Genomic DNA, 43696 nt, shown 5'->3' with positions numbered 1-43696 from the left:
ACGCCAACGCCAAATTCACCACACCACCATGCGCGACCAGCACACCCTTCGGCCGACCCGTCGACCCCGACGTATAAATCACATACGCCAACTGAGCAACAGACACAGCAACTTCAGGCGCCCGCGACGGAAGATCTCTGAGCGCCGACGCCACCTCCGGATCATCCAGCCACACCACACCACCCACCACACCATCCACCGGCAAACCACCAGCCACCGACCGCTCACCCACCAACACCTGCACACCCGCATCCGCCAGCATGAACTCCAACCGACCCGCCGGATACTCCGGATCCAACGGCAGATACGCACCACCCGCCTGCCACACCGCCAACACCGCCACCACCATGCCCACCCCACGCGGCACACACAAACCCACCACCGACTCCGCACCCACCCCCACCCCACGCAAATAATGCGCCAAACGACTCGCCCGACCCATCAACCCCCCATACGTCAACGACTCCCCACCCGACACCACAGCCACCACATCCGGAGACACCACAGCCCGCTCAGCAATCAACTCATGCACACCACCCACCAACGGCAACACCACAACGCCGCCGTCCCCACCACCCACCAACTGCAGGCGTTCGCCCATCGAAAGAATCGACAGCTCACCCACCGGCTGCCCCGCATCAGCGGCCACAGCCTCCAGCAACACCACCAGATGACTCGCCAGTCGCTCCGCCGTCGTCGCGTCGAACAGCGCAGTGCTGTACTGAACCTCGCCGACCAGACCCTCGCCGTCGGCACCGCTCCTGACCCTGACCGCCAGGCCGAACTCCGACTCCAGCCCGCCGGAGAGCCGATACCCCTCGTTCTCCGGGCCGGCGTAGCCGAAGTAGACCTGGAAGAGCGGGCTGCGCGAGTCGGAGCGCTCGGCCGCCAGTGCGCCCAGCACTTCCTCGGACAGCAGGTGGCCCTGGCCCAGGCCGGGGGCAGCAGACCCGCCCGCGGTGCCTCGCCGCATCCGCCCCAGCAGTTCCGCGAACGACGGCTCCCCGGACAGGTCCGCGCGCTGGACCGTGACGCCGGAGCTCTTCGTGGTACGCGTCGCATCGGCGATACCCGCGACCACTGCCACGTCATCCGACCCCGTGTACCGCCTCATGAGCACACTGAGCGTCGCGAGCAGCGTCAGGGGAAGCGTCACCCCGTGTTCGTCGGCCAGCGTGCGCAACCGCTGTGCGGTGGGCGCCGGCACCCCGAACCCGACGGTCGCCACCTCGGTGAACCGACCTGGCGTGTGCGGTCGGTCCGTAGGCAACTCAAGTGCCGGCAGATCGGCCAGTTGGTCACGCCAGTATTCCAGTTCACCGTTCATAACGCCCCCCACACGGTTCCGCTAGTTCTTGTCCAGGAATTCGATGATTGCCGCGTTCACCTCGTCAGGACGTTCCAGGTATCCGAAGTGACCGCTCTTGGGAATCTCTACGTAATCGCAGTCCGGGATCGCGTCGGCGACCTCGGCTGCAAGGTGCGGTGGGGTGATGAAGTCGTCGCTGAACGCGATGACACGACAAGGCGCTGCGACGTCCCGCAGTGCCTCTCGGCGGTCAGCATCCGTCTCGATCCATGACTGCCCGACCGAGCTCTCCCCGCCCGAGAGCCGGAAGGTCTCCAGCCACAGCGAGACGGCCCTGTCGTCGTTGAGGGTGGAAGGAGAGAGCATCTGCAGCGCCGACATGGCCGCGTTGTGATCGGCTGGCAGCGTTGCCCCGCTCTGCAGCAGAGCCCGCTCGGCCAGTCCCAACGCCGCCCGAGTGACGTCGGAGCGGGATTTGGTGGCGATCAGTACGGCACACCTGACCAGGTGTGGCGAGCGAATCGCCAGCTCCTGCGCGATCATCGCCCCCAGGGAAACACCCACGATGCGGCAGGGCGCCGCATCCACAGCCTCGATCAAGCCCTGAGTGTCCGCGACCATGTCATCGAGGGTGTATTTCCCCGGGGGGATGTCCGAAGGAGCGATCCCCCGGTTGTCGACCGTGATGGTCTGGTAGCCGGCCTCGTTCAGCGCGGGGGTCTGGTGCAGGGTCCAGACCCGTCCCGCGGCTGAGGACCCCATGATCATGAGGACCCGGTCACCGCGGCCCGACCGTTCGTAGGAAAGCCGAATGCCGTTGGTGAATACGTGCGGCATCTTGGCGCGGCCCGCTACTTACCGTCGAGCGCGATACGGAGACTCTTGGGCCGCATATCGGTCCAGGTCTCCTCCAGGTATGCGTCGCATTCGGCCTTTGACGCACACACACCGGTCTCGGTCCAGCCGCCAGGAACCGCCAGGTCGGCCGGCCAGATCGAGTACTGCTCCTCGTGGTTGATGAGCACCTTGAATCGGGCTTCGGCGCTCTCGAAGTCAAAACTGACGGTACGCATGACGGTCTCCTCTTCAGGTGGTTCAGGCAAGGGGCAGAAGGTCGGACGGGATCAAGGAGGGTGCGGCCCGGAGCGCGCGCGCCTGGGCACGCGACGCGTGCGTACTGAGCACGTGCGCGTGTGGGTGCACGCTCACGTCGATGCGCGTCGGCGCCGGACGTCAGCTGGAGGGACCGGCCGTGCCGAGCACGACTTCGTCGGTCTCCTTCGCCTGCCGGGCGAACTGCGTGTGGTAGAGGTCGGCGTAAAGGTCTCCCGCCGCCAGCAGCGACTCGTGCGTCCCGCATTCGCGGACCTGGCCGTCGTCGATGACGAGGATCTGGTCGGCCTCGCGGATGGTGGAGAGCCTGTGGGCGATGACCACGGACGTGCGGCCCTTGAGCGCGGTCTTGAGCGCCCGTTGAATGGCCACCTCCGATTCGGCGTCCAGGTGCGCGGTCGCCTCGTCGAGCACGACCACCGGGGGCGCCTTCAGCAACAGTCTGGCCAGGGCGACACGCTGCTTCTCGCCGCCCGACAGCCGGAATCCGCGGTCACCGACGACCGTGTCGAGGCCGTTGGGGAGCGATTCGATGACCCCCCAGACCTGTGCGGCCTCGCATGCCTGGATCAGCTCCGGCTCGGTGGCGTCGGCGCGGGCGTACAGCAGGTTCGCCCGGATGGTGTCGTGGAACAGGTGGGCGTCCTGGGTGACCACGCCGACCGTGTCCTGCAGGGACCGCATGGTGAGGTCGCGGAGGTCGTGGCCACCGATGCGTACGGTGCCGGAGACCGGATCGTAGAAGCGGGGCATCAGGTTCGTGATGGTCGTCTTGCCCGCGCCCGACCGGCCGATGAGAGCCGTGAGTTTCCCTGCGGGTGCGCGGAAGCTGATGCCGTCGAGGACCCATCCCTCGTCGTCCCGCTCCGGACCCTTGAGGTTCGTCGACTCCAGTGAGGTCAGGGCCACTTCGTCGGCGGAGGGGTAGCGGAAGGAGACGCTGTCGAAGTGCACGTCCGGTGCCGCGCCGGCCGCGTCGGACGGCAGGTCGATCGCGCCGGGCCGTTCCTTGACGAGCGGGTCGAGGTCGAGGATCTCGAAGACCCGGTCGAAGCTGACGAGGGCGGTCATGGCGTTGGCCTGGACGCTGGACAGTTGCTGGATCGGTGTGTAGAGCCGGCCCACGAGCGTGACCAGGGAGACGAGGGTACCGAGGGCGATGACGTCCTCGACGACGAGGGACCCGCCGAACCCGAAGAGCAGGGCGAGCGTCACGGAGGCGGTGACTCCCATGATGATGCCGAGCATCTGGGCGGTGACGTTGGTCTTCACACCGATGTCCCGTACGGCACGGGCCCGTTCGGAGAAGTAGGCCGTCTCGTGGGCGGGGCGCCCGAACAGCTTGTTGAGCATGGCGCCGGCGACGTTGAAGCGCTCGTTCATCAGCGAGCCCATCTCCGCGTTGAGTTGCATGGTCCCGCGGGCGAGGTGCTGCATGCGCCGGCCGATGACCTTCCCCGGGAACAGGAAGAGCGGAACCATCAGCAGCGCCACCAGGCTGAGCTGCCAGGACAGGTAGAACATCGCGGCGAGCACAAGGGTCAGGGTCAGCACGGTGTTCACTGTCTCGGCCATCAGCACGGTGATGGCCTGCTGAGCGCCGATGACGTCGGTGTTCAGCCTGCTGACGAGCGAACCGGTCTGGGCGCGGGTGAAGAAGCCGAGTGGCTGCGCCTGGACGTGCTGGAAGACCTGGGTACGCAGGTCGTAGACGAGTCCTTCGCCGATCTGGGCGGAGAGTTTGGCCTGGAAGTACTGCGTCATGGCATCGATCAGAGCGAGTGCGAGAAGAGCGCCCGCGACCCAGATCACGACGTCCATCTTGCCCGGCGTAATGCCCTTGTCGATGACTATCCCGAAGAGCAGCGGACTTGCTGCGGTGACGAGTGCGCTGAGCGCGGAAGCACCTACGAGAAATGACAGCCTCAAGCGATACCGTTTTGCATAGGGGACAATTCTACGGATGGTGCCGGGACGAATTCCTACGTGTCCCTCTGGGCCACCGCCTCGTTGGCCGTCCTCCGACGGGTCAGGGAATTCTCCGTCGTCCGGCGCCCGCACCGTCACTCTCACAGCGCTCTTCTCCTCACGGGAATCTTCACACGGTGTTCTACGCGGCACAGCTTCGCTCGGCCGCAAGCATCCATGAGATCGCCCAGGAGTGGCAATAGGTTCTGGTGGCGGCGCCGGGCCCGGGTCCCCGCCGCGGTTTTCAACTGACGCGACGCCGCAGTTGAACGCCCTGGCGTAGAGCAAAGCGGAGGGCAGGAAAGAGCCTGGCGAACCGAGTCTCCATGAAAGGGCACGTCGATATCGCCCCGCTTATACGTCAGTGGTGGCACTGACCACCAGAGGGGTGTCCGTAAAGTCCCCGAGTCGTTGAGTTGGTGACTGCCCGGGTCCTTGAGCCGCTGACTCCCCGGACCGACTCCCCGAGACCCGGAGCCCTTATTCGGTCCTACGGAATCCCGGGACGACAAGTCCCGTTTCGTACGCCGCGATCACGGCCTGGGTGCGGTCCCGCAGGCCCAGTTTGGTCAGTGTGCGGCTCACGTGTGACTTCACCGTCTCCTCCGTGACGAAGAGACGGGCGGCGATCTCCCCGTTGGACATGCCTTCGGCGACGAGCAGCAGCACCTCGGTCTCCCGCGCCGTGAGCATCTTGAGGCCCGGAGACGGCTGGGCCGGGGTCCTGGCGGGCAGTTGCGTGAACTCACTGATCAGTCGGCGGGTGACACCGGGGTCGAGCAGGGCCTCTCCGGCGGCGACGACCCGCACGGCGTCGAAGAGCCGCTCGGCGGTGGCGTCCTTGAGCAGGAAGCCGCTGGCGCCGGCGCGCAGGGCGTCGTAGACGTACTCGTCCAGGTCGAACGTCGTCAGGATGAGGACGCGTGGCACCTTCGCTCCGTCGGGCACTTCACCGAGGAGCTGCCGGGTGGCCTCTATGCCGTCCATCTCGGGCATGCGGATGTCCATGAGGACGACGTCCGGTGACACCTCACGGCAGACGCGGACCGCGTCGACGCCGGTGGTGGCGGTCTCGACGATGGTGAATTCCGGCTGGGAGTCGAGGAGTGCGGCGAATCCGGTGCGCACGACCAGGTGGTCGTCCGCGATGACGACGCGGATCGGTGTCGGCGGGGAGCTCATGTGGTCCGTTCTGGCTTGGCGGGGAAGCTGGCTTCGACGATGAATCCACCGGAGTCCGCCGGACCTGTACGGATCCGGCCTCCGACCGCGGCGACCCGTTCCCGCATACCGAGCAGGCCGTAACCACCGTCCGGCGTCGCGGGCGGTGCTCCGGGGCCGTTGTCGCGGATGCTGAGGTGCAGGGCGTCCTGGGCGTAGTGCAGTTCCACGTCGACCGGTGCGCCCATGGCGTGCTTGCGGGCGTTGGTGAGGGACTCCTGGACGATGCGGTAGGCGGCCAGCTCGGTTCCGGGACCCATGGCGCGCGGGATACCGCTGAGGATGAGGCGGATCGTGGCGGTGGAGGCTTTGCGGGCCTCGTCCAGCAGGTCGTTGAGCTGGGTGAGGTCGGGTTGCGGCCTCCGCTCGCCGCCGGTGGCCGGCTCGTTGTCGTCGCGCAGTACGCCGAGCAGGCGGCGCATCTCCGTGAGGGCCGCGCGGGCGGTGTCGCCGATGCCGAGCAGCCGCTCACTGCCTGCGGCGGGCATGCCGGGGGTGGCCACACGGGCCGTCTCGGCCTGCACGGCGATCATGGAGACGTGGTGGCCCACGACGTCGTGCAGCTCTCGGACGATACGGGCGCGCTCCTCGCGGGCGGCGTTCTCCCACTGGCTGTCGGCCATGACTTCGCGTATGGCGTTGTGCTCCCGGACCTCCTCCCTGGCGCGGCGGGCGAGACCGGCGAAGGCGGCCATCGGGGCCAGCGAGGCGAGGAGCACCGTGCGCACCCGGTAGTCGGTGTCCGTGGATCCGGCGAGGGCCAGGGCGAGGAACGGCGTGGTGAATAGCGTCGCCGCCAGGACGTGTCCGCAGCGGCCGAGCCGGTACTGGGCGATCAGCTGAGCGACGAACCCTGCCAGCGTCAGCGTATGGAAGATCGTGAGCGAGCCCAAGCTCGCGGCGGTCACCGTGAATCCGGCGAGGATGGGCCGCAGGAGAGCCAGTGGCAGCGCGGTGCACAGGCACAACAGACCGATGACCATGGCCAGTTGGACGCCGACGACGCTTCCGTCCTGGGCCGCGTCCCGGGAGGTGTCCGCGAACATCCGGGGGATCGATCCGCGCAGGACGACGAGCTCGGCCAGTGAGTCGGCGATCGCGAGTGCACACAGCGCCGAGATGAACACGGCGTTGCGCGGGAGTGCCGAGGCCCGCCGCAGCATTCCGGTCCAGCTGTCACGCCAGGCAGTCGCACGGTTCACGCCGGTCATTATGGCAGTCGGCCCTCCGCGCGGCCGTCCCTCGAAGCAGTGATCATGTGCTCCCTCGCGCGAGGGACGGGGCATCGCTCGCGCGAGGGAGCCGGGTTGTGCACGGCTCAGCGACGAGCCTCCTTCAGGGCGTCCGCCAGGCGTTCCAGTCCCTCGGTCAGCTGATCCGTCCGGCCGCCGAAGCCGACCCGGATGTGCTGAGGACTGCCGAAGCACGATCCGGGGATGACGAGCACTCCTCGCTTCTGGAACAGCCCGTCGCAGAAGGCGTCGACGTCGGCCACGTCGATGAGCCGGGGAAACGCGCTGACACCGCCGGCCGGCGCGGCGAGCGAGACGATGTCGGAGTGGGCGGCGGCCCAGTCGAGCAGCAGTTCACGGTTGGCGCGGGCCTGGTCGAGCCGCGGCTGGATGAAGGACTGGGCGTTCTCCAGCACGGCCTGGGCGAGAAGTTCGTTGAGCGGTGACACGTGAAGAGTGGTGTAGTCGCGGATGTGGACGCAGTCGGTCAGCAGCTCGGGCGGTGCGACGCACCAGCCGAAACGGAGTCCGGGCAGCCCGAACGACTTGGAGAAGCTGCCGAAGCTGACGGCCCGCTCGTAGAGCGCGGAGACGTCGGGCAGGGGCGGCGTGCCGTAGGTGAGGTCGTTGAACGCACCGTCCCACAGGAGGTACGCGCCGACGTCACGTGCGAGGGCGACGATGCTGTGCAGCTCCGCCTCGGTGACGGTGACACCGGTCGGGTTCTGCGGGAAGTTGACGATGATCGCCTTGGTGCGCTCGGTGACCAGGCCAGCGAGTTCGTCCAGGGACGGCTGCCAGTCCCGCTCCGGGTCGAGGCGCCAGTTCTTGATCGTGCAGCCGAGCCCGATCGCGTACTCCACGAGAAGGTGGTACCCGGGCTGGACGACGACCACCTCGTCGCCGGCCCTCAGCAGTGCGGACATCACGAGGGACAGCGCCTCACCGGAACCGCTCGTCGTCATGACCTTGTCCGGGTCGACGCCTCCCGTGTGCCGGCTGACGGCGGCCCGCACGGCGGGAGCGCCGAGGGAGTAGCCGTCGTCGAAGACCAGCCGGTCGAGATCCTCGTGGCGCAACGCCGTCAGGGCGCGGAGCTCCGCCATGGAGTACGAGTGGACGCCGCTGGAACTGATGTCGATGTCTGCGGTGAAGTAGGACTCGCGGAGCCAGTCCTCCAGGGGCGCGGGCCGAAGTCTCATGAGGTGCCCTCGCTCTTCGTGGCCTTCGGAGCCTTGGTGGCCTTCGTGGTCTTCGTGCCGGCTTCGGTCACGTCGGATGTCATCGGATCGGGCTCCCGAGGAGTCATCGGCTCAGGCTCCCGCTCGGATCGCCCTGGCGTCCCGGGCGGCGCGTGACTTGCGCAGGTCGCCGGTGACGTTGATCCGCTTGAGCCAGCGGTCCGTCCCGTCGTGGCGGGGCGTGAAGGGCTTGCGGCCGTGGACGACGCGGAAGTTGTCGAGGAAGCAGAAGTCTCCGCTTTCGAGAACGAGGTCGAACATGGCCTCGTCCATCGCCTTGCACAGGGTGTCCAGGGCGAAGCGCGCCTGGTCGTCGTCCTCGGGAACGCCCATGAAGTACGGGTCGGCCCGGACATAGGGCTGGTCCGGGGCGCCGAAGAGCACGGCCACCCGCTCGGGGTTGCTCTGCATCTTCTCGATGTCCTCGAACGCTTCCGCGTCGGTCACGGAGTTGTTCTTGCTGAGGTGTGACTCGTCGGGGCGGATGGTGAACCGCTCCTCGAAGAGCACGTCCCTGACGTCGTCGGGCAGCCGCAGGTCGTCGGCGTATCCGACGGTCGTCGCGGCCCGGTAGGGGTTTCTGAGGCACGCGAACGAGAGGAAGTCGCCCCTGAGCGGGTGGAAGGCGTCCTCCGTGTGCCAGGTCAGCAGCGCCTCGCTGCTGGAGCCGAGCTGCTCGTGTTCGTGGCCCTGGATCGGGATGATGTCGTGGATCAGCCGTCCGTCCTGCTGAGTCGCCCAGCAGAAGGGGTCGCCGAGCAGCGAGCTGTACATCACGAGGAGGAGTTCCTCCCGATGGCTCGGGGACGGCTCCACCTGGCCGCGCCAGTGCGCGGGGGTGCGCCCGAGACGCTTCTCGTCGACCTGGTAGCCGGATATGCACAGCACACCGGAGAGCTGTTCCAGCCGGAACGCGTTGAGATGAAGCCTGATCCGGCGGGGCAGTTCGTGGGCGAGCAACGTGGCCCGGTTCATTGCGCCCTCGGAATCAAGTGTCTCGAACTCCCCCTCGAATGAGTCGAGGAGTTCCGCGACCGCACTGATTTCCGCCGCGTCGAGTGCCAATCTGTCCATGCTGAAATTACCTCTCCGTGCTCTGCAGGGGATGACTGCTTTTCGGATACGCCATCGAGAAGTTCTCTCCGGCCCGTTGAGAAGGTGCTGGCCGAGCCGTGCCTCAAGGGCACCGCCGGTCGCGATCCTTCGACATCGACATCCGCACATGGGATTGCTGCTGTGTGCTCTGCGCTGCCGCAGCGAACGCTGGTTCGCACTCCTCACCGGGCGATGGGCGCGTCTGCGCAAGTACATCGCCGGTCAAAGCAGGAGCTGGCTGTGTCACGTCACGGCGGCTCCCGCGAGGGGAGTCGGCGCCGTGCCGAGATGTGCTGTGTAGATCTTGCCGGCGACCGCCACGTCGTGCAGTGACATCCCGAACGGGTTGATCACGACGCGGTCGGTGGCGGACGTACGGGGGGAGGCGGTGCCGCTGATGATGTCGCAGAGTTCAGCGGCGACCTCCACGGTGTGCGGTCCAGCCCCGTCGGCGGCACGTGCCCGCGGCGGTGGCAGTACGTCGCCGTCGCGGTACATCCTGCCGAGCAGCCGAGTGGTGTCGGCCGCGACGAGGCTCCAGTCGTCCACGATCACCTTCTCGGCAGCCGTGAACACGTCGGGCAGCAGGTCGTCCAGCGATACGTTGACGACGACGGCCCCATCCGCGATCCATTCCGCAGGGATGTATCCGGTCGTCGTCGTCGTTGCGGGGATCACCAACTCCGCTGCGCGCACAGCCTGTTCGGCCGTCGCGGTGACGTCGAAGGCGACCCCGGGGTGGACGGCCTGCAGACGTTCGGCGAGAAGCGCCGCATGCGCGGGGACCCGGTCGTGGAGCCGGACCGTCCGCAGGGACGGCCATCGGCGCAGCGCCAGGCCGAGGTGGGCCTCGGCGAGCGCTCCGGCACCCACGATCGCGACGGAGCGTGCGGGGCGGGCCCAGCAGAGCTCCGCCGAGAGCACGCTCACCGCTGCGGTGCGCGCGGCCGACACCCGGGCCGCCGGCATGAGGCACACCGGACGGGCGGTGGTGAGATCGAAGAGGAGGACGACGCCGTCGGCACGCGCGAGGCCCCGGTCCGGATTGCCCAGACTCGCGTTGATGATCTTCGTGCCGGCGAATCGCCTGCCGTCGATCTCGACCAGGCCGGGCATATTGAGGCTACGACAGGACTCACCCTGGTCGTTGGTCCACCGCAGGCAGCTCTCCTCCGGGAGCACCGTGCGCTGTGCCGCGTGCGCCAGGAACACCTCACGTACGGCACCTACGACATCGACCGCCTCGATGAGCTCGTCCACGTCACCATCGGTGAGATGAAGCACGGCCCCTCCTGCACATTGCTCGCGTAACACGGACAGGCACCGAAAGCGCGAAATGCGCTCGCCGCAGCACTATGACCCGGCCGTGCACCGAATATCAATATTCGATTCCAGCGGGACGCGCGTTCAACTGCGGCCACGCCCCGGTTGAACATTCGGACGTGGCCAATACTTGACGTACGAAGCGGGATCGTGAGCATTTCGAAGGGCCGGCTGTCGCGACGGAGCGCCCCCAAGGGCACACTCCCTCCATTAAAGATCTCTACAGTGCCCGTCATGAAGAATCTGTCGCGCGTGCGCTACGAAAAGACAGGCCACGTCGCCCGCATCACCATGAACAGGCCCGATGTCCTCAATGCCATGGATCTGCGCATGCACGAGGAACTCGGCGAGGTCTGGGACGACTTCGAAGCCGACGACGACCTGTGGGTCGCACTGCTCGCCGGCGAGGGCACCCGCGCCTTCTCGGTGGGCCAGGACCTCAAGGAACTGGCCGCGAGGGAGCGCGCCGGTCTCGCCGCGCCCTCCACGTTCGGAAGCCGGGGCAAACCCGGCTGGCCACGGCTCACCGAACGCTTCGACCTGACCAAGCCCGTCGTCGCGAAGGTGCGTGGATACGCCCTGGGCGGTGGTTTCGAACTCGCTCTGGCCTGCGACATCGTCGTGGCTTCCCAGGACGCGAGCTTCGCCCTGCCCGAGGCCCGGCTCGGGCTCATCGCGGGGGCCGGAGGTGTGTTCCGGCTGTCGCGGCAACTGCCGTGGAAGACGGCGATGGGCCATTTGCTGACCGGACGGCCGATGGATGCCCCACGTGCCTACGCACTCGGCCTTGTCAACGAGGTCGTGCCACCCGAGGAACTGGACGTCTGCGCCGAGAGCTGGGTGGCCGATCTGGTACGCAGCGCTCCGCTGGCGGTGCGCGCCATCAAGGAGGCGGCCACCGCATCCGCCGGTCTGTCCCTGGAGGCGGCATTCGCCACCCCATACCCGTGGGAGCAGCGGCGCATGCACAGCGCCGACGCGATCGAAGGCCCCCGCGCGTTCGCCGAGAAACGCGAACCGGAATGGCAGGGACGCTGATCGGCCACACCGGTAGGACCCCTTCCGCTCCGCCATGGCGAACATCGTGACGAACACTTAGCTTTCCGCCATGGACACATCACGTTGCTCGGAACGCGGCCCGGCATGAGTACCGCCGTGGACCTCCCCGAGGCACGATCGCCGGAGCACGAGCCGCCCTCGACCGGCGGACCCAGACGCTGGGAAGTGTGGAAGTCCCCCGCGGATCAGCCCCGCTGGGCGAGACCAGCACTGCTGGGCATAGCCGCCCTGGCGGCCCTGCTCTACTCCTGGAACATCACCACCAGCGGCTACGCCCCCTTCTACTCGGTCGCGGCCCGCAGCATGTCGGAGAGCTGGCGGGCCTTCTTCTTCGGCGCCCTCGATCCGGGCGCCACCGTCACTCTCGACAAGCTCGGCGGCTTCCTCTGGCCGCAGGCCCTGTCCGCGCGCATCTTCGGTTTCCACGCCTGGTCGCTCACACTCCCCCAGGTCATCGAGGGCGTGATCAGCGTTCTCGTGCTCTATCGAGTGGTGCGTCTCTGGGCCGGCGTCGTGCCGGGCCTGCTGGCTGCCGGCATCATGACGCTGACCCCTGCGGTCGCCTCGATGTTCGGGCACTCCATGGGGGACGGGGCGATGACCATGTGCCTGGTCCTGGCCGCCGATGCCTGTCAGCGTGCCATGTTCAGCGCCCGGCTGCGCCCGCTCCTGCTCGCCGGGGTGTGGATCGGCCTGGGCTTCCAGGCCAAGATGATGCAGGCGTGGCTGATCCTGCCGGCCCTCGCCATCGGCTACCTCGTGGTGGCCCCCGCGCCGCTGCGGCGGAGAGTGGGCCACGTGCTGGCCGCGGGCGCGGTCACCCTCGCGGTCTCCCTGTCCTGGGTCGCGGTCCTGACGTTCACTCCGGCGTCCGAACGGCCGTATGTGGACGGAACCACCAACAACAGTGCCATCAGCATGGTCTTCGGCTACAACGGCTTCAACCGCTTCTCGCGCGACCTGATCGACGGCTCCGTCAGCCAGATGAACGACACGGTGGGCCCGCCGCAGGGCCAGGCCGCACCGGACCCGGCGGCATCGCCCGGCACACCGCCGGACACCGGGCCCTCGGGCGGCGGGTCGGTGCCGGGCAAGCTCCTCGGCAGCCGCTTCGCTCCCCAGGTGGGCTGGCTGTACCCCCTGGCGCTGACGAGCCTGGTGCTCTGCGCGGGCTGGCGGAGCAAGGTCCCCCGTACGGACCGGTTACGCGGCGGATTCGTCCTGTGGGGAGGCTGGCTGGCCATCAGCGCCCTGGTGCTGAGCGCCATCGAAGTGCCGCACACCGCCTATGTCGCCATGCTCGCGCCCGCGCTGGCAGCACTGTCGGGGGTCGGGCTGGTGGCCTTCTGGAAGGCGTACCGGGAGGGCCGGAGGGTCAGGGTGCTGCCTGCGGTGATCGCGGTGGAAATGGTGTGGAGCGCCTTCCTCTGCTTCCTCTATCCGGATTTCCTGCCGTGGCTGCCGTGGCTGCTCATCCTGGCGGGCGTGGCCGCACTGACCTCGCTCCTCGTCGCACACCGGAAAGGCCGGCGGACGGGGCGACTGGCTCTCGGCGGACTCGCGGCCGGGCTGGTCGCCATGTTCGCCGGGCCCGCGGCATGGTCCCTCTCGGTGCTCGACCCGATGTACGCCGGCAGCGCGATGGACGCGTCGGCCGGCCCGTTCGCCACGGGCGGCAGCGCGGTGCACCGGGCAGCCAACGTCGTGGGGGTGGGCAACGCACCGAGCGGCACGGCCGCCGCCTCCGCGTCGCTCAACGAGTCGGACGTACTCACCGACAGCCAGCACAAGCTGCTCGCCTACACACAACGGCACCGCGACGGCGCGAAGTTCGTGTTCGCCAACGATTCCGCCGTCATGTCCTGGAACTACATCCTGGCCACCGGCGCCTACGTGATGCCGATGGGCGGATTCAGCGGCGGTTCGCCGACGCCCTCGCCGGAGGAGGTCAGGAAGCTCGTGTCCGATGGGCAGTTGCGCTTCGTCCTGCTCAGTGCCGACGGCTGGCAGGGGTACGCGCAGACCCAGGGCGAGAAGAACGCGGCCGTCGACGCGGTACGCGCCTGGGTGACGTCCGACTGCACCGCCGTACCGGCCTCCGTCTTCGGCGGTAACGACGAGGACACGCAGGGCACCCTCTACCGGTGCGGCGACTGACATGACGGGGCCCCGTTCAAGGGCGGGGCCTCGCATCAGCGGCACGGTCGCGGCTACTCTCTGACCCGGAATCTTCGGGCAAGGGGCCCGAATGGGCAATGGGCCCGGTTCCGGTGGGAGATGTCATGGTTGCTGGTCGTGTGGTGCGTTTTGACAGCGTGCGGGGTTACGGATTCATCGCGCCGGAAAGCGGTGGGGACGACGTGTTCCTGCATGTGAACGACATGCAGGTGTCCGAGGAGTACGTACGCCCCGGTGTGAAGGTGGAATTCGAGATCGAGAACGGTGAGCGCGGGCCGAAGGCGTCCGCGGTCCGTCTCGCCCAGGGAACGGAAGGCAAGGCAATGCCCCCGTACGACGATTCCCTGTGCGACGTACTCAGCGCGGAGGAGTTCATCCGGGAGGTCACCGAGGTCCTTCTGGCGTCGGCCCCGTCGCTCACCGGCGAGCAGATCCTGCAGACGCGCGCCGGGCTGGCCCAGTTCGCGAAGAACCACAGCTGGACCGAAGGCTGATCCACCGAGGCGCCCAGCCCGGCGCCTCGTACGCTCGGCCTCGACCCGGGCCTTCCCCTGCTGCCGCCGTCGTTCGTGACGTCGGGGGCGCCAGGGGCGGGACCGGGTTTTTCCATGCCCCGCATGCCGTACGCCCGGGCGATCCGGGCCGGCTGATCCGTGGGAGCGCTTCCAAAATGGGCGCAACCCTGGAATCCTTGACCAGTGCAGATTGAAACCTCACGGCTCCGCCTCCGACGTTTCCTTCCCTGCGACATTCCGGATTTCGCCGCCTATCGTTCGGACGGCGAAGTCGCCCGCTATCAGAACTGGGACTTTCCGCTGCCCCTCGCGTCGGCGCGTCGTCTCGTCGGTGAATACTCCCGTCGTGATCCCGCCCGTCCGGGCTGGTTTCCCTACGCGATCGAGCTGAAAGAGGACGCGAGCCTCATAGGCGATGTCGCCGTGAATCGACATCCGGGCGGCCTGAAAGCCGAGTTGGGCTTCAGCATCGCCCGTGAGCGGCAGGGGTGCGGCTATGCGTCCGAGGCCGTCCGTGGCGTGCTCGGCGAGTTGTTCACCCAGGGGCTGCGCACGGCCGTGGCGGAGTGCGACGTACGCAACACGCGTTCCGCCCGGCTCCTGGAACATCTCGGGTTCACGTATGTGCGACAGCACAGCGTCTTCGTGCGCGAAAAACGAGAACGCACCCAACTCAGCGAGTTCGCCCTCCCCGCGGAACGCTGGGCGGTGCTGAAAGGGCAGTGAGCAGGTCGGCGGCAACCCGTCCCGGCCTCGTTCGCCCCGACGAAGAATGGCCGAACTCTGCCGGTGTGCGTAACCCGATCCGGGAAGCGGCCGTTCCTCGTCCATACGATGAGCGTGAGTTCACGGAGCCGGGTGAGGCGGTCCAGTCCGCCCGGACCGCGATGAGGCAGAGGAAGTGACGCATGGCCAGGACGTCCCGAATGCACGGAGCTTCACGTCGGCACACCATCAAGGCGAGCGTGGCGGTGCTCGCCCTTGTGGCCGCACTGAGCGCCTGCGGAAGCAACGACAAGGAGAAGGCGCCCGACCAGAGCGGGACACCGTCGCAGAGCAGCAGCCCGACGCCGTCCAACAGCAGCTCCGCGACGCCTTCCTAGAGTGCGCGGGCGTCCGGGGCTGCTTCCTCCGGCAGTGGAACGCCGGGCCTGACCCGCAAGCTCAGCCCGCCGCGGCGAGAACCAAGGGGAGCACCTGTTCGCTGCCTGCCTGGCGGAGCAGGCGGGCAGCGACCGCGAGGGTCCAGCCGGAGTCGGTGCTGTCGTCCACGAGCAGGACGGGGCCGGGAGTCCCGGCCAATGCGCCGGCCAGGTCCTCGGGGACGACGAAGGCGCCGGACAGCGCCCTCAAACGCTGGGCGGAGTTGCTGCGGCGTGCCGCGTGCGCACCGCTCGGCCCCGTGTACGCCAAGGTGCCCAGGAAGGGAAGGCGGCCGATGGTCGCGATTCCCTGGGCGAGAGAACCGACGAGCTGCGGGCGGGTCATGGACGGCACGGCGACGACACCGACCGGCCGGGCAGAAGCTTCCGGGTCGTTGGACGCCCAACCACCCGGAGAGCGTGCCCAGTCGGCGAGGACCGCCACCGCGGCGTGCAGGACATCGTCCGGCACGGGGCCGTCGGGTGCGTTCTCGGCCAGCAGGGGGCGCAGCCGGTTGCCCCAGCCGATGTCCGAGAGCCGCCCCAGGGCACGCCCGGTGGAGCACTGCTCCCTGACCGGGATCCGCCCCTTGAGGTCGATGCCCAGTGCGGGCATCCCCGTCGGCCACATCCGGCGCGGCTCGACCTCCACCCCCGGGCGGTCCAGTTCCTTCGCCGCTCCTGTCAAGGTCTCCGCCGATACAGCGGAATCGGCCCAGGCCCCCACACAGTTGTCGCAACGGCCACAGGGGGCCGCACCCTCGTCGTCCAACTGACGGCGCAGGAACTCCATCCGGCACTGGGACGTACTCACGTAGTCGCGCATGGCCTGCTGCTCGGCGGCCCGCTGCTTGGCCACCCACGCATAGCGCTCGGCCTCGTACACCCACTCGGCACCCGTGGCCGTCCAGCCGCCCTTGACCCGCTTGACCGCACCGTCGACATCAAGGACCTTCAGCATCGACTCCAGCCGGCTGCGCCGGAGATCGACCGCCGCCTCCAGAGCCGGCACGGACAGGGGCCGTCCCGCTTCGGAGAGGGCGGAGAGGGTCTGCCTGACCTGCGTCTCGGGCGGAAAGGCGGTGTCGGCGAAGTAGCGCCAGATCGCCTCGTCCTCCTGGCCCGGCAGCAGCAGCACATCGGCGTGCGCCACCCCGCGCCCCGCGCGCCCCACCTGCTGGTAGTAGGCGATCGGCGAGGAGGGCGAGCCGAGGTGGACCACGAAGCCCAGGTCCGGCTTGTCGTAGCCCATGCCCAGGGCCGAGGTCGCGACCAGCGCCTTGACCCGGTTCTCCCGCAGGTCGATCTCGGCCTGCAGACGGTCGGCGTTCTCCGTCTTGCCCGTGTACGAGGCGACGCGGAAGCCGCGCTGACGCAGGAACGCGGTGGCCTCCTCGGCAGCGGCGACGGTGAGCGTGTAGATGATCCCGGAGCCCTGCAGTTCTTCCAGGTGCTCGGCGAGCCAGGCAAGACGGTGCGCGGCGTCCGGGAGCCGGACCACGCCCAGCCGCAGGCTTTCCCTTTCGAGCGGACCGCGCAGCACCAGGGCCTCACCGGCGCCGGTGCCCAGCTGGTCGGCCACATCCGCTGTGACTCGCGCGTTGGCGGTCGCGGTGGTAGCCAGCACCGGCACACCGGCGGGAAGCTCGGCCAGCATCGCCCGCAGCCTGCGGTAGTCCGGCCGGAAGTCATGCCCCCAGTCGGAGATGCAGTGCGCCTCGTCCACCACCAGCAGACCGGTCGTGGCCGCAAGCCTGGGCAGCACCTGATCGCGGAAATCGACGGAGTTGAGACGCTCCGGACTCACGAGGAGGACGTCGGTCTCGCCGCGCTCGACCTCCCCGTAGATCGTCTCCCACTCCTCCGGGTTGGCCGAGTTGATGGTGCGCGCCTGGATGCCGGCCCGCGCCGCCGACTCGACCTGGTTGCGCATCAGTGCCAGCAGCGGCGAGATGATCACGGTGGGGCCGGAGCCACGCCGGCGCAGCAGGGCGGTGGCGACGAAGTACACCGCCGACTTGCCCCAGCCGGTGCGCTGCACGACCAGCGCACGTCGGCGCTCCTGCACGAGGGCCGCCACCGCCTGCCACTGGTCCTCCCGCAGCCGCGCCGAACCCTCGGGGGCGCCGACGAGCTCAGCGAGGACGGCATCGGCTTCAGCGCGGAGTTCCAGGTTGTCCATACCCCCATGCAACCCGATGGCACTGACAATCGACGACTTCACCCCGCGTGACAACCGACTCACGATCAGTCCATCAGTCGTCCAGCGGGTCGGGGGCGACTGAGGCGGCGCGCCTTCGGACCGTCACCCACCGTGAGCCCACGGCTGCTGCCGGGTGGGACCGGATGGCGTGTTTCCGCTGGTCCTCGCCATTCAGGCGGGACGGGTGGAGTCGCAGAGCCACAGTCTGGGCAGGGATATCAGTGTCATTCCGGTTGATACCCGTCAGCCGAGCCAATTGCTCGTTGCCGCCTGCCGGTACGCCAGGAAGAATTGGAGTCGCTCCCCGCACGGTCCTTTCGCGGCCCGGATGGGCTGTGCAGCGGCGCGCCCTCACTCGACCCTGCCCGCACCGTGGGCGCGTAGCGAAGGGAGGACCGTGACCTTCGGATTCGCTCCGCCCCCTGCCTCTTCGATGCCAACGTCCTCGCCGTCCGCAGGATCTGTCAACAGCCTTGCCCGGACGCTGGAACCAGCCGAATGGGCCTCGGCCGGCATACCGCTGCTGCGAAGCCCGCGTGAGGTCGTCAGCGGCCTCCACGCCCGTCACCGGCCCGCTCCGAGTACGGCCGTCGTGGCCGTACTCGACCATGAGGAACGGCTCACGGCCAGCGCGTCCTTCGCCCGGCGGACGACCGTCGCGGCTGACGGGTGGGAGTTCCGCAATGCCCTGCTGGCCCATCTGCGCCGGGTCATCCCGCACGACCTACGCCGCCGCACTCCCGTCCGTACCGCGGTGCTGCTCTACTGCCGCGAGGGCGACGAGCGTTGGACCGAGGAGGACGGCGCGTGGATGTGGGGGCTGCGGGACGCCTGCACGCTGCACGGCCTGCGGTGCGGCGCCTACATCACGCTGACCAGGGGAGGCTGGCAGGTGCTCGGCGAGGGGCGCGGTGGGCGCCGGCCCAGTTCCATATCGCCGGCCTCGAAGCTCTCCGATGCCTCCGTGGATCTCGACCCGGCACCGCAGCGCACCGGTGGCGGCGCGGTGGGCGCCCTGCGGCGGACCGCCGCCCGCTGAGACGCGCACGGTCCCGGCCACCCTTGTCGGGCAGCCGGGACCCTACGGCGTACGGATCAGACTCCCGCGCCCAGCACGGAGTTGATCTTCTGCGGGTCCCCACACACGATCAGCAGTGCGCCGGCACGGTCCCGTGCCACGGGAAGGGCACGAGCGGTGGCGTCGTCGACGTCACCGTTGACCGCGACCACGACCACCGGACGGGGCTTGGCACGGCCGGCCGCCGCCAGGTGAGCGAAGAAGACGTCGTCGCCGGCGTCGTGCTGCGCCCAGTAGGCGGCCTCTCCGAAGGAGATCTCGTGCGCCGTCCAGGGGTGCACCTCCCCGGTGGTGAGGACCAGGATGTCGCCCGGTGCGCGCCCCGAGTCGAGCAGCAGGTCGACTGCCTCGTCGGCCGCGTCGAGTGCGCCGCCGGCCGGGGCCGGGACCAGTTGGAGCTGCGGCGCGGAACGATTCTCCGGCTGGGCCGGGCCCGAGGCGGAAGCAGCGGAAGTGGGTGTGGACTGCGGGCGCTGCGCCGGGGGCGCAGGCCGCGCGGGGCCGGGTCCCGGTCGCCCGGGACGCGGCGTGGCCGCGGAACGCGGACCTGGTACGGGACGGGGGGTCGGCGCGGTACGGCCGGCGGCCGGAGCGACGCGGGGACCCTGGGCACTCTCGTGAATCTGAGGCTCCTCGGGGATGAGAGGCATGAATGGTTGACTTTCGAGCGCAGACGCTTCGGGCGTCAGCGGGTGGGTATGTGTGCGCGATCAGAAATCGAAGCCGAGCTGGCCCCCGCTTTCCAGTGCGGCCGCCTCGGCGGAGAACCGGACCCTCTTCAGGTGCTGCCACCTGGGCAACGCGTCAAGATAGGACCAGGAGAGGCGGTGATGGGGCGTGGGCCCCCGCTCCTCCAGTGCCGCCCTGTGTACCGGCGACGGGTATCCCGCGTTGGCGCCGAAGGCAAAGTCTGTGTACTCCCCTGATGCCGCGCCCAGTTCGGCCATCATCGTGTCCCGGTGGACCTTGGCGATCACCGAAGCGGCGGCGACGGCGATACAGGACTGGTCACCCTTGATCACGGTGCGGACCCGCCAGGGCTGTCCCAGGTAGTCGTGCTTGCCGTCGAGGATCACGGCGTCCGGCCGTACGGGCAGGCCGTCGAGGGCCCTCACCGCCGCCAGCCGAAGCGCCGCGGTCATGCCGAGGTCGTCGATCTCCTGCGGCGAGGCGTGTCCCAGCCCGTAGGCCGTGACCCAGTTCTCCAGCAGCGGAGCCAGTTCGGCGCGGCGCTTGGGACTGATCAGCTTCGAGTCCGTGAGCCCTTCCGGGGGTCGACGAAGCCCGGTGACGGCAGCGCAGACGGTGACGGGGCCGGCCCACGCTCCGCGTCCGACCTCGTCGACACCGGCGACGGTCCTGGCACCAGTGGTAGCGCGCAGTGAGCGCTCGACGGTGTGCGTGGGTGGTTCGTACGGCATGGCGCCAGCAAGCGTACGCCGATGACAACGCCAAGAACACCCCGGGGCACCCGCTCCCTGCGACTCCTTCGCACCCCGCCGTCCGTCACGCGTCCGTCGCGTCGTGGAGCGGCCCGGACACAGGGCCGTCAGCGGCGACCCGGACACGGAACCGGCCTCACCCGGAGCGCAGTATCGGCATCATGACGTGGTCGATCATCCGGGCGATCTCCTCGTCCGGCCATTCACTGCCGCACACCTTGGTCCGGTACATCATCATGGCCGGGATCACGTCGAACACCATGTCGTCCACCGCCTCCGGGCGCACCTCGCCTCGACCCACACCTCGGCCGACGACCTCACGGAAGAGCTCGGTCGACGGGCCGACCACGCCATTCATGATCACCTCGTGGAATCGCTCGGCGGCGCTCACATCGCATTCGTGAAGCACCGAACGCAGCGCGAGTCCGGGCGCCGAGAGCATCGCGTCGCGGAGTTGCCGGCAGACCTCGTAGAGGTCGTCGCGAATCCCGCCGCAGTCGCGGGCGTCGTCCAGCCGCGGCAGTCCCGCGCTCAGCGCGTCCGCGACCAGATCCTCCTTCGAGGGCCACCTCCGGTACACGGCGGCCTTGCCCGTCCGGGCCCCCGCCGCCACGCCCTCCATGGTCAGACCGCTCCAGCCGACCGTACTCAGTTGTTCGAGAGCCGCGTCGAGGATCGCCCGTTCCAGTACGGGCCCGCGTCGGCGCAGTGACACCGGGCGAGGCCGAGCGGCGGCAGCCGGGCGCGAAGTAGCCATCAGTCGATCTCCATCACTACGGGGAGAGGAGCGGATCGGCACGTTCCGGGTGGAAGCGGCCGACAGCGACGGACATCCCGTCGACGGCAGTCTCAGTGAACGCTTGCGTTCACTAACGGGGACTCACTACCGTTGACGCGACAGTGAACGCTTCCGTTCACTAATTCACTCGTGGGGGACCCATAGTGACAACCTCTCAGTTAGAAAAACAGGGCAATCCCGGCGCGGCCCGCCGGGAGGGGCGCCCAGGGATCGCGCTGGCCGTCATTGCCGCATGTCAGCTGATGGTCGTGCTCGACGCCACCATCGTCAACATCGCGCTTCCGCACATCCAGGATGCGCTCAGCTTCTCGACGACCGATCTCTCCTGGGTCCTGAGCGCCTACACGCTCACCTTCGGCGGTCTGCTCCTGCTCGGCGGCCGGGCCGGCGACATCCTGGGCCGCCGCCGGGTCTTCATGACCGGGATCATCGTCTTCACGCTCGCCTCGCTGCTGGGCGGACTCTCCCAGGAGCCCTGGCAGTTGCTGGTCGCACGGGCGCTGCAGGGGGTCGGCGGGGCCATCGCCTCACCCACCTCGCTGGCCCTGATCACCACCACGTTCCGCGAAGGGCCCGAACGCAACCGCGCGTTCGGGGTGTTCGCCGCGGTGTCGGCGGGCGGCGGCGCGATCGGGCTCCTGACCGGCGGCATGCTCACCGAATGGCTCGACTGGCGCTGGGTCCTGTTCGTCAACGTACCGATCGGTGTACTGATCGCGGTCCTCGCACCCATGTACATCAGCGAGTCGGAGAAGCACCCCGGCCGCTTCGACGTCTCCGGGGCACTGACCTCGACGCTCGGCATGGCCTCACTGGTGTACGGGTTCATCCGCGCCTCGGAGGAAGGCTGGCGCGACACGCTCACAGTGTCGTCCTTCGGTGCGGCGGTGGTGCTGCTCGCCGCCTTCGTACTGATCGAGTCACGGGCCAAGGAACCGATCACTCCCCTGCGGATGTTCGCCGACCGCAACCGCTCGGGCACCTACATGATCATGCTCAGCCTGTCCGCGGCCATGTTCGGCATGTTCTTCTTCATCGTGCTGTTCGTGCAGAACGTCCTGGACTACAGCCCGATCGAGGCGGGCCTGGCGTTCCTCCCGGTCACGGTCGCGATCATCACGGGCGCCGGACTCTCGCAGCGGCTGCTGCCGGTGCTCGGTCCCAAACCCTTCATGGTCACCGGCTCGACGATCACCGGGCTCGGACTCTTCTGGCAGACCCTCATCTCGCCGGACAGCTCCTACGTGAGCGGTGTGCTCGGCCCCATGCTCCTCTTCGGCTTCGGAATGGGGCTGAACTTCGTCACGCTGACGCTGACCGCCGTATCCGGCGTCGCGCAGCACGAGGCCGGGGCGGCGTCCAGTCTGCTCAATGCCAGCCAGCAGGTGGGGGGTTCGCTCGGCCTCTCCATCCTGGTGACCGTCTTCGGCACGGCGAGCCGAGACGAGGCGGAGAAGCAGATCCCGGCGTTCATGGCGCAGGCGACACCGGAGCAGCAGGCGGAGTTCGCCAGAACCCATGAGCTCCCCGCACCGTGGGGCAACGAGGTGCTCACCCAGGGCATCTCCACGGCCTTCACCGCGGCTGTCGTCATGGCAGTCATCGCGCTGCTGACGGCGGTCCTGGTCATCCGGGTACGCAAGAGCGATCTGGAAGCACTGAGCGGGAAGTCCGCAGCGGCCGGTCCGGCCGCGTAGGGCCCGCCTGCTCACGCGCGGATGCGGGATGCGGATGCGGGACGCTCTCAGGCGTGCCGCATCCGCATCCGCGCGGAGGGGGTCAGTGGTCAGCGCATCGGCACGGGAGTGATCAGTACGGGTCGTAGGGATCGTAGAACTCCCCGTCGACGCCGTCGCGTTCGCTGCCCGTTCCGTACCGGCCCGACCTCTCGCATTCGTTCGCACGCTCCAGAGCGCTCCGTTCCACCAGGATGTCGCGGGCGCGTGTCACGCCCCAACTAGTCGCGTACCAAGGTTCGTCCGAGCGGTCGAGATCCCGCTCGATCCTCGCCAGCGCGCAGGAACGCAGCGGTTCCGGGAGCTTGTCCAGAGCCGGTACGGCATCGGCCGAGAGCGACTTGAGGTAGTCGATGTCGATGGACCTGTCATCCTCGTACCGCTGCACGTTCTGTTCCGCGATCAGCCCGTCGGGCGAGACCAGGCCGAACGCGAGCACGCCGACGGCCGCACTCACGGCCACGGCGCGCGGCAGCAGCCGCGCACCGAACACGCCCGCGGCGATGATCAGGACCAGCACCACGCCGAGCCAGAGTTCCATGGCCGCGACGGAGATGCGCAGCCTGGTGAGGCCGTACGCGTCCACATAGAGGTCCATGCGCCGCAGTGCCGAGGCGACGACCACGAGGGTGAGTACGCACAGCGCACCGAGCACTCCGCGTACCAGCGTCCGGTCGCGGGTGCCGCCGCGGGGCGCCCAGCGCAGGGCGAGGGCGATCACGAGAAGCGTGAGGAGGGTGGCCCACAGCAACTGCCAGAAGCCCTGGCGCGCGTACTCCGCGTAGGAGAGGTCGGTCTCCTCCAGCACCTTGTCGTACCCACCGAACAGGACGGCGAGCTGGAGCGCGATGAACGCCGCGAAGAGCAGGTTGAGGACGATCAGCGGAAGTGCCCACTCCACCCTTCCCCGGGCCGGACCGGGACGGACGGTGACCTCGTCCCACCGGGCCGGGGCGGCAGCGGCGTACGCGGCGGCCAGCGCACCCACAAGCCCCAGCAGGAACAGGAAGACCCGCCACGGGCCGTCCTCGATCGACACATCGGGGATGAGGTTGCCGAGCAGGTCGGCGAAGGCCGCGTCGGCCCCGGCGAAGAGTGTGCCGAACACGATGAGCAGCACCACGGCCACCGCCGTCGTGCGGACGGCCGTGCCCCAACGGGCGCGCGAGGCTTCCGCCTGGGACCGCAGTCCTCTCCATCCCCACCGCACACCGGGGACGGCCGAGCCGAACAGGCCCAGCGAACCGAGGAGGATGCCCATCCAGCTGCGGCTGCCGTGCAGAGCCAGGGAACCCAGGGCGAGAGCGGACACCAGGGCGAGGAAGGTCGGCCAGCCGGCGTCCCGGAGCGCCGGGACCGCGAGCAGTGCCAGACCTCCGGCCGCCCAGGTGAGTGTCCAGGGACGCGGCCGCCGGCCCGCGTGGAGCGCGGCGAAGAAGGCCGCGAGCGCCGCGGGCACCACGACGATCAGGAGGTTCGGGCCCAGGCCGTCGCCCAGCAGGATGGCGCTGAGGAGCGCGGTGGCGAGGACGGACCAGAGCGTGCCGGCCGGGACGGGAATCGAGGGGACCGGGTGCAGTCGGAGCCGCGCGACCGGGGGCCGCACGCCCTGCTGCCATGGGTTGCCCTGCTGCCGCTGTCCCGGCACCGGCTGGGCGGTCCCGGCAGTCCCGCTCGCCTGCGCGGTGCCGCTGCTGGCGGCCACTGCGCGCGCCCTCGCGGAATCGGGCGCGGACGACGCGGTTCCTTCGGCGTCCACCGGCGGACCCGGCGCCTGGGCCCCGGAAGTGGCCCCGGCTTCGGCTGCGGCACCGGATTCGGCTGCGCCACCGGATTCGGCTGCGGGCGCATCGGATGCCTTGGACAGTCCGGATGCCTTGGACGTTTCGGGTCGGCGCGACGCCTCGGACGGTTGATCGGACATGGGACCCCTCCCCACCGGGCCCGCTCGCACGGCCAGGAGGCGGCACGATCGCCCCGGCTTCTCGTTCGGCGCATGCCACGACAAGATCAATGAGTGGCGGCGTGGCCGAAAGGGTATGCGCCTGGGCGGCCCTCCAGCAGCCGTGGACCGTGCTGTGGCAGGACCGTGACAGTGGACCCCGCCGGGCGGGTTGTCAGCTGTGCGTCACGGCGAGCCAGGGCGGCGGCTCTTCCGTCTGGTCCAGCCAGTCGGCGGGCGGTGCCCCTGCGGTGCCGGCCGCGACCACGCCTCCGACGATGGCGCAGGTGGTGTCGACATCCCCACCGGCCTGGGCCGTGACCCAGAACGCCTGCTCGAAGTCGCCGAGGCTCCGCGCCGCCGACCACAGGGCGAACGGCACGGTGTCGTGCGCACTCGTACGGCGCCCGTTGCCGAGAACGGCCGCCACCGTGCCCGCGTCCCGGTAGTCGAGCATGTCGCGTGCGCGGCGCAGCCCCGCGCCGACCGCGCTGCGCGGTACGAGGGCGATGACACCGTCCAGGAGATCGCCGGGCGCGGGCGGACCTCCGGGCGCGGCGGCCAGCGAGGCGGCCGCGGCGACCGCCATCGCGCCGACCACTGCCTCACGGTGCTGGTGCGTCGTGTACGAGGAGATCTCGGCCTGGTGAATGGCCTGCTCCGGGTCGTCCGCGTACCAGGCGCCGAGCGGCGCGATACGCATGGCCGATCCGTTGCCCCAGGAACCCTGGCCGTTGAAGAGCGCGGAGGCCAGCTCGCGCCAGTCGCCACCCTCCCGGACCAGCCTGAGCAGCCGGTTCACCGCGGGGCCATAGCCCCGGTCGAAATCATGATGCTCGGCGAAGGAGTGAGCGAGCGCGTCCTGGTCGATACGGCCGTGCGCGGCGAGCACGGCGAGTACCGAGGAAGCCATCTCGGTGTCATCGGTCCACTGCCAGGGACCGGGCGGCAGAGCGCGCCGTTTGAGCAGCGGATAGTTGACAGGGACGAAGAACTGGGAGCCCAGGGCGTCTCCCACGGACAGCCCACGCAGGCTGGCCAGGGCGCGTTCGAAGCGCCGGTCGGAAGCAGAATCAGCGGTCATCGCTCTGCCACTCTATCCGGTGGTGCCGTACGGCTCCGGGGTGCGCCAGCGCTCGAACGGCCGGTCGAGCGTATAGCGGCCGTTCTGGCCCAGCACCAGGGAGCGCGTCTCCGCGTTGCCGGGGTTGGACAGCGACTCGAATTCCGCCACGGACCAGTGGAACCAGCGCATGCAGAACAACCGCATCGTCAGTCCGTGCGTGACCAGCAGGACGTTCTCCGGATGGCCGGGGTCCTCGAAGCTCCGGTACAGGCTCTCCAGGAAGGCCCCGACCCGGTCGTACACATCGGCCCCGGACTCTCCCTGGGCGAAGCGGTAGAAGAAGTGGCCGTACGCGTCGCGGTACGCCTTCTGCAGACGTACGTCGTCCCGGTCCTGCCAGTTCCCCCAGTCCTGCTCGCGCAGCCTGGGCTCTTCCCGCACCCGCACCTTCTCCGGGTCGAGGCCGAAGGCTCTGAAGGTCTCGTGTGTCCGACGGTAGGGCGAGACGTAGACGCTGACCCGCTCTCCCTCGAACAGCTCGCGCAGCCGGGCCCCCGTCTCCCTGGCCTGCCGCAATCCGTTGGCCGTGAGCCTCAGCGCGTGGTCGGGCTCCCGCTCGTACACCGTGTCGTCGGCATTGCCTTCGGACTCACCGTGCCGGACGAGAACAATGCGCTGCGGTCGTGGCATGTCACGACCCTAGGCCCAGCACGCCTCAATCGAGCAGTTGTCCGGACTCCATCCGGGCGTATGTGACCAACGAAACGCCGTCGAAGAAGCCGGTCGTGGGAGACCACGACGACCGCGCCCGGCCAGCGGGACAACGCCTCCTCCAGGCATCTGACCCGGAGCCGCAGCCGAACCCGACGTCAGCCGGTCACACCGTCCACAGCGGCTGGAGCTCCACCACGTCTCCGGCCAGCTCCGCCACATCCGTCTCGGTCTGTGCCCGGTCCGAGAGCCGTTCCACGCCCTGCGGCCGGTACTTGCCCCGCTCAGCACTCGACTGCCACATAGACAGCACCAGGAACTCGTGCCCCGGCGCTTCCCCGAACATCCCCCGCAGCATCCCCGGCGATCCGGCCATCGCCGGATTCCACACCTGCCGCTGCATCAGCGCGAAATGCTCCACCCGATCTTCGTGCACCCGGCTGTGCGCCACCCGGACGACATCGGCGTCGGTGAAGTGCGGTTCGAAGCCGGTCTTCACATCGAAGCGGTACTCGAAGAGCTTCACCTGCATGTCCCGGTACATGCCGGTCTGCGCCGTGGCCAGCCGGTCATGCCCGCGCGCCATGAAGGAGTCGTAGAAGACGCGGTTCTCCCAGAACGCGAAGACATGAGCCACGTCCGGCCGCCCCCGGCTCCACCCTCCGCTCTGCCCCCTGAAACCCGGCTCACCCAGCAGCCCCGCCCACTTTCGCTGTCCCCGCTCGAACCCATGACGGTCCACCACGGTGCAGCGAATCCACTTGACCAGCACCGCGCCATCGTACGGCGCCCGACGTGGCGCGGGTCACGCTACGACGGACTCCGCCCGAAGCGATCCGTGCCGGTCCCAGAATGATCAACATGACTGCGCTGCACGCCAATCCCCTGTTCGCCCGGCTCGAAACCGCCGAGCGCGTTCTCGTCGCCGGTGCCGGGGGCGGATTCGATATCTACGCGGGCCTTCCAGTGGCGCTTTCCCTGATGCACCAGGGCAAGAACGTCCAGCTCGCCAATCTCTCGTTCAGCGCGATCGAAGGGCTTCCGCCCGACTCCTGGCTCGCGCCCGACGTCGCCGCCGTCGGCCCCCGATCCGCCCTCCACCAGGCGTACTTCCCCGAACGCACCCTTGCCCAATGGCTCGAACTGCACCGCTATCCCAGCACGGTGCACGCGTTCTCCCGCGTCGGCGTGCAGCCGCTCCGCGCCGCCTACCAGGCGCTGATCGACGCCTACGACATCGATGCCGTGGTGCTCGTGGACGGTGGCACCGACATCCTGATGCGAGGCGACGAGTCGGGGCTCGGAACGCCGGAGGAGGACCTCACCAGCGTCGCCGCGCTCGCCAGGATCGACGTGCCCCAGCGCCTGGTCGTCTCCGTCGGCTTCGGAGTCGACGCCTATCACGGGGTGAGCCACGGCCTCGTACTGGAGAACATCGCCGCCCTGGAACGCGCCGGTGCCTACCTGGGCGCGTTCTCCGTCCCTCGTACGACCCGCGAGGGGGCGCTCTTCGTCGACGCCGTGGCCCACGCCCAGCAGCACACTCCCGAACACCCCAGCATCGTCAACGGTTCGATAGCGGCCGCCGTCCAAGGGGCCTTCGGGGATGTTCAGTTCACTTCACGCACCCGTGGGAGCGAACTCTTCGTCAACCCTCTGATGTCACTCTGCTTCGCGTTCGAACTGGAGGGCCTGGCCCGGCAGTGCCTCTATCTCGACCGCATAGAGAACACCCACCTCATCCGCCAGGTCAGCAGCCAGATCGAGCTGTTCCGCGACGAAATCGTCCAGCGGCCCCCGCGCCGCATCCCGCACTGAGCGATCCCGTCACGACCATGGCCCGATTGCGTCGCCGGATGCCAAGGCGGTTGGATTCACGGACAGTTACGGTCATGATCGGGCGGTGAAAGCGGTCCGCGGGCCCGGCGCGAGGAGGAAAGTCCGATGAGCACTCCCAATAAGGACATCGACAAGGTTGAAGTGAAGCTCAAATGGGACCCCAGCGAGGCGGGCGAGCCGGCGCATGACCTGGACATCATCGCCGCGCCGTACACGACGGACGATCCGTACGGCCCCCCCGCCTATCTGGTGCATTTCGACAGCCGCTCACCGGACGGAACGATCACGCTCAACCGGGACAGCAGGACCGGCCAGGGTCTCGGGTTCGACGAGGTCATGACCATCGAACTCGACCGGCTGGCCGACAGGTACGCCCGGGTGATCGTCGGGATCGCCATCCAGCAACGGGACGGCCGGAAGACCTTCGGTGACATACCGCGCACCGGTGTGCAGATCCGCGAGGGGTACACGAACCTCTCGGAGAGCGACTTCTCGGGCGTCCCGGCAGCCACGGCGGCGGTGGTCGCGGAGTTCACTCGGGACAGCTCGGGCGTCTGGGCGTTCCACTCCGAGGTGCGTGGCTTCGACGGTGACCCGGATGAGTTCGCCGCGGCCATGGGAACCCGCACATCGGGTTCCTGACCGGCCGGCGCGCCGCGCGGATGTCACGACCCGGCCGCGAAACCGCTCGGGGCGGTGGCGCCGAATGATCGGCTCCACCGCCCCGCGCAGGTGCTCTACGCCCGGTTCGGGCGCACTGGATCAGCTGCAGCCACTGGTCGAGCCGCAGCCCTCGCAGATGTAGCAGGAACCGGCGCGCTGCATCTTCGTACCGCAGGAGAAGCAGAGCGGCGCGTCCGCGCTGATACCGAGCTGCATCTCGACCAGCTCGGCCGAGGTGTGCGCCGTCTTCGGAGCCGGCTTCTCAGCCGCCTCCTGCGGGGCCGCGACCGCCTTCAGGGGCTCTACCTGAAGCGGAGCGGACTGGGCGAGGCTCTCGGTGTCCAGGCCCTCCTCCTCGAACGACGGCTCGTACGAACCGGTGTCGAGGTGACGCTGACGCTCGTCGGCCGAGTGGATACCGAGCGCGGAACGCGTCTCGAACGGCAGGAAGTCCAGCGCCAGGCGGCGGAAGATGTAGTCGACGATCGACTGCGCCATCCGCACGTCCGGGTCGTCCGTCATGCCGGCCGGCTCGAAGCGCATGTTGGTGAACTTCGAGACGTACGTCTCCAGCGGCACGCCGTACTGGAGACCGACCGAGACCGCGATCGAGAAGGCGTCCATCATGCCCGCGAGGGTCGAACCCTGCTTGGACATCTTCAGGAAGACCTCACCCAGACCGTCGTCCGGGTAGGAGTTGGCGGTCATGTAACCCTCGGCGCCACCGACCGTGAAGGAGGTGGTGATGCCGGGACGGCCCTTGGGCAGACGCTTGCGGACCGGGCGGTACTCGACGACCTTCTCCACCGCTGTGCGGATGGTGTCCTCGGTCTTCGCGGTCACCTCGGCCTTCTTCTCCTCCCACTTCTTCGTGGAGAGGGGCTGGCCGACCTTGCAGTTGTCGCGGTAGATCGCGAGCGCCTTGACGCCCATCTTCCACGCCTCGAAGTAGACCTCTTCGACGTCCTCGACGGTGGCCGTCTCCGGCAGGTTCACCGTCTTGGAGAGCGCGCCGGAGATCCACGGCTGGATGGCCGCCATCATCCGGACGTGGCCCATCGCGGAGATGGACCGCTCGCCCATCGCGCAGTCGAAGACCTCGTAGTGCTCGGGCTTCAGGCCCGGGGCGTCGATCACGTTGCCGTTCTCGGCGATGTGAGCGACGACCGCCTCGATCTGCTCCGGCTGGTAGCCCAGGCGACGGAGCGCCTGCGGGACCGTGCCGTTGACGATCTGCATCGAGCCGCCGCCGACGAGCTTCTTGAACTTGACCAGGGCGAGGTCGGGCTCGAGGCCGGTGGTGTCGCAGGACATCGCGAGACCGATGGTGCCGGTGGGAGCGATGACCGACGCCTGCGCGTTGCGGAAACCGTTCCTCGCGCCGAGCCGGATCACGTCCTGCCATGCCTCCGTGGCGGCGGCCCAGATCGGCGAGTCCAGGTCGTCCACGTGCACGGCGACGGCGTTGGCGTCGGAGTGCTGCTTCATGACGCGCTGGTGCGGCTCGGCGTTGCGGGCGTAGCCGTCGTACGCGCCGACGACCGCGGCGAGCTCGGCGGAGCGCTTGTACGAGGTACCGGTCATCAGCGACGTGATGGCACCGGCGAGGGCGCGGCCGCCGTCACTGTCGTAGGCGTGGCCGGTCGCCATCAGCAGGGCGCCGAGGTTGGCGTAACCGATGCCCAGCTGACGGTAGGCGCGGGTGTTCTCGCCGATCTTCTGCGTCGGGAAGTCCGCGAAGCAGATCGAGATGTCCATCGCGGTGATGACCAGCTCGACGACCTTGGAGAAGCGCTCGGACTCGAAGGACTGGTGGCCCTCGCCGTCGTCCTTGAGGAACTTCATCAGGTTCAGCGAGGCCAGGTTGCACGAGGTGTTGTCCAGGTGCATGTACTCGCTGCAGGGGTTCGAGCCGTTGATCCGGCCGGACTCCGGGCAGGTGTGCCAGTGGTTGATGGTGTCGTCGTACTGGATTCCGGGGTCGGCACAGGCCCAGGCCGCCTCGGCCATCTTGCGGAAGAGGGACTTCGCCTCGACCTCTTCGATGACCTCTCCGGTCATCCGGGCCCGCAGACCGAACTTCCCGCCGGACTCCACGGCCTTCATGAACTCGTCGTTCACGCGGACCGAGTTGTTGGCGTTCTGGTACTGGACGGACGTGATGTCGTCGCCGCCCAGGTCCATGTCGAAGCCCGCGTCGCGCAGGGCGCGGATCTTCTCCTCCTCCTTGACCTTGGTCTCGATGAAGTTCTCGATGTCGGGGTGGTCGACGTCCAGAATGACCATCTTGGCCGCACGACGGGTGGCCCCGCCGGACTTGATCGTTCCGGCGGACGCGTCGGCGCCACGCATGAAGGAGACCGGGCCGGAGGCATTGCCACCGGAGGAGAGCAGCTCCTTGGAGGAGCGGATACGGGAGAGGTTCAGGCCGGCACCGGAGCCGCCCTTGAAGATCATGCCCTCTTCCTTGTACCAGTCGAGGATCGACTCCATGGAGTCGTCGACGGCCAGGATGAAGCAGGCGGAGACCTGCTGCGGCTGAGGCGTTCCGACGTTGAACCAGACCGGCGAGTTGAAGCTGAAGATCTGGTGCAGGAGGGCGTACGCCAGCTCGTGCTCGAAGATCTCGGCGTCAGCGGGAGAGGTGAAGTAGTTGTAATCCTCACCGGCCTTCCGGTACGTCTTCACGATCCGGTCGATGAGCTGTCGCAGACCGGTTTCGCGCTGCGGGGTGCCGACGGCCCCCCGGAAGTACTTACTGGTGACGATGTTGACCGCGTTCACCGACCAGAAGTCGGGGAACTCGACGCCACGCTGCTCGAAGTTGATCGAGCCGTCGCGCCAATTGGTCATGACGACGTCACGGCGCTCCCACGCCACCTCGTCGTACGGATGCACGCCGGGGGTGGTGTGAATGCGCTCGATACGCAGACCCTGCCGATTCGCAGTCGACTTGGTGCCCTTGGTGCGGGAACCTCGTGCCGGGCCGCTCGCCGTCTCTGTCATGCCGCCTCCCATATGTGGGCAAAAACGCCCTGAAGTACCCAGTTCTTCCCAGGGCACAGTGTGTGTCTGATGCTCCGGACGCCGCTCGCAGCGCCGGGAACAGGTCTTGGTACCGCCCTGCCTCCGACCGGCAGACCTCGGCCGGCCGGTGCCGATCAGTCGGCGGCGATGGCGGGCGCGGGGACCTCAAGGGTCTCGCCGCTCCCGCGTTCAATCGCGGGAGGCCGCTGCTCGCGAAGTTCCACGATGGCGGCCTCGAAGTCTTCGAGTGAATTGAACGCCCGGTACACGGACGCGAACCGCAGGTACGCGACGAGGTCGAGCTCCTGCAGGGGGCCGAGTATGGCCAGACCCACGTCGTGGGTGGTCAGCTCGGCGCTGCCGGTGGCACGCACCGCCTCTTCGACCCGCTGGCCGAGCTTGGCGAGTGCGTCCTCGGTGACGGGCCGCCCTTGGCACGCCTTACGGACACCGGAAATGACCTTGGTACGGCTGAAGGGTTCCGTCACACCGCTGCGCTTGACCACCATCAGCGAACAGGTCTCCACCGTCGTGAAACGGCGGGAGCAGTCGGGGCACTGGCGGCGCCGTCGGATCGACGTGCCGTCGTCGGTGGTGCGACTGTCGACGACCCTGCTGTCGGGGTGCCTGCAGAAGGGGCAGTGCATGGCTCCCAACCCTCCTTCACAGCACGACTGAATGGCCTCTTGAGGTCCGTCACGGACCCTTCGAAGCAGGCTCAAGCATAGGCGATCGCCGCTCCCCGATGGACCAGGGACCACAACTTCTGGGCGACTGCGGCAATCCAACCACTAGATCTAGGGTTTCGCCGCACTTTCGGCCCTAGCGCGTGTCGCGCTTCCGGACCGCTGCGGCGGCACACAGCCAGGCATGAGGGTACGGGAAACGCACGGCTCTCCCGATGGCGGGGCACCCGGTGGCAGACTGGGGCGGCACCCCCGGAAAAGGGCCCCGCACGCGCGTCGTGGAACCGCGGACGCTACCGTAATGGTCCGAATTGCCGGTCGCCTCAAAGGGCGCCTATACACCCCACCACAAGCCCCCGGCGGGCCTTTATTTGTTTTTCACTCGAACGTGTGTTTGGCGCAACCTTTCGAAAGCTACTACCGTTGTCCAGCTAGGGAGAACATTCGAGAGGGGCCGACGTGACCACCACCGCAGACAGTGCCACCATCACTGCCCAGGACCACCGCTCCCAGAGCCGACTTGAGCCGGTGCATGCAATGAATGACTCAGTCACGAACACGGAGGGGCAGGAGCCCGCGCGTCCCGCGCGCTCATTGCCCGGCCGCCCACCAGGAATCCGGGCGGACAGCTCCGGGCTCACGGACCGGCAGCGACGGGTGATCGAGGTCATTCGCGATTCGGTTCAGCGCCGAGGGTACCCGCCCTCGATGCGGGAGATCGGCCAGGCGGTGGGACTGTCCAGCACGTCGTCCGTCGCTCATCAGCTGATGGCCCTGGAGCGTAAGGGTTTCCTGCGTCGCGACCCCCATCGCCCTCGTGCGTACGAGGTCCGGGGCTCGGATCAGCCCAGCACCCAGCCGACCGATACGACGGGCAAGCCCGCCGCTTCGTACGTTCCGCTGGTCGGCCGGATCGCTGCCGGTGGTCCGATCCTCGCCGAGGAATCGGTCGAGGACGTCTTCCCGCTCCCCCGCCAGCTCGTGGGCGACGGAGAGCTGTTCGTCCTCAAGGTCGTCGGCGATTCGATGATCGAGGCCGCGATCTGTGACGGCGACTGGGTCACGGTCCGGCGCCAGCCGGTCGCCGAGAACGGGGACATCGTGGCTGCCATGCTGGACGGCGAGGCCACGGTCAAGCGCTTCAAGCGCGAGGACGGCCACGTCTGGCTCCTCCCGCACAACTCCGCCTACCAGCCGATCCCCGGTGACGAGGCCACCATCCTCGGCAAGGTGGTGGCGGTGCTGCGGCGGGTCTGAACCCCGCCGATTCGGACCGGGCCCCGGGATGCACTGCGCCGATCCCGGGGCCCTGCCATGTCTACGGCGATGTGTACGGCCCTGCCGGACCGGGAGGCACTCCTCTCCCGGTCCGCTTGCTGTGCCGACTCCTCCGCTACCGCCCGTCGGCCTTGGCCGCCGCGTCGATGGCCGTGAGTGAGCGCCGCACCTGATCGCGGTCCGTGGTGTACCAGAAATCGGGCAGGGAGGCGCGCAGATAGCTTCCGTACCGCGCGTTGGCCAGCCGGGGATCGAGTACGGCGACCACGCCCTTGTCGCCCGTGGCCCGCACGAGCCGGCCCGCGCCCTGAGCCATCAGCAGTGCGGCATGCGTCGCCGCGACGGCCATGAACCCGTTGCCACCCGCCTCTTCGACCGCCTTCTGGCGGGCGCTCATCAGAGGGTCGTCGGGGCGCGGGAACGGAATCCGGTCCATGATCACGAGTTGGCAGCTCGCCCCGGGCACGTCGACGCCCTGCCAGAGCGAGAGCGTGCCGAAGAGGCACGTCTCCGGGTCGGCGGCGAAGTTCTTGATCAACTCGCCGAGCGTCTCCTCACCCTGGAGCAGGATCGGCTTGCCGAGCCGGCCCCGCAGCTCCTCGGCCGCCGCCTGAGCCGCCCGCATGGAGGAGAACAGTCCCAGGGTCCGGCCGCCTGCCGCCTCGATCAGCTCGGCGAGCTCGTCCAGCATGTCGGTGCGAGAACCCTCCCGCCCCGGTGTGGCCAGATGGCGGGCCACGTAGAGGATGCCCTGCTTCGGATAATCAAAGGGCGAGCCGACGTCCAGGCCCTTCCACTGCGGGATGTCATCACCGGCGGTGCCTTCCGGGGCAAGCCCCAGAGAAGCACCGACCCCGTTGAAATCCCCGCCGAGTTTCAACGTCGCCGAGGTCAGGACGACGGAACGGTCCGCGAAGAGCTTCTCGCGGAGCAGACCCGATACGGAGAGCGGGGCGACCCGCACGGACGCCCCGAAACGGTCGTGCCGCTCGTACCAGACGACGTCGTACTCGGAACCCTGCGTGATGCGCTCCGCGACACCGTGAATGGACTCGACCGACGCCATGGCCTGCTTACGGACCGCGTCCTCGTCCTGGACGGACTTGTCCCGCGTCGAACCCAGCGCGGAAATCACCGTACGAGCGGCGTCCCGCAGCGCCATCAGCGCGTAGCCGAGGTCCTCCGGAACCTCTTCCAGACGCCCCGGAAGCGCCAGCTCCATGACCCGCTCGAAGCCCTCGGACGCGGTCAGGAGCGCGTCGGCGGCCTTCTCGTTGACCAGCTTGGACGCACGGCGTACCGCACGGTTCACCTGGCCGGGCGTGAGCTCCCCCGTGGCCACGCCCGTCACCCGGGAAACCAGCTCATGGGCCTCGTCGACGATCAGTACCTCGTGCTGCGGGAGCACCGGGGCGCCCTCGATGGCGTCGATGGCGAGCAGGGCGTGGTTGGTGACGACCACGTCGGCGAGCTTGGCCCGCTCCCGGGCCATCTCGGCGAAGCACTCGGCACCGTAGGCGCACTTCGTCGCCCCGAGGCACTCACGGGAGGAGACGGAGATCTGCGCCCACGCCCGGTCCGAAACGCCGGGGGTGAGGTCGTCCCGGTCCCCGGTCTCCGTTTCGTCCGCCCAGTCCCGCATGCGCAGCAGGTCCTGGCCCAGCTTGCTGGACGGCGCTGCCGCCTCGAACTGGTCGAAGAGCCCGTCCTCCTCTTCCTGCGGCACTCCCTCATGGAGCCGGTGCAGACAGAGGTAGTTCGACCGCCCCTTGAGCATGGCGTACTGGGGCCGGCGGCGCAGTATCGGGTGCAGGGCGTCGACCGTACGCGGAAGATCTCGCTCCACGAGCTGCCGCTGGAGCGCGAGGGTCGCGGTGGCCACCACGACACGTTCCCCGTGTGCCAGCGCGGGCACCAGATAGCCGAGGGACTTGCCCGTGCCGGTACCGGCCTGGACCAGCAGATGGGAATGGTCGTCGACAGCCTCGGCCACGGCCTCGGCCATGGTGACCTGGCCGGGCCGCTCCGTACCGCCGACGGCGGTGACGGCGGCGTGGAGGAGTTCGTTGAGGGATGGCTTCGTCATAGCCCGACCACCCTACGGCGCGCCACTGACAACGACGGTCACTCCCGGACTCGGGCGGCGGGATGAAGAGGGTTCGGCACGGTGCCGTGGACGGCGGCGTGCGGGCGCTGCGGCCGGTCACGGTAACCGTCCAGATGCAGACGGTTGCGGTTCAGGCAGAGGCGCTTGATGCGGGGGGTCAGCATGTCGAACATCTCGAACCGGTCCTTGAGTTCGGGGAACCTGGCGTGATGCCGGAGGATTTCCGCCCGCACTAGTAACCAGAATTCGTCCTCCGGCACTCCCAGCTGTTCCTCGCACAGAGGAGAGAGATAGCGGAAGACACCGACGAACAGTCCGGCGTGGATGAACTGGGTGAGGAAGGCCGGCTCCTCCGTCAGCAGGATGCGGCGCACGGCCTCCGGCATGTCGTCGTGCTCGGGCAGGGGCCGGGCGCTGATGTTCACGTCGTCGACGAAGTCCTTGATCGCCAGGCGTACGGGGACGTCCTGGTCGTCGAAGACGACGATGGCGTTCTCGCCGTGCGGGGAGAAGACCGTGCCGTAGCGGTAGAGGAAGTGCAGGAGCGGAGGGAGCAGGGCGGCGAAGAGCCTCGTCAGCCATGCGGTGGGGGTCAGCCCGGAACGGGTGGCGAGCTCCGCCACGAACGCACGGCCCTGCGGGTCGGTGTGCAGCAGCGAGGCGAGGGTGCGGGCCCGCTCTCCCGGTGCGAGCCGGGGATGCAGGGGCTCCCGCCAGATCGCGCCGAGTATCTCCTTGAACTGGTACGGCGTCTCCGGGAGACGGTCGTAGAGGGGATGCTCGACGGCCACGGAGGCGACCTCGCCGAGGAGAATGACACCGCAGGTGTCCCGGAGGAACGGGTCGGACTCGCACCGTCCCTGGACCCAGGCGGTGACGGCCGGGGCTGCGAGCGTGCGCTCGGTGGGGAGACCGCGCCAGACGAGGGTGTTGAGGATGGACAGCGGCAGCTTGACCGTGTGCCGGTCCTTGCGTGCCACGTTGGAGAACGTCCGGATGGACTGCTGCGGCAGCCGGAGATCGTCGTCGGCGTGCAGCGGGACGATGTCGCCGTCCGCGATCGCCGGGGCGAAGTGCGGCACGATCCACTCGCCCCACTGCCAGGGGTGTACCGGAAGGAACAGGTATTCCTGCGGGTCGAGACCTCGGGCGCGCAGAGTGGCGTCGAAGGAGGCCCGGACGGACGGGTCCAGTTCCTGGGCGTAAAGGTGCTCGGGGGTGGCGAGACGGGGAACCCCGCGGTAGCCCGCGATGCGGGTGCTGACGGCGATCCACGGCAGCCGGACCTTCCGGCGGGCTTCGGGCGCGAAACGGGCCATGTCTCCGGCGGAGAATCCGAGACGTCCCTTGTTGGCGACGAGCCAGGGATGGCCGGTCTGATGACCCTCGAGCTCCGCGTAGTCGAGCTCCGCCAGACGAGCAGCGCTGACGGCGGTGTGATCGAGTCCGGCATCGGCGGCGAGCGTGGTGGTGATCTCGCGGATGAGGTGACCCAGCGTGGCGCCGTCGATGCCCAGGAGGCGGTGGGCGCGGGCGAGGAACGTCAGGGGATCGCGGAACGGCCTCGGCGCGGCGCGGGAAGCGCCGGCCGGCTCGGCCGGGCGTGCCGCGTCGATCTCGGCGATCGAGCCGGCGTCGACGCGCCAACTGCCGTAGACGCCGCGCCGGGCCCGGAAGCGCAGCACAGCGCCGTCGTCCAGCGTGAGTGAGTAGCTGTCACCCGCCTCGTCCAGCGCGGTCGGCTCGATGACCTCCTCGTAGGCGAACTCGCCGAGCATCTTCGCGAGCAGACGGGCCGCTGCCCGGTCCCAGCCCGTCCGGTTCAGATCCGCAGTGCTGTGCAGCGCGTGGGGCTCCGCATGGTCATTGCTCGCGGGATATTTCGGCACGGGGACTCCTCCGGGTGGAACCGATGGGGTTCGAGCGGTGCGGGTAAGTCAGCGAGCTGTTCACAGCTGGGCACGGTGGGCTCGGTCGCGAACCATCAAAGCGGCTCGTTTGTCGGGCAGTTCGATCTCCGCCGAGAAACGGAAACCGGCGCTCAGGAAGGCTGCGACGGAGGGGGTGTTACGCATGTCCGGTTCGGCCACGACGCGTGCGCACAGGGGGAGATGGTCGAGTACGAGGTCGGAGACGGCACGCAGCAGTGTGGTGCCCATGCCGCGGCCGCGGTTGGTCACGCCGCCGATCAGGAGATGGATACCCGTGTCATGGGGCCTGGCCGGGTAGTGGCGGGCCAGCGGGTCGAGATCCGCCCGGTAGATCTCCCAGTAGCTCATGGGCATGCCCCCGAGGACCCCGAGACAGGGCACGCTCCGTCCGTCTCCTTCCAGCTGCGGCCGGAGGTGGTCGGCGGTGATTGTTTCGCCTCCGGCGAGTTCCCAGAACGCGGCGACCGCGGGGTCGTTCATCCAGCGGCTGATCAGCGCGAGGTCACGTTCCAGTCGCACGGGGACGAGCTGGAAGACACCGGCAGAGGTGGTGACGGGGCGCCAGGATGCGGGGTCGCCGAGCAGGTCGGAGGCAGCCGGCCGGGTGGCGGGTGCTGCTGTGTCGTCACCGAACAGGGCGAGGAGTTCCTCGGAGAGCCGCAGGTCCAGGGTGTCTTCCGCGCCCGTGCCGAGTTCGGGGGCGGCGTCGGTTCCGGTGTCCGTGTGCGCTTCGGCCGGAGGCACGTGACGCTCTCCTCTCATGGGTTCAGGTGGCCATGTGTTCGAGGTCTTTCAGGGGCGAAGGGGGTTGGCGATGGTGACGTAGACGGACTGGGTGTCGACCGGGCCCACGAGCTCGTCGAGGCCGTGCAGCCTGGTCAGCAGGTTGGCCTTGCAGCGCAGTTGCGGTGTGTCCAGCAGGTAGGCGGGCAGCGGGGAGCCGAGTCCTGAGACTCCGTCGAGGAATCGGCGGAATGCGGCGAGGAGCACCTGTTCGTCCGCGAGGCGCTGGGCGCCGAACGCTCCGATGAGGCCGAGGACGTTGTTGATACCGAGGTAGTAGGCGAAGCGCTCGTCGGTGACGGGGTCCGGGACGAAGGTGTCGCTGAGGGTGCCGATGCCGGGAAGCCTGCGATCGAGTGCGGGGCGGTGGGACTCACGGAAGTAGTAACCCTGATTGTCCCGGTAACGGCCACCGATGGGCCAGCCGTCGGGGTCGAGCAGCACCAGCGTGTTCTGCTGGTGGGCTTCGAGGGCGACCCCCGCCGTGGCGTCGAGCCACAGGACGGGCCGTACGACCCGGTCGAGGTAGCGCAGGAACCACTCGGCGGAGACGGCTGCCGTGGTCCGCCCGGTGCGTGTGGCCAGCCGGGAGACACATACGGCCAGGCGCGACCGCATACCCGTGTGGTCCGGCCAGGGGCGCGGGGCCGTGAGCCCGGCGATGCACACCGCATCGTCCCCGGGACCGAACGGATTGTGCCGCAGCATGACGTCGAGTCCGGGGACGGGGCCGCCGCCGGGGGCGTCGACGGCCAGCCAGGCGGGGTCCCTGACGATGTCGAAGCCGGGATGCGCCGTGTGCCACTGCTCGGCCAGGCCGCTGCGGAGCAGCCGGTGGACCTCCGCCCCCCGGTGGAGTTCCTTGCGGAGGTTCTCACGACGGGAGTTGGTGATGCGTACGCCCAGGGACAGCTTCAGCATGAGGTCCGCACCGGGCTGGTGCACGGTACGGACGGAGGACGTGGGGTGCCAGTGCTTGCCGTGGGCGCCGAGGTAATGGAGGAGGCCCGCCTCGAACAGTGCGCCGACTTCCGGGCGCCGCATCAGGTCACCGGCCTGCCAGGGGTGGAGCGGGAGGGCGATGGTGTGATCGGGGAGGCGCAGACCGTCGGCGTGCTGGGCGACGAGCTCCTCGGCGGACACCGGCCGGCCGCCCTGGGTCCAGGCTGATTCGGTGGCCAGTACGGACCGGTCGACGGCCATCCAGTGCAGGGGGAAGGAGCCGTGCAGCTCGGGCGAGTAGAGGCGGGCTTCGGCCTCGGAGAGACCTTCGCGGCTCTTGGGGGTGGGGTGCAGAGGGTGACCGAGGAGGAGTGACTGCTCGGCGGTGAGGAACAGATCGGCCTCGGCCGGCTCGGCGGGCGTGCGTCGTCGCTCCTCGATGAACACAGCCGTATGCCGTACGGAATCGGCCACCCTGGCCACCAGGTCGGAGCCGGCGTTCCGGTCGGCCTCACGGCCCAGGAGGGCCGCGAGGGTGACGGCGTCGACGGGCGGGGCGGAATCGGGCGCGGTCTCCAGAGTGGGCGCGCCGAAGCGGTGCCAGCCGGTGGCGGACCAGTAGAGGACCGGGACGAGCAGAGCGGTGCCGCTGGCGGGGAGCGGGATGCGCAGGGTGCCGCGGTCCGGGCGGCGGAGGTCGTTCTCCCGGGCCCAGCAGCGCAGGAGGTTCTCGGTACCCGCCGCGTCCGCGGCCCTGAGCGGGTCAGGGTCGTCGAGGAGGTCCTGCTGTGCCACGCCGGTGGACGCGTTCGTGGGGGTACGACGGTCGCCGCGGGGCGGGGTCTTCTGACGTGGCACGGTCGTCGCCTCGACTGCCACGGGGCTGTCCGGTCCGTCTTGCCCGGGGTGAGGGCTGGTGAGAGGGCCGTCGGCCTCGGGCACGGGGGTGGGGTTCACGGCGGTCTTCCTTACGAGGTGTCCGGGATCAGCGGTGCGGCCCGGCAGTGGCCCGACGGTGCGGTGAGCGTTCTGCGGCTGCCAGTGCGTCGGCGAGGCGGTCGACGACCGCTGTTGCCTGTTCGTCGGTGAGAGTCAGGGGAGGGAGCAGGCGTACGACGGCGGAGTGGCGTCCGCCGAGTTCGACGATGAGGCCGCGGCTCAGGCACTCCTGCTGTACGGCGGCGGCGAGGACCGGGTCGGGTGGCGGGGTGGTGGGGCGTTCGGACCGGCCGGTGGGGTCTGCGGCCTCGGGGTCGACCAGCTCCATCCCGATCATCAGGCCGCGGCCCCGGACGTCCCCGATGCTCGGATGGTCCGCGCTCAGGCCCTGGAGGCGGGCGAGCATCCGCGCCCCCAGTGTCGCGGCGCGTTCGGCGAGCCGGTTCTCGCGCACGTACTTGAGGGTGGCCGCGCCGGCGGCCATCGCCAGTTGGTTGCCACGGAAGGTGCCGGCGTGCGCGCCGGGCTGCCAGAGGTCCAGTTCGGATCGGTAGACGATCACCGCGAGGGGAAGGGAGCCGCCGATGGCCTTGGAGAGCACCATCACGTCGGGCACGACGCCGCTGTGCTCGACCGCCCAGAAGGCGCCGGTCCTGCCGACACCGGTCTGCACTTCGTCGGCGATCAGCGGAATGCCGCGCGTCGCGGTGATCTCCCGCATGCGCCGCAGCCAGCCGTCGGGCGCGGGGTTCACTCCGCCCTCGCCCTGGACCGGCTCCACGATCATCCCGGCGGGAGAGGGTACCCCCGCCTTCGGGTCGTCGAGCAGGTGCTCCGTCCAGTGGGCGGCGATCTCGGCACCGCGCTCCCCGCCCACGCCGAACGGGCAGCGGTACTCCTGCGGGAAGGGCAGCCGCGTCACCTGTACGTCCGGGGCGCCGCCCGACGCCGCCAGCGCCCCGGCCGTCATCCCGTGGTACGCGCCGGTGAAGGCCAGGAGTCCTGAGCGGCCGGTCGCGGCGCGGACCAGCTTGAACGCCGCCTCGACGGCGTCCGTTCCGGCGGGCCCGCAGAACTGGATCCGGGCGTCGTCCGCGAACTGCCGCGGCAGGCTGGCGAACAGCTCGGTCGTGAACGCGTCCTTGACCGGGGTGGCGAGATCGAGCACATGCAGCGGTGCGCCCGAGTCGATGACTTTCCTGATCGCCTCGAGCACCACCGGATGGTTGTGGCCCAGCGCCAGGGTGCCCGCCCCGGACAGACAGTCGAGGTAGCGCCGCCCGTCCGCACCTTCGATGGTCAGCCCCCGGGCGCGTACGGGCACGATCGGCAAGGACCGCGCATAGGTACGGGCCGCCGACTCACGCTGTGCCTGGCGTCGCAGAATCCCCTCGTGGGCAGGGGACGGTGCCACCGGAGCTGGTTCGGTCACGGCCACGGCTGTTGATCCTCCTGCGGTAACAGTTGCATTGCACGTCAGTACGTTGCCCCCGGGGAAGGGGCCGTGACGGTGAACGCTGCCCGGGTGTCCCCCGTACGTACCAACGACGCCGATCGCGGGGGATCACGGGTAAATCGGAAGATCCTTGCGCAGGCGGAACCGTGGCCCTGCCGAGCACCGTCCCCATCGGCACCGGCATAGTGGGGCGCGCACTCGGGCCGGGGCACTCCTTCCGGCGTCCTGGGTGTGCGCAGCGCGCTACCACTCGCCGCAGTGCCTTACCGAAGTAACGAATGACGAAGTCCCAGGGGGATCACCACATGCGACCCATTCGCCCGACCGATGCCGCACGCCGTAAGAGGAGCGCCCGTCGCAAGCTCTCCCCCGTGCTCGCCGCAGCGTCTCTCGCCACCGTCCTCGCACTCACCGCCACCGCGTGCGGCCCGACCGAGGACGATGCCGGCGGCGAGCCGAGCAGCTCCACCGGTCAGTCGTCCGACGGCAAGATCAAGATTCCGGACGATCTGAAGGACCGGCTCAAGGAGCACGGGATCGACCTCGACCAGTGGAAGAACGGCGAGTGGAAGAACTGGGACAAGGACAAATGGCTGCGTGAGGCGAAGGACTACGTCAACCCGATCATCGAGGACCTCTGGGACCCGGACCGGATGCGGGATGCCGACAAGTCCCCTGAGAAGCCTGTCGACAACGACATCTCGGGTGACGACGGAGTGACGGACCCGACGCCGGCTGCGGTGTCGGCGACCCCCGTGGCGACTCCGTATCACGACAACGCGCCGGAGTCGGGCAAGCTCCTCTTCGACGGCCCCGACGGTTCGATGGTCTGCTCCGCCACGGTCGTGAAGGACCCCGCGCACCCCGGCAAGTCCAACATGGTGTGGACCGCCGGCCACTGCGTGCACGCGGGCAAGAAGGGCGGCTGGTACCGCAACATCGCCTTCGTCCCGGCGTACAACAACAGCGGCATGTCGGTGGCCGAGCTCGAGACCGCGTCCAAGGAGCAGATCGCTCCGTACGGCGTGTGGTGGGGCCAGTGGGCCCAGACCTCCGAGCAGTGGATCGCCCAGGGCGCCTCGGTCGGCGGCCAGGGTGCCCCGTACGACTTCGCGGTCCTGCACGTGACGCCGGAGAAGGGTTCCACGGGCAAGTCGCTCGAAGAGACCGTCGGTTCCGCCCTTCCGGTCGATTTCAACGCCCCGGCCGTGCCCGAGATCGCCGGGATGACGGCGACCGGCTACCCGGCCGCCCCGCCGTTCGACGGCCAGAAGGCCCTGCAGTGCAAGGACAAGCCGGGCCGCCTCTCGGTCTTCAAGGCGGACCCGACCATGTACCGCATCGGGTGCACGATGACGGGCGGCTCCTCCGGCGGCGGCTGGGTCGCCGCGGGTCAGGACGGCAAGCCGGCGCTGGTCTCCAACACCTCCATCGGTCCGGTGACGGCCGGTTGGCTAGCCGGTCCGCGCCTCGGCGCCGAGGCCAAGGGTGTCTTCGACTCGGTCAGCAAGAAGTTCGCTGGCCAGTAGGGCGCGGGGTGACGGGCCGGCGCCCGTTCGCCCGAGCACAGGAGAACGTACCAGCGGCCCCCTGTGCGGGCCTTTGGGGTCAGGGGGGCGCTGGCCCGTGGAGTAATCCATCGGGGTTCGCGGGGGCGCCTGGCGGAGGGCCC

At 68.9% G+C, this 43696-nt stretch carries 35 protein-coding genes; 11 read left to right on the top strand and 24 right to left on the bottom strand.

Annotation, left to right across the window (positions count from 1 at the left end; all coding sequences use genetic code 11):
- From ACFWSK_RS30370 to ACFWSK_RS30330, 9 genes are all read right to left on the bottom strand, one after another.
- A partial coding sequence (locus tag ACFWSK_RS30370) for an AMP-binding protein (protein WP_383793098.1) occupies nt 1-1327 on the bottom strand: 1327 nt, incomplete at its 3' end.
- Nucleotides 1328-1348: 21 nt separating this feature from the next.
- Nucleotides 1349-2146: an alpha/beta fold hydrolase gene (locus ACFWSK_RS30365; protein ID WP_383793096.1), complete on the bottom strand. Its 798-nt coding sequence runs from the start codon at nt 2144-2146 to the stop codon at nt 1349-1351.
- 14 nt (nt 2147-2160) lie between these two features.
- Entirely contained in the window at nt 2161-2382 is a 222-nt protein-coding gene (locus tag ACFWSK_RS30360) for an MbtH family protein (RefSeq protein WP_383793094.1), read from the bottom strand.
- 160 nt (nt 2383-2542) lie between these two features.
- Nucleotides 2543-4351, bottom strand: a complete 1809-nt coding sequence (locus ACFWSK_RS30355) for an ABC transporter ATP-binding protein (protein ID WP_383793091.1) — start codon at nt 4349-4351, stop codon at nt 2543-2545.
- A 519-nt stretch (nt 4352-4870) separates the two neighbouring features.
- A complete protein-coding gene (locus ACFWSK_RS30350) occupies nt 4871-5572 on the bottom strand; it encodes a response regulator (RefSeq protein ID WP_383793088.1) in 702 nt (233 codons plus the stop codon).
- Nucleotides 5569-6813 (bottom strand): sensor histidine kinase, encoded by a 1245-nt coding sequence (locus ACFWSK_RS30345; protein ID WP_383793085.1) that lies wholly within the window; start codon nt 6811-6813, stop codon nt 5569-5571. Before ACFWSK_RS30345 ends, ACFWSK_RS30350 begins: the two co-directional genes overlap by 4 nt.
- 116 nt (nt 6814-6929) lie before the next feature.
- Nucleotides 6930-8045, bottom strand: coding sequence for a capreomycidine synthase (gene vioD / locus ACFWSK_RS30340; protein ID WP_383793083.1), 1116 nt, complete (start codon nt 8043-8045; stop codon nt 6930-6932).
- Between the two features lie 111 nt (nt 8046-8156).
- The gene (gene gntD / locus ACFWSK_RS30335) at nt 8157-9158 is read right to left on the bottom strand and encodes a guanitoxin biosynthesis L-enduracididine beta-hydroxylase GntD (RefSeq protein WP_383793080.1); all 1002 of its coding nucleotides are present in this window, start codon (nt 9156-9158) and stop codon (nt 8157-8159) included.
- Between the two features lie 264 nt (nt 9159-9422).
- Nucleotides 9423-10463 carry an ornithine cyclodeaminase family protein gene (locus tag ACFWSK_RS30330; RefSeq protein WP_383793077.1) on the bottom strand — a complete coding sequence of 347 codons (1041 nt, stop codon included), beginning with the start codon at nt 10461-10463 and terminating at the stop codon, nt 9423-9425.
- A gap of 273 nt (nt 10464-10736) precedes the next feature.
- Here ACFWSK_RS30330 and dpgD point away from each other — a divergent pair, with 273 nt between their 5' ends.
- From dpgD to ACFWSK_RS30305, 5 genes are all read left to right on the top strand, one after another.
- Entirely contained in the window at nt 10737-11540 is an 804-nt protein-coding gene (dpgD, locus tag ACFWSK_RS30325; RefSeq protein WP_383793074.1) for an enoyl-CoA-hydratase DpgD, read from the top strand.
- A 105-nt stretch (nt 11541-11645) separates the two neighbouring features.
- Nucleotides 11646-13718, top strand: coding sequence for an ArnT family glycosyltransferase (locus ACFWSK_RS30320; protein WP_383793072.1), 2073 nt, complete (start codon nt 11646-11648; stop codon nt 13716-13718).
- A gap of 125 nt (nt 13719-13843) precedes the next feature.
- Nucleotides 13844-14233, top strand: a complete 390-nt coding sequence (locus tag ACFWSK_RS30315) for a cold-shock protein (protein WP_383793070.1) — start codon at nt 13844-13846, stop codon at nt 14231-14233.
- 204 nt (nt 14234-14437) lie between these two features.
- On the top strand, nt 14438-14980 hold the full coding sequence (locus ACFWSK_RS30310; protein ID WP_383793066.1) for a GNAT family N-acetyltransferase: 543 nt from the start codon (nt 14438-14440) through the stop codon (nt 14978-14980).
- A 200-nt stretch (nt 14981-15180) separates the two neighbouring features.
- On the top strand, nt 15181-15357 hold the full coding sequence (locus ACFWSK_RS30305; protein WP_383793063.1) for a hypothetical protein: 177 nt from the start codon (nt 15181-15183) through the stop codon (nt 15355-15357).
- 61 nt (nt 15358-15418) lie between these two features.
- Here ACFWSK_RS30305 and ACFWSK_RS30300 read toward each other — a convergent pair whose 3' ends face one another.
- Nucleotides 15419-17578: a RecQ family ATP-dependent DNA helicase gene (locus ACFWSK_RS30300; RefSeq protein WP_383793060.1), complete on the bottom strand. Its 2160-nt coding sequence runs from the start codon at nt 17576-17578 to the stop codon at nt 15419-15421.
- A gap of 418 nt (nt 17579-17996) precedes the next feature.
- On the opposite strand from ACFWSK_RS30300, the gene ACFWSK_RS30295 reads away from it, so the two are divergent.
- Nucleotides 17997-18638, top strand: a complete 642-nt coding sequence (locus ACFWSK_RS30295; protein ID WP_383793057.1) for a hypothetical protein — start codon at nt 17997-17999, stop codon at nt 18636-18638.
- 56 nt (nt 18639-18694) lie between these two features.
- On the opposite strand, the gene ACFWSK_RS30290 is transcribed toward ACFWSK_RS30295, so the two are convergent.
- The 3 genes from ACFWSK_RS30290 to ACFWSK_RS30280 form a co-directional block, all read right to left on the bottom strand.
- Nucleotides 18695-19327, bottom strand: a complete 633-nt coding sequence (locus ACFWSK_RS30290) for a hypothetical protein (protein ID WP_383793055.1) — start codon at nt 19325-19327, stop codon at nt 18695-18697.
- A 60-nt stretch (nt 19328-19387) separates the two neighbouring features.
- Nucleotides 19388-20098: a ribonuclease HII gene (locus tag ACFWSK_RS30285; RefSeq protein WP_383793053.1), complete on the bottom strand. Its 711-nt coding sequence runs from the start codon at nt 20096-20098 to the stop codon at nt 19388-19390.
- Nucleotides 20099-20255: 157 nt separating this feature from the next.
- Entirely contained in the window at nt 20256-20876 is a 621-nt protein-coding gene (locus ACFWSK_RS30280; RefSeq protein ID WP_383793050.1) for a TetR/AcrR family transcriptional regulator, read from the bottom strand.
- Nucleotides 20877-21061: 185 nt separating this feature from the next.
- On the opposite strand from ACFWSK_RS30280, the gene ACFWSK_RS30275 reads away from it, so the two are divergent.
- Entirely contained in the window at nt 21062-22615 is a 1554-nt protein-coding gene (locus ACFWSK_RS30275) for an MFS transporter (protein WP_383793047.1), read from the top strand.
- Nucleotides 22616-22727: 112 nt separating this feature from the next.
- On the opposite strand, the gene ACFWSK_RS30270 is transcribed toward ACFWSK_RS30275, so the two are convergent.
- The 4 genes from ACFWSK_RS30270 to ACFWSK_RS30255 all read right to left on the bottom strand — a co-directional run bounded on the left by ACFWSK_RS30270 (nt 22728) and on the right by ACFWSK_RS30255 (nt 27145).
- Nucleotides 22728-24578, bottom strand: a complete 1851-nt coding sequence (locus tag ACFWSK_RS30270; protein WP_383793044.1) for a DUF4153 domain-containing protein — start codon at nt 24576-24578, stop codon at nt 22728-22730.
- Between the two features lie 193 nt (nt 24579-24771).
- Entirely contained in the window at nt 24772-25680 is a 909-nt protein-coding gene (locus ACFWSK_RS30265) for an ADP-ribosylglycohydrolase family protein (RefSeq protein ID WP_383793041.1), read from the bottom strand.
- 12 nt (nt 25681-25692) lie between these two features.
- Nucleotides 25693-26352, bottom strand: a complete 660-nt coding sequence (locus ACFWSK_RS30260; protein WP_383793038.1) for a histidine phosphatase family protein — start codon at nt 26350-26352, stop codon at nt 25693-25695.
- Between the two features lie 187 nt (nt 26353-26539).
- A complete protein-coding gene (locus ACFWSK_RS30255) occupies nt 26540-27145 on the bottom strand; it encodes a YdbC family protein (RefSeq protein WP_383793035.1) in 606 nt (201 codons plus the stop codon).
- 89 nt (nt 27146-27234) lie between these two features.
- On the opposite strand from ACFWSK_RS30255, the gene ACFWSK_RS30250 reads away from it, so the two are divergent.
- Together ACFWSK_RS30250 and ACFWSK_RS30245 are read left to right on the top strand one after the other, a co-directional pair.
- Nucleotides 27235-28191 carry a DUF1152 domain-containing protein gene (locus ACFWSK_RS30250; RefSeq protein WP_383793033.1) on the top strand — a complete coding sequence of 319 codons (957 nt, stop codon included), beginning with the start codon at nt 27235-27237 and terminating at the stop codon, nt 28189-28191.
- 126 nt (nt 28192-28317) lie between these two features.
- Complete coding sequence (locus tag ACFWSK_RS30245) at nt 28318-28854, top strand: TerD family protein (protein WP_383793030.1); 537 nt, start codon at nt 28318-28320, stop codon at nt 28852-28854.
- Nucleotides 28855-28974: 120 nt separating this feature from the next.
- On the opposite strand, the gene ACFWSK_RS30240 is transcribed toward ACFWSK_RS30245, so the two are convergent.
- Nucleotides 28975-31881 carry a vitamin B12-dependent ribonucleotide reductase gene (locus tag ACFWSK_RS30240; protein ID WP_383793027.1) on the bottom strand — a complete coding sequence of 969 codons (2907 nt, stop codon included), beginning with the start codon at nt 31879-31881 and terminating at the stop codon, nt 28975-28977.
- Between the two features lie 155 nt (nt 31882-32036).
- Nucleotides 32037-32549 (bottom strand): transcriptional regulator NrdR, encoded by a 513-nt coding sequence (gene nrdR / locus ACFWSK_RS30235; protein ID WP_383793024.1) that lies wholly within the window; start codon nt 32547-32549, stop codon nt 32037-32039.
- A 498-nt stretch (nt 32550-33047) separates the two neighbouring features.
- Here nrdR and lexA point away from each other — a divergent pair, with 498 nt between their 5' ends.
- Nucleotides 33048-33845, top strand: coding sequence for a transcriptional repressor LexA (gene lexA / locus ACFWSK_RS30230; protein ID WP_383793021.1), 798 nt, complete (start codon nt 33048-33050; stop codon nt 33843-33845).
- A gap of 136 nt (nt 33846-33981) precedes the next feature.
- On the opposite strand, the gene ACFWSK_RS30225 is transcribed toward lexA, so the two are convergent.
- The 5 genes from ACFWSK_RS30225 to ACFWSK_RS30205 are packed head-to-tail and all read right to left on the bottom strand — an operon-like array spanning nt 33982 to nt 42006.
- Complete coding sequence (locus tag ACFWSK_RS30225; protein ID WP_383793018.1) at nt 33982-35952, bottom strand: ATP-dependent DNA helicase; 1971 nt, start codon at nt 35950-35952, stop codon at nt 33982-33984.
- 38 nt (nt 35953-35990) lie between these two features.
- Nucleotides 35991-37862: an IucA/IucC family protein gene (locus tag ACFWSK_RS30220; RefSeq protein ID WP_383793014.1), complete on the bottom strand. Its 1872-nt coding sequence runs from the start codon at nt 37860-37862 to the stop codon at nt 35991-35993.
- Between the two features lie 60 nt (nt 37863-37922).
- A complete protein-coding gene (locus ACFWSK_RS30215) occupies nt 37923-38648 on the bottom strand; it encodes a GNAT family N-acetyltransferase (RefSeq protein WP_383793011.1) in 726 nt (241 codons plus the stop codon).
- A gap of 48 nt (nt 38649-38696) precedes the next feature.
- Nucleotides 38697-40586, bottom strand: coding sequence for an IucA/IucC family protein (locus ACFWSK_RS30210; protein ID WP_383793007.1), 1890 nt, complete (start codon nt 40584-40586; stop codon nt 38697-38699).
- A 28-nt stretch (nt 40587-40614) separates the two neighbouring features.
- The gene (locus tag ACFWSK_RS30205) at nt 40615-42006 is read right to left on the bottom strand and encodes a diaminobutyrate--2-oxoglutarate transaminase family protein (protein ID WP_383793004.1); all 1392 of its coding nucleotides are present in this window, start codon (nt 42004-42006) and stop codon (nt 40615-40617) included.
- A gap of 323 nt (nt 42007-42329) precedes the next feature.
- On the opposite strand from ACFWSK_RS30205, the gene ACFWSK_RS30200 reads away from it, so the two are divergent.
- Nucleotides 42330-43553: a trypsin-like serine peptidase gene (locus ACFWSK_RS30200; RefSeq protein ID WP_383793001.1), complete on the top strand. Its 1224-nt coding sequence runs from the start codon at nt 42330-42332 to the stop codon at nt 43551-43553.
- Nucleotides 43554-43696 lie beyond the last annotated feature (143 nt).

This window comes from Streptomyces sp. NPDC058620 (genome assembly GCF_042717135.1).
GTDB lineage: Bacteria > Actinomycetota > Actinomycetes > Streptomycetales > Streptomycetaceae > Streptomyces.
The sequence above is the reverse complement of the archived record's forward strand: the minus strand, read 5'-3'. Positions and strand labels throughout refer to the sequence as shown.

What these genes read in the sequence shown, in the direction of transcription:
- ACFWSK_RS30290 (WP_383793055.1), bottom strand. Translation starts at nt 19,327, where the DNA reads ATGCCTCTCATCCCCGAGGAGCCTCAGATTCACGAGAGTGCCCAGGGT.
- ACFWSK_RS30360 (WP_383793094.1), bottom strand. Translation starts at nt 2,382, where the DNA reads ATGCGTACCGTCAGTTTTGACTTCGAGAGCGCCGAAGCCCGATTCAAG.
- ACFWSK_RS30320 (WP_383793072.1), top strand. Translation starts at nt 11,646, where the DNA reads ATGAGTACCGCCGTGGACCTCCCCGAGGCACGATCGCCGGAGCACGAG.
- nrdR (WP_383793024.1), bottom strand. Translation starts at nt 32,549, where the DNA reads ATGCACTGCCCCTTCTGCAGGCACCCCGACAGCAGGGTCGTCGACAGT.
- ACFWSK_RS30365 (WP_383793096.1), bottom strand. Translation starts at nt 2,146, where the DNA reads ATGCCGCACGTATTCACCAACGGCATTCGGCTTTCCTACGAACGGTCG.
- gntD (WP_383793080.1), bottom strand. Translation starts at nt 9,158, where the DNA reads ATGGACAGATTGGCACTCGACGCGGCGGAAATCAGTGCGGTCGCGGAA.
- ACFWSK_RS30260 (WP_383793038.1), bottom strand. Translation starts at nt 26,352, where the DNA reads ATGCCACGACCGCAGCGCATTGTTCTCGTCCGGCACGGTGAGTCCGAA.
- ACFWSK_RS30200 (WP_383793001.1), top strand. Translation starts at nt 42,330, where the DNA reads ATGCGACCCATTCGCCCGACCGATGCCGCACGCCGTAAGAGGAGCGCC.
- ACFWSK_RS30305 (WP_383793063.1), top strand. Translation starts at nt 15,181, where the DNA reads ATGCACGGAGCTTCACGTCGGCACACCATCAAGGCGAGCGTGGCGGTG.
- ACFWSK_RS30250 (WP_383793033.1), top strand. Translation starts at nt 27,235, where the DNA reads ATGACTGCGCTGCACGCCAATCCCCTGTTCGCCCGGCTCGAAACCGCC.
- ACFWSK_RS30300 (WP_383793060.1), bottom strand. Translation starts at nt 17,578, where the DNA reads ATGGACAACCTGGAACTCCGCGCTGAAGCCGATGCCGTCCTCGCTGAG.
- ACFWSK_RS30280 (WP_383793050.1), bottom strand. Translation starts at nt 20,876, where the DNA reads ATGGCTACTTCGCGCCCGGCTGCCGCCGCTCGGCCTCGCCCGGTGTCA.
- ACFWSK_RS30245 (WP_383793030.1), top strand. Translation starts at nt 28,318, where the DNA reads ATGAGCACTCCCAATAAGGACATCGACAAGGTTGAAGTGAAGCTCAAA.
- ACFWSK_RS30270 (WP_383793044.1), bottom strand. Translation starts at nt 24,578, where the DNA reads ATGTCCGATCAACCGTCCGAGGCGTCGCGCCGACCCGAAACGTCCAAG.
- ACFWSK_RS30350 (WP_383793088.1), bottom strand. Translation starts at nt 5,572, where the DNA reads ATGAGCTCCCCGCCGACACCGATCCGCGTCGTCATCGCGGACGACCAC.
- vioD (WP_383793083.1), bottom strand. Translation starts at nt 8,045, where the DNA reads ATGAGACTTCGGCCCGCGCCCCTGGAGGACTGGCTCCGCGAGTCCTAC.
- ACFWSK_RS30240 (WP_383793027.1), bottom strand. Translation starts at nt 31,881, where the DNA reads ATGACAGAGACGGCGAGCGGCCCGGCACGAGGTTCCCGCACCAAGGGC.
- ACFWSK_RS30315 (WP_383793070.1), top strand. Translation starts at nt 13,844, where the DNA reads ATGGTTGCTGGTCGTGTGGTGCGTTTTGACAGCGTGCGGGGTTACGGA.
- ACFWSK_RS30285 (WP_383793053.1), bottom strand. Translation starts at nt 20,098, where the DNA reads ATGCCGTACGAACCACCCACGCACACCGTCGAGCGCTCACTGCGCGCT.
- dpgD (WP_383793074.1), top strand. Translation starts at nt 10,737, where the DNA reads ATGAAGAATCTGTCGCGCGTGCGCTACGAAAAGACAGGCCACGTCGCC.
- ACFWSK_RS30265 (WP_383793041.1), bottom strand. Translation starts at nt 25,680, where the DNA reads ATGACCGCTGATTCTGCTTCCGACCGGCGCTTCGAACGCGCCCTGGCC.
- ACFWSK_RS30225 (WP_383793018.1), bottom strand. Translation starts at nt 35,952, where the DNA reads ATGACGAAGCCATCCCTCAACGAACTCCTCCACGCCGCCGTCACCGCC.